We start from the raw sequence: 55,667 nt of genomic DNA, 5'->3' as shown, positions 1-55,667 counted from the left end.
AGCCAGGGCGCGTCCTGGGCGTGGTCGGCCAGGCCCGACCCGGCGTCCGCGAGCAGCGGCCAGCCGAAAGCGAGGACCCCGATGACGGTGATCAGCCCGAGCGCGGCCACCGAACGGGGCCCCAGACGGACCGGACGCGGCCCGGTACGCGAGAGGGGCGGTTCCGGACGTGGCGCCGGACGTGCCGGGCCGGGCGTCCGCGCGGGGGTGCGGTCCGTCCGGCCGGTCGGGGCGTTCACAGGGCCGCCTCCACCTGGGAGACGGTCAGCCAGGGCCGCGGGGCGAGGATCTTGGCCACCTGCGGGGCGAAGGCGGGCGAGGAGACGACCACCTCCGGCGTCGGTCCGTCCGCGACGACCTCGCCGTCGGCCAGGACGACCACCCGGTGCGCCAGCTCCGCGGCGAGCTCCACGTCATGCGTCGCCATCACGATGGCGTGTCCGTCGGCCGCCAGCGCCCCGAGGACCGCCACCAGCCGGGCCTTGGCCGCGTAGTCCAGACCCCGGGTCGGTTCGTCGAGGAGCAGCAGCGGGGGCCGGCCGGTCAGCACGACGGCGAGCGCCAGGGCGAGGCGCTGGCCCTCCGACAGGTCGCGCGGGTGGGTGTGGTCCGGTACGCCGGGCAGCAGCCGGGACACCAGGGCCCGGCAGGAGCCCGGCTCGGCGCCCGCGTCGCTGTCGGCGGCCACGCACTCGGCGCCCACGGTGTCGGCGTACAGCAGGTCGCGCGGCTCCTGCGGGACGAGGCCGACCTGCCGGATCAGCTCGCGCGGCGGCGTGCGGTGCGGGGCCCGTCCGCTCACCAGGACGCTGCCCGACGCCGGTTCGACGAGGCCGACGAGCGCCCCGAGCAGGGTGGACTTGCCGGCCCCGTTGCGGCCCATGAGCGCGACCGTCTCACCCGGCCGCACGGTCAGGTCGACGCGCCGCAGCGCCTCGACCCGCCCACGGCGCACGCCCAGCCGCTCGACGGCCAGCAGTCCGGCGCCCTGTCCTGTCTCCCGCCGGGCTCCTTCGGGCCGGCTCCGGCGCCCCAGCCTCCCGAGGAGCCCGCGCGGGCCCGGCCGCCCGGGGGCGGGGGCCTCGGCGGGCGTGGGAGCGGGAGCGGGGGCCTCGACGGGCGTGGGCGCGGCGGACGCGGCTGCGGACGTGCCCGTGGCCGGGGCCGTTCCCGCCGCCCGTCCGGCGGTCGCCGGCGACGGTTCCCTGCCGTCGAGCCGGGCGCGCAGGGACCCGGATCGGCGGCGGGCGTCGCGCACGGTGAGGGGGAGCGGGGACCAGCCCGCCAGCCGGGCCAGGGCCACCACCGGCGGGTGCACCGGGGACACCGCCATGATCTCGGCCGGGGGGCCCACCAGCACCGGCGTGCCCGGGGAGCGCAGCAGGGCCACCCGGTCCGCGTACTGCACGACCCGCTCCAGGCGGTGCTCGGCCATCAGGACCGTGGTGCCCAGATCGTGCACCAGCCGTTGCAGGACGGCCAGGACCTCCTCGGCGGCCGCCGGGTCCAGCGCGGACGTCGGCTCGTCCAGCACCAGGACCTTGGGATGGGGGGTGAGCACCGAGCCGATGGCCACCCGCTGCCGCTGTCCGCCCGAGAGCGTGGCGATGGGCCGCTCGCGCAGGTCCGCCAGGCCCAGCAGGTCCAGGGTCTCCTCGACGCGGCGGCGCATCACCTCGGGCGCCAGGCCCAGCGACTCCATCCCGTACGCCAGCTCGTCCTCGACGGTGTCGGTGACGAAGTGCGCGAGCGGGTCCTGGCCGACGGTGCCCACCAGGTCCGCGAGCTCGCGCGGCCTGTGGGTGCGGGTGTCCCGGCCGTCGACCGTGACCCGGCCGCCCAGTGTGCCGCCCGTGAAGTGCGGCACCAGACCGGACACCGCACCCAGCAGAGTCGATTTGCCGACTCCGGAGGGGCCCACCAGCAGGACCAGTTCGCCCTCCGGGACCGTGAGGTCCACGTTCCGCAGCGTCGGCTCGGCGGCGTCGTCGTACGTCACCGAGACGTTCTCGAACCGGATCACGCGGACTCCTTGGGGACGGGGGCGACGAACGCGGGCACCAGGCCCAGCAGCAGGGAAAGGGCCGGCCACACCGGCAGCCGGGGGGCGACCAGGGGCACCACACCCGGGTGCAGCGCCGCCGGGTCGAGCGCCGACGCCCCGATCATCAGGACCGCCACCGCCGCGCCCGAGCCGGCGATCAGCCACGAGCGGGCGCCCCACGCGTCGGGCCGGTAGCGGGTGCGCACCGAACGGCGCCCGCCCAGCCGCAGCCCGGCCACCGCCGCGACCAGCCCGGCGATCACCAGCGGCAGACCGTAGGAGTTGCCGGTGGCGGTGAGCAGCCCGTACGAACCGGCGCAGATCCCCAGCAGCCCGCCGAGGGTGAGCGCCGTGGTCGTGTGCCGGACCGCCGCCGGGACCCGGGCCGTACGCCCGTACCCCCGGGCGTCCATCGACGCGGCGACCGCGATCGACCGCTCCAGCGCGCCCTCCAGGACCGGCAGCCCGATCTGGAGCACCGCCTTCACGCCGCCCGTCGGCCGCCCCCGCAGCCGCCGCGCGTTCCGCAGCCGCACCACGTCGGCCACCATGTTCGGCGCGAACGTCATCGCGACGACCACGGCGACACCCGCCTCGTACAGCGCGCCCGGCAGCGACTTCAGCAGCCGCGCCGGGTTCGCGAGCGCGTTGGCGGCGCCCACGCAGATCAGCAGCGTGGCGAGCTTCGCGCCGTCGTACAGGGCGAACAGCAACTGCTCGGCCGTGACCCGGCCGCCGATCCGTACGCCGCGCGCCCAGTCGGGCAGCGGCACCTCGGGCAGTGTGAACAGCTCGTACGTGCCGGGGATCGGGGAGCCGAGGAAGACGGCGAACAGCAGCCGGACGACGAGCACGGCCAGCCCGAGCTTCACGAACGCGCCGTAGGACCGGGCCCAGGGAGCGTCGGTGCGCCGCGCCGCCACCACATAGCCGGCCACCCCGGCCAGCAGGCCGAGCAGCAGCAGGTTGGTGGTGCGGGAGGCGGCGGTGGCCAGGCCCAGGGCCCACAGCCACCAGGCGCCCGCGTGGACGGCGTTGGCGCGGCTCGCCTCGGGTGCGCGGGGGCTCATGGGCGGCGGCGGCGCGCCTGCCACACCGCGGCGGCGCCGAGGGCCAGGACCGCGGCGGCACCGGCGACGAGTCCGACGGACGGGCCGTCCCCGTCGCCCCCGTCCGCCGGCCCGGCGGCCGCGGGCGCGGTGGCGTCGTCGGCCGGCCCGGTTCCGGTCGCGGATTCCCCGGCCACGACCTGCTCGCCGCAGCCCGTACGCGGATACCCGGAGATCGCGCACAGCAGCGCGTCGCTGTTGTACCGCAACGGCTTCGCGGCCTCGGCCAGCGCCTCCGCCGCCGTGGCGTCGGGCCTGACGCGTGCGCAGGCGGTGCGCGCGGCGGGCGGGGTCTCGCCCTCGGGCGCGTCGGCCGCCGTGCCGAAGTCGATGACCAGCGCGACCCGCTTGGTCCCGTCCTGGGCGGGGGTGGCGGCGCAGATGGTGCCGAAGTCGGGGGCCCGGCGGGGCCGTGCGGCGTCCGCGCTGTCGGCGCTCACCGCGAACCGGAAGCCGTTGACGGTGCCGTCGGCGGGCCGGGCGGTGGCCGGTCCCTGGGTGGCGTACGCCCACCGGCTGCCGTCGCCGCCCTCCCAGAACGACCAGTAGCGGTACCCGTCGGCCTGCGCGGGACCCGCGCCGAGGACGGTCAGGGCGGCGCAGAGCGCCGGCAGGAGGACGGCCGCCCGGAGACGGGTCACAGCTGCCGGTTCTTGCGGCCGCTGAGCAGGAAGCCGATGCCCATGCCGACGGCGAGGAAGATGGCGATGATCAGCCAGACGCTGAAGCCCGAGCTCTCACCGTTCTCCTCCTTCTTCTGGTCCTCTTCCTCCTGCGCCCGCGTCTCGACCGTGGACCGGGGGGCCGGGCCGGTGGCGTTGAGCTTCGCCACCAGGTCGACACCGCCGAAGTCCCGGGTGTCGGCGCCCACGGTGTGGGCGGCGAAGATCAGCTGCGCCCAGGCCGCGGGGCCGTTCTGCGCCGCCCAGCCGGCGGAGTTCTCGCTCAGCCACTCGATCGCGCCGGCCGTTTTGTCGCTGTGGCCGGCCGCGCCGAGGGCGACCACCGCGTCGGCGGTGTTGCCGAAGTCGGGCTGGGGGGCGGTGGCGGCGGCGCCCGGCATGGGGGGCAGGTCGAGGTGGCCGGTCGGGGCCAGCGCGGTGACCAGGTACGAGGCGCCGTTGCGGGCGGCCCGCTCGGCGGTCGCCTTGGCGCCCTTCTCGCAGGTGGGCGGCTGGTCGGGCTTGGCGCCCCGGGTCTGGAAGTGCTTGCCGAGCCCGGCCAGTACGGCGGCGGCGGTGGCGTCGCCGTTGGCGACGAGCCTGCCGTCCTTGTCGGGCTGGTAGGCGAAGGCGCCCGGGCCCTGCGGGGCGTCGCACGGGATCGCGAAGGACAGCAGCGCGTCGTAGGGGGTCCTGCCGTCGCTCGACTTCACGGCGCCGGGCTTCTCGCCCGCGGCGGCGAGGCCGCTGATGACGATGGAGGTGGAATTGGCGTCGCTGGCCCCGCCGGGGTTGTAGCTCCAGCCGCCGTCCTTGTTCTGCACGCCCTTGAGCCAGGCGGCGCCGGACTGCACGGCCATGGTGACCGGGTCGGTCTTGCCCTCCTCCGTCTCCGGCTTGTCGAGCCCGGCGAGCGCCTGCACGGCGACGGCGGTGGCGTTGGTGTCCAGCATCGTCGTGGGGTCGCAGGTCTTGGCCGGGTCGGGCCGGTAGGAGGCGAACGCGCCGCTGTCGCACTGCTGGCCGAGCAGCCAGGCCACGGCCTTCTCGGCGGGCTCGACGCCGCTGGTCTCCTGCGCCATGAAGGCCAGCGACTGCCGCCAGACACCGTCGTACGTCGGGTCCTTCTTGCCGTACAGACCGGAGGGGAGCACCGGCGCGGGGCTGGGCGCCGGCGCCGCCTGGGCGACGGCTCCGGCACCGCCGGCGAGCAGCACGGCGGTGGCGGCGAGCGCTGCGGCGCTGCGGCGAACGGTGGTCATGGCGGGGTGGCCTCTCCTGCGGGGCCGGGTCCGGGCACGCGGAGGCACCGGGCTCCGGCTCCGTATGCCTCGACGGTGCCGGTCACCGGGCGGGTCCCGATGACACGAGCCGGTCACGTCCCGGGACGGGGCATTCCGGCTCGCCGCCGGGACGGCGGCTCACGGCTGCGGGTCAGCGCCGGATTCGCACCGGCTTCCCCCCGAATGGACATGAAGACGACTCGCACACTCTACCGGGGGCCCTCCTCCCCGCTCCGTCCGGTCGGCGACCGCTCGTACGCCCGTCGGCGCCGGCCCGGCGTCCATGCCGCCCGCGCCCGGCCCTCTCGCGCCGGTCGAGGACGCCGCGGGGCTGTCGGTGCCGGCCGCTACGGTGATCGTCCGCCGCTGATCGAAGGAGTGCCGTGTCCGACCAGAGTTCCCTGCAAACGCTGCTCAGCCTCGTCCCCCCGGACCACGGGGCCGACGAGCGGGTGGACTGGCCGACGGCCGAGGACACCCTGGGGTGCCGGCTGCCCGGCGACTACAAGGCCTTCATGGCCGTCTACGGCGCCGGCGCCATCGGAGAGCTGGGGGTTCTGGGGCCGCTGCCGGTCGACTATCCGCAGTGGGACCCCGGCAGCATCCTGAAGAGCGCGCCCGCGTTCCGTGACCTGTGGACCCGCGAAGGGGGCCTTCCCGGGATCGCGGCGGACGGCGGGCCCGTCCTGCCGTGGGGTTCGGGCTGCAACGCCAACGAGCTGGGCTGGCTGACGCTCGACCCGGACCCCGACAGGTGGCCCGTGGTGGTCTGGCGCCGGCAGATCTCCTACGGCGAGTCCAGTTGGGCGCTCTTCGACTGCGGCATGGTCGATTTCCTGGCCAGGATGATGCGGGCCGAGTTCGACGAGTGCCCTCTGGGCGATGCCTCCCTCTGGGGCGCGACCGCCCCCTTCGTCCACTGGCGCGAGGAGCAGCGGCGCTGGCAGGCGGGCCTGGACCCCGAGACCGGATTGCCGGACCCCCTCCTGCGGGAGTTGCTCCGACGGCCGGCGCCCTGAGGCGGGGACCGGCCCGGCCCGCCGGGCCCCCATCGCTGCCGGCCGGGGTCCTGCACCCGGTGGCGTGAAAGAGCCGCGAAGAAACAGCGGGCGGAGCTCGTCGCAACCAAGGATTCGCAGGCCGGCGTGGGAAGCTGCTCGCTCGATCACGGGGGTCGTCGGACCTCCGTGCACGCAGAACTGGGAGATTCGTGCGCAAGGCGAAGTGGGCGGCCGCGGCTGCCGGTGTGGTGCTGCTGGTCGCGGGCTGCGGCAGTGAGGGCGGTTCGGACGCGGGCGGGAGCGCGGTGTCCCCGGACGGCTCCTCGGCCCCCGGCGCGGAGGCGGGCGGCAGCCTGGACGCCGCGGCGGTGACCAAGGAGATCGCGGGCGCGGCCACGGGGGCGGGCTTCGCGGAGAAGCCGAACGACGACATCCCCGCGGCTCTCAAGCCCTGCATGGTCTCCTGGCAGGCCGACGGCGAGAAGGTCACCGATTCGAGGAAGTCCTACGACGCCACCGTCGCGACCCTCACCAAGGGCGGCTGGAAGGAGAAGAGCGACTTCGACCAGCAGGGATCGGTCATCACGTCGCTCGACAAGAACGGCTGGACCGTGAAGGCGAGCCACCAGGGCCAGGCCGGAACCTTCCTGATCGTCTCCTTCATCGCCACGGACAACGGCCCCGCGTGCGAGAAGCTCTTCGCGGAGGACCTGGCGAAGAACAAGCAGCCGTAGCGTCCTACCCCCGGCCGCGCCCGTGCCCCTGCGAGGGTGCGGGCCGCCCCCCGTCCCCGGACGCGTCCGGGGAGGTGAGATCGATCAGCCGGCACACCGTCTCTATGTCGATCTTCACCTGGGCGATGGAGGCCCGCCCCGACAGCCAGGTGATCAGGGCCGAGTGCCAGGTGTGCTCGATGACCCGGACCGCCGAGAGCTGCTCCGGTGTGGGGTGCTCCAGCCCCGTCGCGTCCAGGATGATCGCCGTCGTCTGCCGGGAGACGGTGTCGACCTCCTGGCTCACGCTCCGGTCCGCGAAGGTGAGGGCCCGCACCATCGCGTCCGCCAGGTGCGGCTCCCGCTGGAGGGCGCGGAAGGCGCGCATCAGGGTCCCGGCGACCCGGTCCGACGCCGAGTCGCCGCCGGGCGGCCGCCTGCGCAGCGTGGTGTGCAGGTGTTCGAGCTGGTCCTGCATGGTGGCGACCAGCAGGTGGATCTTGGACGGGAAGTACCGGTACAGCGTGCCCAGCGCCACCCCCGCGGCCTCCGCGACCTCGCGCATCTGCACCGCGTCGAAACCGCCCCGGCCGGCCAGCTGCGCGCTGGCGTGCAGGATGCGGCGGCGACGGGCCTCCTGGCGTTCCGTCAGGGGCGGCGACGTCGGCTTGGCTTCCGTTGTCATGGGTCCCGTTCCGTGGCGTTGGTGCGCGACAGTATGGCGAGGCTCCGGCCGTGGCGCGAATCACCTGATCCGTCTCTTACAGTGGCGCTACCTGCCGGTAGATTCGAAGCTCCTTGAACCACCAAGTCTGAAACTTGTTCTAGATTAGCGCGACCGGTTACGCTCCGGCGAAACGCAGTGAGAAGGGGGCCCCGAGTGACCGCTGAGGCCATTGAGGCAGGCCCCCGCGCCGGGGTCACCGGAGACGGTGACGGACCGCTGCGCATCGCCCTCCTCACGTACAAGGGCAACCCGTTCTGCGGCGGCCAGGGCGTCTACACGCGGCACCTGTCACGCGAGCTCGCCCGTCTCGGGCACAGCGTCGAGGTGATCGGCTCGCAGCCCTACCCGGTCCTGGACGAGGGCGTGCCGCTCACCGAGCTGCCCAGCCTGGACCTGTACCGGCAGCCCGACCCGTTCCGTACGCCGAAGCGCGCCGAGTACCGCGACTGGGTCGACGCCCTGGAGGTCGCGACCATGTGGACCGGGGGCTTCCCCGAGCCGCTGACCTTCTCGCTGCGCGCCCGCCGCCACCTGGCCGCCCGACGCGGCGCCTTCGACGTCGTCCACGACAACCAGACCCTCGGGTACGGCCTGCTCGGCGACATCGGCGCCCCGCTGGTCACCACCATCCACCACCCGATCACCGTGGACCGGCGACTGGAGCTGGACGCCGCACCGGACTGGAAGCGCCGGGCCTCGGTACGCCGCTGGTACGCCTTCACCCGCATGCAGAAGCGGGTCGCGAGGCGGCTGCCCTCCGTGCTCACCGTCTCCGGGTCCTCCCGGCAGGAGATCGTCGACCACCTCGGCGTGCGCGGCGAGCGCATCCGGGTCGTGCACATCGGCGCCGACACCGACCTGTGGTCGCCCGACCCGTCGGTCGCCGAGGTGCCCGGCCGGATCGTCACCACCTCCAGCGCGGACGTCCCGCTCAAGGGCCTCGTCCACCTCGTCGAGGCGCTGGCCAAGCTGCGCACCGAGAACCCGGACGCCCACCTGGTCGTCGTCGGCAGGCGCGCCGAGGACGGGCCGGTCGCGCAGGCCATCGAGCGGTACGGGCTGGAAGGCGCCGTCGAGTTCGTCAAGGGCATCACCGACGCCGAGCTGGTCGACCTGGTCCGCAGCGCCCAGGTGGCCTGCGTACCGTCGCTGTACGAGGGGTTCTCGCTGCCCGCCGCCGAGGCCATGGCGACCGGTACGCCGCTGGTCGCCACCACGGGCGGCGCGATCCCCGAGGTCGCCGGCGCCGACGGCGAGACCTGCCTGGCCGTCCCGCCCGGCGACGCGGGCGCGCTGTCCGCGGCCCTCGGCCGCCTGCTGGGCGACGAGACGCTGCGCGCCCGTCTGGGCGCCGCGGGCCGCGACCGGGTACTGGCCAACTTCACCTGGGCCCGCGCGGCCCAGGGCACGGCGGAGCTCTACCGCGAGGCGATCGCCGCACGCGGGGCGCGCCGATGAGAACCACCGCCACGGCCGCGCCCCCGGGCCGCCCGGAACGGCACCCCGGCCCCCCGGCCGGCCCGCTCGGCCCCTCGCGCACCACCTCCCGCAGTTCCCTCGCCATCCCCATCGCATCCCGCCGCATCCGCCGCGTCCGCCGCCCCGCGGCCACCGCACACGCCCCCCTCGACCGCGAAAGCAGGCCGCACTCGTGCTGACCGTCGACTTCTCCCGCTTCCCGCTCGCCCCCGGCGACCGCGTGCTCGATCTGGGCTGCGGGGCCGGACGGCATGCCTTCGAGTGCTACCGGCGCGGTGCGCAGGTCGTCGCCCTCGACCAGAACGGCGAGGAGATCCGCGAGGTCGCCAAGTGGTTCGCGGCGATGAAGGAGGCCGGGGAGGCGCCCGCCGGCGCCACCGCCACCGCCATGGAGGGCGACGCCCTCAACCTGCCCTTCCCCGACGAGTCGTTCGACGTCGTGATCATCTCCGAGGTGATGGAGCACATCCCCGACGACAAGGGCGTGCTCGCCGAGATGGTCCGCGTCCTCAAGCCGGGCGGCCGCATCGCCATCACCGTCCCGCGCTACGGCCCCGAGAAGGTCTGCTGGGCGCTCTCCGACGCCTACCACGAGGTCGAGGGCGGGCACATCCGCATCTACAAGGCCGACGAGCTGCTCGCCAAGATCCGGGAAGCCGGTCTCAAGCCGTACGGCACCCACCACGCCCACGCGCTGCACTCGCCCTACTGGTGGCTGAAGTGCGCCTTCGGCGTGGGCAGGGACGGCAAGGACGCGGCGCTGCCCGTCCGCGCCTACCACAAGCTCCTGGTCTGGGACATCATGAAGAAGCCCCTGGCCACCAGGCTCGCCGAACAGGCGCTGAACCCCGTCATGGGCAAGAGCTTCGTGGCGTACGCGACCAAGCCGCACCTTCCCGTGACGGCCGCCAAGTGACCTCTCCCGAACGCACCGAACACCTCGTCCTGCCCGGTGTGCTCACCGCCGAGCAGGCCGCCCGGACCGTCGCCGGCATCCTCGCCGCCCAGCGCGAGGACGGCGCCATCCCGTGGTTCCGGGGACACCACCTGGACCCCTGGGACCACACCGAGGCGGCCATGGCGCTGGACGCCGCCGGCGAGCACGCCGCGGCCGCCCGCGCCTACGAGTGGCTCGCCCGGCACCAGAACGGCGACGGCTCCTGGTACGCCGCCTACCAGGACGGCGACCACGAGCAGGTCACCGACGCCGCCCGGGAGACCAACTTCTGCGCGTACATCGCCGTCGGCGTCTGGCACCACTACCTGGCCACCGGCGACGAGGCGTTCCTCGACCGGATGTGGCCCGTCGTCTACGCGGCGGTCGAGTTCGTGCTGCGGCTCCAGCAGCCCGGCGGCCAGATCGGCTGGAAGCGCGAGGCGGACGGCACCCCCGTCGACGACGCCCTGCTGACCGGCAGCTCGTCGATCCACCAGGCGCTGCGCTGCGCCCTGGCGATCGCCGAGGAACGCGAGGAGCCCCAGCCGGACTGGGAGCTCGCCACGGGCGCGCTCGCCCACGCCATCCGCAGCCACCCCGAGCGGTTCCTCGACAAGAGCCGTTACTCGATGGACTGGTACTACCCGGTGCTCGGCGGCGCCGTCACCGGCGCGGCCGCCAAGGAACGCATCGAAAGCGCCTGGGACGACTTCGTCGTGCCCGGCCTCGGCGTCCGCTGCGTCCTGCCCAACCCCTGGGTCACCGGTGGCGAGAGCTGCGAACTGGCCCTCGCCCTCTGGGCGATGGGGGAGTCGGACCGCGCGCTGGAGATCCTCCAGTCGATCGGGCACCTGCGCGCCGACGACGGCATGTACTGGACGGGGTACGTCTTCGAGGGCGACCGGGCGGTCTGGCCGGAGGAACTCACCACCTGGACGGCCGGTTCGCTGCTGCTCGCGGTGGCGGCCCTGGGGGGAGACGAGGCGACCGTCGCCGTCTTCGGCGGAGAACGGCTGCCGGCCGGCCTCGCCCCCGAGTGCGCCTGCGCCATCGGCTGACCGGTGGCGGCGCGGCCGCCCCATGAGCACGCGGCAGGCGCGGGGTGCGCGCCGGTCAGTGGCGCCGCAGTTGTCCGGCGATCGCGTGGCCCACGAAGAGGTACACGACGGCGGCCAGACCGTACCCGGCGACCACGCGCGCCCACGCCGCGTCGAAGGTGAACAGGTCGTACGACCAGCCGGCCAGCCAGCGGGCCGCGTCCTGGACGAAGACGACCAGGTCGTTGGCGCGGTTGGCGTCCAGCAGGTACATCACGATCCACAGACCGATGACCACGGCCATGACGTCGGCGATGACGATGACGATCGTCGCCGCCTGGCTGCTTCCGCTGCGATGACGGGGAGACATGACCGACGGGTTGCCCCGTCGGCGCGTCCGAAACCTCGCCGGAGCGCGCCGCTCGCCGCGGTCGGCTCCGAACTGCCCTTTCGGCAAGCCGAGTTGACCGGGGCGGCACGCCGCTGTGGCCGGCGCCGTCGAGGGCGGTGGTGCCGTGTCCGACGGTGCCGGCCGTGGCCGTGCCCCGGCGCGCGGCGGGTCCCGCAGCCCGGTGGGCGCGGACGGGCGCGTCGACCGCGTCGCTCCGGTGCGCGGTTGACCGCCCGTCAGGAACGCCCGGGGGACGCGCCGACGGCCCCCGCCCTTCGGTGGGGCGGGGGCCGTCGGCGTACGGCTGGGGGGTGCTATCCCCGCTGGATGCCGGTGGTGTCCTGCAGGACACCACGGCGGCCGTCCTGCGTCTGGGCCACCAGGCCCGGACCGCGCTGCTCGACCGCGAGGTACCACGTACCGGGCGCGAGCTCCGCGATCGGCGACGGCGAGCCGTCCTCCCCGTACAGCGGGCGGGCCACCGGCACGGCGAACCAGAACGGGGCGAAGTCCGCGGCGGGGGCGCCCTGCTGCGCCTGGGCCTGCTGCGGGCCCGCGGGCTGCGGCTGGCCGGCGTGGCTGTCCTGCGCCGACTGCGGCTGACCCGGCTGCGGCTGACCGGCCTGCGGCTGGCCGGGCTGCGGGCCGCCCGGGTAGCCGTAGCCACCCTGCGGCTGGCCGCCGAACGGCTGCTGGGCGCCCGGGTAGCCGTAACCGCCCTGCGGCTGGCCGCCGTAGGGCTGGGGGGCCGGACGCGGCGCGCCCATGAGCGGGGCCTTCAGGGCGGGGACGAGCGGAGCGGCGATGGCGGCCGCGGCGAGCGCGATGGTGGCGAGCAGGCCGAGGATCATGCCGGCGCCGGCGTCGGCGTCCATGTCGATGATGGTCCAGAACGCCGTCCAGACCGCGAACACGCAGAAGGCCACGCCGAACTGGCCGAGGTCGATGCCGGCGATCTTGCGTCCCGGCATGCCCCGCCCGACGACGATCAGCACCGCGCCGATGACACCGGAGAGGAACATGCTCATCAGAAGCCCGAGGGAGTCCCAGGCGTTCGCCCGGTCGAAGCTGGAGCAGTCGACCCCGGAGGGGCAGGTGATGCTGGTAAGGCCGAGGAACGAGGCGATGAACAGCACCACCGCTGCTCCGATCACCACGCCATCGCCTCGAGTGAGCGAGCGGATGTTCACGTGTAAGAGTCCTTCGTCGGTTCGTCTCGTCGGGGTGGCGCAAGAAGCACGGGGGGCGGCCCCATCGTACGGATGCTGTGCTTACCCCGGGGGGCAACCCCCGACCCCCCGGCAGGAACATGAATCTATCGTCCGCCCCGCCTACCCCCGCAGGTAGGTGCTGATCCCGTCCGCGATCCCCCGCGCCGCTTTCTGCCGCCAGGTCGCGTTCGTCAGCAATGCGGCGTCCTTCGCGTCACGCATATTGCCGCATTCGACGAACACCTTGGGCCGGGTCGACAGATTCAGTCCGCCGAGATCCTCGCGCACATCCAGCCCCGTACCGTCACCCACATAGTTGGAAGCATTGGTTCCGGTTGCCTGGGCGAAGGCGCGCGCGATGTCCTCGCCAAGGGCGCGCGAAGGGCCGACGATGCTCGTCGTATCGGCCTCGCCCTCCTTGACCAGGGCCGGAAGGATCACGTGGAAGCCCCGGTGCCCCGACGCCGAACCGTCGGCGTGGACGGAGACGACGGCGTCGGCCGCGGCCTTGTTGCCGATCCGGGCGCGCTCGTCCACGCACGGGCCCCACGGCCGGTCGTCGTCGTGGGTGAAGACGACCGTCGCCCCTTGCTCCTTGAGGAGAGTGCGAAGACGCTGTGAAACATCCCTGGTGAATGCGGCTTCGGTGTAACCGGCGTCGGTGGAGGTGCCGGTGGTGTCGCATTCCTTGCGGTTCGTCCCGATGTCCACGGACTGGTTGATCTCATCGGTGTGCTCGAAGTTCCCGGGGTTGTGTCCCGGGTCGATCACCACGGTCCTCCCCGCCAGCGGCAGGGTGCCGTCGCCTGCTCCGGAGGCGTCGTCGCCGCTCCCCGGTGCCGTCGCCGAGCCGCCGGGCGCCGGTGCGCCCGGGGAGGCCGCCCGGGTGCCGGTCCCGGCGGGCGCGCCCGCCGACGGGCCGGACCCGGCGTTCAGGAACAGCCATCCGGCCGCGCCGGTGGCCACCAGCGCGGCGGCCGCGATGACCAGGGTCGTACGGGCCGGGCGCCGCCGGGCCGGGGTGGGGGTGCTGTCGTCGTACACGCCGCGATCGTATGAGCTCCGGTCAGATACCCGGCGCCGTACGGCGCAGGACACGCAGCGAGTCGGTCACCGAGACCTCGGTGAACGCGCCGGACTCCAGCGCCCGCAGGTAGACGCGGTAGGGGGCCTGGCCGCCGTCCGCCGGGTCGGGGAACACGTCGTGGACGACCAGCAGGCCGCCGGGGGCCACGCGCGGCGCCCAGCCCTCGTAGTCGCCGTTCGCGTGCTCGTCGGTGTGGCCGCCGTCGATGAAGACCAGTCCGACCTCGCCCGCCCACACCCGCGCGACCTGCGGGGAGCGGCCGACGACCGCGATGACGTGGTCCTCCAGCCCCGCCGCGTGCAGGGTGCGGCGGAACGTCGGCAGCGTGTCCATCAGGCCGACCTGCGGGTCCACGACCGTCGGGTCGTGGTACTCCCAGCCCGGCTGCTGCTCCTCGCTGCCCCGGTGGTGGTCGACCGTGACCGCCACGGTGCCGGCGGCGCGGGCCGCGTCGGCCAGCAGGATGGTGGAGCGCCCGCAGTAGGTGCCGACCTCCAGCAGGGGCAGCCCGAGCAGCGCGGCCTGTGCCGCGGCCGCGTGGAGCGCGAGCCCCTCCCGTACGGGCATGAACCCCTTGGCGGCCTCGAAGGCGGCGAGCGTCTCCGGCTCGGGTGGGGCGACGGCCATGGGCGGTTCCTCCTGGTCGTACCGGGTGTGAGCCGCCCATGCTGCCGTACGCCGCCTAGCCCGCCCGCGTCGGGGCCGCCGAGGGCAGCGACAGGTCCAGGGCGACCGAACGGCCCCCGCCGCGCTCGCCGGCACCGTCGGTGTCGGCGTCGAACGTGGCCGAGGCGGCGAGCGGGGCGTGACCGGTCGCGGTGACGGCCAGGACGTAGGCGCCGGGGTCCGGTACGGACAGGGCGTAGCCACCGTCGGGGCCGGACAGGGTGGCGCCCGCCCGACGGCCCCGGCGGTCGATCAGCGTCACCTTCGCCCGGGCGACCGGAGCGCCGTCCGCGTTCAGCACCCGGCCCCGGAAGCCGGGACCCGCCGACGGCGTGGGCTCCCCGTCCGCGCTGCTCGCCCTGAGCGTCGGCCGCGCGGCCGGCGCCCGGCCCGGCAGGAAGGCGGCGAGCGCCACGCCGACGAGGACCGCGCCGGTGGCGATCAGGAAGGAGAGCCGGAAGCCCTCCATGCTGGGCACCGCGACCGGGCCCGTGTGGTGCGCGGTCTGGGCCAGCACCATGCCGATGACGGCGCTCGACACCGAGGTGCCGATGGACCGCATCAGGGTGTTGAGGCCGTTGGCCGCGCCGGTCTCGGACGGGTCGACCGCGCCGACGATCAGCGCGGGCAGCGACGAGTACGCCAGGCCGATGCCGGCGCCCACGACCACCGAGACGACGACGGTCTGCCAGGCCGCGCCCATCAGCCCCAGCCCGGCGCCGTAGCCGATCGCGATGATCAGCAGCCCGAGCAGCAGCGTGGTCTTCGGGCCGTACGCCGCGGAGAGACGCGCGTACAGCGGGGCCGTGAACATCATCGTCAGACCCAGCGGGGCCACGCACAGACCGGCGACGACCATCGAACGGCCCAGTCCGTACCCGGTCGACTCGGGCAGCTGGAGCAGCTGCGGCAGGACGAGCGAGATGGCGTAGAAGGCGACACCGACCATGATCGACGCGAGGTTGGTCAGCAGCACCTCGCGGCGGACCGTGGAGCGGAGGTCCACCAGCGGCGCGGCGGTACGGAGCTCGAAGACGCCCCAGAGGAGCAGCACGAGCGCCGCGACGCCGAACAGGCCCAGCGTCCGGCCCGAGCCCCAGCCCCAGTCGCTGCCCTTGGTGACCGGCAGCAGCAGGCAGACCAGGCCCGCGGTCAGGCCCAGCGCGCCCACCACGTCGAACCCGCCCTTGGCCCGCACCGGGGACTCCGGCACGGTCAGCAGGGTGAGCGCGATCGACACCACACCCAGTCCGGCCGCGCCGAAGAACAGCGTGTGCCAGTCGGCGTTCTGGGCCACCAGGGCCGCCAGCGGCAGCGCCAGCCCTCCGCCCACACCGATGGAGGAGCTCATCAGCGCCATGGCGGAGCCGAGCCGCTCGCGCGGCAGCCCGTCGCGCATCAGGCCGATGCCCAGCGGGATCGCGCCCATCGCGAATCCCTGGAGCGCCCGACCGACGATCATGACGATCAGGTCGCTGGTGAACCCGCAGACCAGCGAGCCGACGACCATGACCGCGAGACTCAGCAGCAGCATCCGCCGCTTGCCGTGGAGGTCGCCGAGCCGGCCCATGATCGGCGTGGCGACGGCGCCAGCGAGGAGGGTCGAGGTCAGGACCCAGGTGGCGTTGCCCGGCGAGGTGCCGAGCAGGGCCGGGAGGTCCTTGATGACCGGTACGAGCAGGGTCTGCATCACCGCGACGACGATGCCCGCGAAGGCGAGGACGGCGACGATGCCGCCTCCGCCCGCACGGGTCGTGCCCGGATCGTCGGGCAGGAGCGGGTCCGTCGTCTGCGGCATCGCGGGCGGCCTCCGGAGCAGGGGGGACAGGGGGTACGTGCACGATGAACCGTTTCCCGGGCGGCCGTCATTCCTGTGATCGTCGTACCGGCGGAAAACTTGACCCGTTCATTAATCAACCATCATGACGGGCCCGTGTCTGACGCTCCGTCAAACAGAACGCGCTCCGGACGGCCCGGTGCGCGCGGTCCCGGGGCCGGCTCCGCGGCCCGCCGGGCCCCAAGCCGTCCCGCCGTCCTGCCGGGGCCCCAAGCCGTCCTGCCGCCGTCCTGCCGGACACGACCTAGGACCAACGGCCCCCGTCGGCTGGTCCGATATCGGGATGTACGGGCCAGGGGCCAGCTGCGACCATGACGCGCATGGTCCAGCCGCGCTCAGACACCGACACCGCCCACGCCTCCATATCCTCAACTCCCGGATCCCCGCGCCCCACCCGCACCTGGGCGGTGCTCCTCGCCGCCTGTGCGGGCCAGTTCCTGGTCGTCCTCGACGTCTCCGTCGTGAACGTGGCGCTCCCCTCCATGCGCGCCGACCTCGGCCTGTCGTCCCTCGGGCTCCAATGGGTGCTCAACACCTACTCGATCGCCTTCGCCGGCTTCATGCTGCTCGGCGGCCGGGCGGCGGACCTGTTCGGACGCAAGCGGATGTTCCTGGCCGGCCTCGGGCTGTTCACCGCCGCGTCCGTCGCCGGCGGGCTCGCCCAGGAGGGCTGGCAGCTGCTGGCCGCCCGGGCGGTCCAGGGCCTCGGCGCCGCCGTGCTGGCGCCCGCGACGCTCACCATCGTGACCGGCGCCGTGCCGCCGGGGCGGGCCCGGACCCGGGCGATCGGCACCTGGTCGGCGGTGGGCGCGGGCGGCGGCGCGGCCGGCGGACTCGTCGGCGGTCTCCTCACCGACCTGCTGTCCTGGCGCTGGGTGCTGCTGATCAACGTGCCGGTCGGCGTCCTGGTGCTGATCGGCGCCGCCCTGTGGGTGCGGGAGAGCCGGACAGGCGGCGGGCGGAGGCTCGACCTGCCCGGTGCGGTGCTGGTCACCGGCGGTCTGGCGGCCGTCGCCTACGGCATCGTGCAGACCGAGGCGGCGGGCTGGGGCGCGCCGGAAACCCTGCTTCCGCTGCTCGGCGGGGCGGCGCTGCTGGCCGCCTTCGTCGCGGTGGAGGCGCGTGCCCGGCAGCCGCTGATGCCGCTGAAGGTCTTCCGGTCCCGGGCGGTGTCGGCGGCGAACGCGGCGATGCTCGTGAGCGGATCCGCCTCCTTCGCCATGTGGTTCTTCATGACCGTGTACGCGCAGAACGTGCTCGGCTACACGCCGCTGGAGGCCGGGCTCGCCCTCGTGCCGAGCTCGGTCGCCGTGATCGTCGGCTCCAAGCTGGCACCGCGGCTGATGCCCTCGACCGGCGCCCGCAATCTGGCCGTCATCGGCACGCTGATCGCCGCCACCGGCTTCGGATGGCAGTCCCTGATGGACGCCGACGGCGCGTATCCGACGACGATCCTCGGGCCCGGCATCCTGATGATGGCCGGCATCGGGCTGATCATCACCCCGCTCGCCTCACTGGCCACGTCGGGCGCGGCCCCCGGCGACGCGGGTCTCGTATCGGGCCTCGTCAACACCTCACGGACCATGGGCGGGGCGCTGGGCCTGGCCGTCCTGTCGACCGTCGCCGCCTCCCGCACGGCGGGCGGGACCAGCGCGGAGGCCCTCACGGCCGGGTACGCACTGGCGTTCCGCACCGGAACGGGGGTGCTGATGGCGGGCGCGGTGCTGATGCTGCTGTGGCTGCCGAGGCGAGCGGAGGTCTAGCCCCTACGAGGAAGTGTCCTGTCGATCGGGCCGGGCTCACCGATCCGGCCCGATCCGACCGAAGACCCCACAACCTCTCGCGGCGCGTCCGGGCAGGCTTCCGGGCTCTCCACCGGCGGGTGATCCTCGGACATCTCGTCCCCGGGGTGACACGAGGACCCGCCCGCTGGCCTGGGGATACGCCCATTCGGGAGCGGAATCCAGCACGTCGGCACGGAACACCCCTGCCATTCAGGCCCTCACGTGGCGCATACTTGCCGCAAATGAAGCCTTCCGCGCCCCGCCGCCATCTGCCCACCAGTCCCTTCAAAGCTCCTGTCGCAGCTCCGACCAAGCACTTCGCCGTGGGAGACCGCGTCTCGCACGACCGGCACGGCCTGGGAACGATCATCGGTGTCGAGGACGGGATCGCGACGCTCGTCGATTTCGGCTCCGGACGCCTGCGCATCGTCAGCCCGTACAAAGGCATGGACAAGCTCTGAGGTCCACGCCCCGACAACCCCGGTCCGCCTCCGGTTCCTCCCTCCGGGAGAGGTCACCGGGGGAGTGAGCGGAAGCGTCCCCGGAGCCGGCCGGCCCCGGGGACGGCCGGCTCCCCGACCGAGGGCCCGGCCGCGACCGGGCACCCGCTCCCGGCGGCCGCCCCGCGGTCCCGGGGCCTGAGCCGACGCGCCGCCGCCGGCCGCGCCACGCCGCCCGGTGAGGCCCGGAGCCCGCGACTCCGCGCACCCGGCGCGTTCCCGAGCCCCGCGCGCGCCGCGTTCCACGGCGGGCCGGCCCGCACGACGTACGAACTTCGTCGCGCGCCCCGCACCTTCCGCGCGACGGTGCCTCGACCGTCGCTTCCGGACGCCCCGCCCGCCGTACGCGGTGGTCGGCTTCGCGCCGAGCGCGCCGGGTTCCGCGCGACCGCGCCCCCGCCGCGCCCCGCGCGCGCCGCGTTCCACGGCGGGCCGGCCCGTCCCATGAAGCCGGGCACACCCGACGTCCGCCGTCCCGGCGGGGACGGGAAGCGGCGACGGGGCCGCTCGGGGGGGACGAACCCCGGGGCGGCCCCGTCATCCGCGCGGCGGCCGTCAGAACGTGGCGCCGTGGTCGTGCTCCTTGCGGTGGCGGCCGTGCGGCCGAGCCGTCGAGTCCTCCCTCGGCGACGCGCCCCCTCGGTGCTTTCCGGAGCCGCCAGCGTCCCCCTGCGGTCCCGCCTGGGTCGTGTCGGTGCTGGCTTCAGACATGTGGGAAGTCACCCCGTAGTGATCGCTGATGATGTGCGGCCCGAGAGTCTATCCGCGGGCGGTGCGGCCGGTGAGCGGTGCCTGCTGCAACGGCACCGGCCTGCACACACCAGGAGTCGTCCCGTCCGCGGACGGTTCCCCACCTGCGCATTCCGGTTGTGCCGGTTGTGTGACCGCTACGGACGCGGGAGCCGGGGCCGGCATCTCCCACCGCGCCAGGGCGCACCTCACCGCCCGCGTGGCGCAGGGGAGTTGCAGAACGCCTTCCCGCGTCCACAACCCGGTGCCGGGCAACCAGCCGGGCGGTGCGGCGAGTTGGTGGAGGCGCCGTCCCGAGGGCCGCCACACCCCCACCCAGCTGCCCGCCGCCCCGTCGATCCGCAGCGCCACCGAGCAGCCCTCGGGCATCAGCACCTGGCCGGGCTGCACGGCGAACGGCGTCACCGCCACATCGGCCGGCCGCAGGCAGTCCGGGAACCGCACCGGCCGCGTACTGCCCAGCACCCCCCAGCCCAGCCGGTCGTGCCCCGGCGACGGGGCGTCGGAACGGATCAGCAGCAGCCCGCTGTCGGCGTCCGCCAGCAGCAGCCGGTCGTTGCTCTCCTCCGTGATCTGGAGCAGCGGCGTCGTCTCGCCGCCCCGCCGCAGATCCACCGCGACCGTCTTGACCGGTCCGCCGTCCTGGCGCCGGTCCAGGGCCAGCATCCGCCCCGTACGGTCCAGCCACACCCCGCCCGAGCAGCGCCCCTCCACCTCGGCGACCCGCTCGGGCCCGAAGGTGCCGCCCGCCACCAGCCAGACGGTCGTGGAGCGTTCGCCGGTGACCGTGGCGTAGGCGCGGGTGCCCTCCGGTGACGGCGGGAGCAGTCGCAGTGACGCCGCTTCGACCGATCCGAGCGACAGCTCGCCGGTCCCGGGCCCCGTCGGGTAGAGCAGTGAGAACACGAACCGCCCGCCCGCCCGGCGCGCGATCAGCACCCGCCCGTCCACCAGGGGGAGCAGCTGCGCGTGCGGGTCCTCCGGCTGCCGGAGCGGGAGCGGGACCGCGTACGGCTCCGGCCCGGACAGCGTCCACCGCTCCGGGAACAGCGCCTCGCCCTCGCCCGCCAGACGAGCCGCGTAGGCACCGTCCGCCGCGATCACGAAATCCGTACGCGCGAGCGAGCCGTCATCCTTCGCGGCGGCTTCGATGGCACAGACTGTCATCGAGTCGTCACCTCCGGCCACTGAAGGTAGTTATCGCACGCCCAGCCGAACCGGGCGAGTCATGCCGCTTCACACATACGGGTGGACATGTCCCGATTCCTCTGGAGGTGAGGGGGTGTCTGTGCTGCGAAGGAAGGCGGACCACAGCCCGGACGGCGGCTCGGGCGGTGGCTCGGACCGCGGCCCGCGCGGCGGCCCGACCTCGGCCGGGGCACGCCCCGGCGCCGGTCCTGCCCGGCCCGGAGGCGTCCCGGCGCCCCGGCCAGGGCGAAGGGGCACGCGGGACAGGTAGCCTTTCCTCCGTGCCCCGTCTGTCTGAAGTCATCGCCGCGCTCGACGCCCTCTGGCCGCCCGAGCGGGCCGAGCAGTGGGACGCCGTCGGCACGGTCTGCGGCGACCCCGACGCCGAAGTGACCCGAGTCCTGTTCGCCGTCGACCCGGTCAAGGAGATCGCGGACGAGGCGGTGAAGCTCGGCGCCCAGCTGATCGTCACGCACCACCCGCTCTACCTGCGCGGTACGACGACGGTCGCGGCGGGCCACTTCAAGGGCCGCGTCGTGCACACCCTGATCAAGAACGACATCGCGCTGCACGTCGCGCACACCAACGCCGACACCGCCGACCCCGGTGTCTCCGACGCCCTCGCGGGGGCCCTGGACCTGCGGGTCGTCGGCCCCCTCGTACCCGAGAACGGTCTCGGCCGGATCTGCGAGCTCGACCGGCCGCAGAGCCTGTGGGAGTTCGCCGAGCGTGCCGCCAAGCGACTGCCCGCCACCGCGCAGGGCATCCGCGTCGCGGGCGACCTGGACGCCACCGTCCGTACCGTCGCCGTCAGCGGCGGCTCCGGAGACGGCCTCTTCGACGCCGCACGGGCAGCGGGCGTGGACGCGTTCCTCACCGCCGACCTGCGCCACCACCCGGCCTCCGAGGCCACCCAGCACTCACCGCTGGGGCTGGTCGACGCCGCCCACTGGGCCACCGAATGGCCCTGGTGCGAGCTGGCCGCAGCCCAGCTCGACGAGATTTCCGACCGTCACGGCTGGGACCTGCGGGTCCACGTCTCGAAGACGGTCACCGACCCCTGGTCCGCCCACCACACCTCTCCTGGAGCCCCCAACTGAACGCCGCGCCCGCCGACCAGATCCGCCTCCTCGACGTCCAGGCACTCGACGTGCGCCTGTCGCAGCTCGCCCACAAGCGCAGGTCGCTCCCCGAGCACGCCGAGATCGAGTCCCTGAACAAGGACCTCACTCAGCTGCGTGACCTGCTCGTCGCCGCGCAGACCGAGGAGAGCGACTGCGCCCGCGAGCAGACCAAGGCCGAGCAGGACGTCGACCAGGTCCGTCAGCGCGCCGCCCGGAACCAGCAGCGGCTGGACTCCGGGGCGATCAGCTCCCCGAAGGACCTGGAGAACCTCCAGAAGGAGATCGTCTCGCTGGCCAGGCGCCAGGGGGACCTGGAGGACGTCGTCCTGGAGGTCATGGAGCGCCGCGAGTCCGCGCAGGAGCGCGTCGCCGAGCTCACCGAGCGCGTCGGCTCCGTCCAGGGCAAGGTCGAGGACGCGACGGCCCGCCGTGACGCCGCCCAGCAGCAGCTCGACGGCGAGGCCGCGACGGCCGTCAAGGAGCGCGAGCTCGTGTCGGCTTCCCTCCCCGCGGATCTGATGAAGCTCTACGAGAAGATCCGTGAGCAGCAGGGCGGCGTCGGCGCGGCCCTGCTCTACCAGCGCCGCTGCGAGGGCTGCCGTCTGGAGCTGAACATCACCGAGGTCAACGATGTGCGCGCGGCCGCCGCCGACGCCGTCGTACGCTGCGAGAACTGCCGCCGCATCCTGGTCCGTACGGCCGAATCGGGTCTGTGATGGGCGCCCCGCGAGAACTGATCGTCGAGGCCGACGGCGGCTCGCGGGGGAACCCGGGGCCCGCCGGGTACGGCGCCGTGGTGCTGGACCCGCAGACGGGGGAGGCGCTGGCGGAGGCGGCCGAGTACATCGGCGTCGCCACCAACAACGTCGCCGAGTACAAGGGGCTGATCGCCGGGCTGAGGGCGGCGCGCGAACTCGCCCCCGACGCCCGCGTCAGGGTCCGGATGGACTCCAAGCTGGTCGTCGAGCAGATGTCAGGACGCTGGAAGATCAAGCACCCGGACATGAAGCCGCTCGCCGCGGAGGCCGCGCGGATACTGCCGGCCCCCCAGGTCACCTACGAGTGGATCCCGCGCGACCGGAACAAGCACGCGGACCGGCTCGCCAACGAGGCGATGGACGCGGGCAAGCGGGGCGCGCAGTGGGAGCCGTCCGCCTCGACGGCGGCCCTGGACGCGGCCGCGGCGCGGGACGAGGACGCGGCCCGGGTCGTGGGCGACGCCGCGGCGGGCGCCGCGCGGGCCCGCGCCGCCCTGGCCGGTACGGCCCCGGAACCCGTCGGCGCCCGGACGGCGACGGCGCTCACCGCTCCCGCCCGTCCGGCCGGCGGCGCGCGAACGGAAGCCGGGACCGACGGGGTACCGGCCGCGGCCGCCGACGCCGCCGAGCAGGCCGCTCCCACGGTCGGCTGGGGACCCGCCGACCTGGGCACCCCGGCCACCTTCGTCCTGCTGCGGCACGGCGAGACGGCGCTCACCCCCGAGAAGCGGTTCTCCGGCAGCGGCGGGAGCGACCCCGAACTGTCGGCGGCCGGCCGACGCCAGGCCGAGGCCGTCGCCGCGGCGCTCGCCGCCCGCGGCACGATCCAGGAGATCGTCTCCTCGCCGATGCTGCGGTGCCGCCAGACCGCCCAGACCGTCGCCGCCCGGCTCGGTCTGGACGTCCGGATCGACGAGGGCCTGCGCGAGACGGACTTCGGCGCCTGGGAGGGCCTGACGTTCGCGGAGGTGCGCGAGCGTCACCCCGAGGACCTGGACGCCTGGCTGGCCTCCCCGAAGGCCGCCCCGACCGGTGGCGAGCCGTTCACGGCGGTCGCGCGCCGGGTCGCCGCCGCCCGCGACCGGCTGACGGCCCACCATGCGGGCCGTACGGTCCTGCTGGTCACGCACGTCACCCCGATCAAGACGCTGGTCCGGCTGGCGCTGGGGGCCCCGCCCGAGTCGCTGTTCCGCATGGAGCTCTCCGCGGCCTCGCTCTCGGCGGTGGCCTACTACCGGGACGGCAACGCCTCGGTCCGCCTCCTGAACGACACGTCCCACCTGCGCTGACGCGTCCGCCACCGCGGGGTTCCGCCGCCACCGCCGTCACCTCCGCCGGCCTGACGCCCGCCACCGCCGAGCGCCCCGGAAAACCCGGTGCCCGGCGGGGCCGGTGTGCGGCAGCATGGTCCCCATGAGCTGGCATTTCAGCGGCGACGTGGCGGAGTTCCGCCGGAACGCGGGGGACCACCTGGCGCGCGACCCCGCCCGCTGCACCGCCCTGCTCACCCTCAGCGAGGCGCTGTCCCGGCCCGGCGCGGGCGCCGAGGCCCCCGCGCCGGGCCGGCCCCCGTCGCTGTTCGGCTGGTGGCGGCCGGGCGCGGGCGCTGCGGTGGGGGCCGCGTTCGTCCAGGTGCCGCCCCACCTTCCGCAGCTGGGCCCGATGCCCGGGCCGGCCGCCCGCGCCCTGGCCCGGGCGCTGCGCTCCGAGGGCGTCCCGGTCCGGGCGGTACGGGGGGAGGACGAGTCCGCCCGGGTGTTCGCCGACGCGTGGGCGGGTGGGGCGGGCGGGGCCGGCGGCTGGACCGCCACGCGCCGGATGCGACTGTTCCGGCTGGGCGAGCCGGTGCCCCCGCACCCCGCGCCGTCCGGCCGCGCACGACGGGCCACCCCGTCGGACGTGCCGCTCGTCGCGGCGTGGACGCGCCGGTACGCAGCGGACATCGGCGAGGACCCCACGGCCGACCACACGCCGGACGTCACCCGCCGCGTCGCCCATGGCGGCCTGTACGTATGGGAGGACGGCGGCCGGCCCGTGTCCATGGCGGCCCGCTCGCCGCTCGTCGCCGGTCAGTCCCGCGTCTCGGTCGTCTACACGCCGGCCGAGCTGCGCGGCCGGGGCTACGCGGCCGGTGTCACCGCGGCCGTCGGCCGGGCCGCCCTGCACGAGGGCGCCCGGCACGTCCTGCTCTTCACCGACCTGGCCAATCCCACCAGCAACGCGCTCTACCGGCGCCTCGGTTACCGCCCGCTGGCCGACCACCTCGCCGTCTCGTTCGCCGGGGACGGGTGACGCAGCCGCTCCCGGGGGAGCGCCGGACCGGGCGCCACAGGTCATGGCGTCGCGTGCTGCGCGACCCGGACGCGGACGCGGACGCGGACCCGGACGCGGACGCCGTACGCGGGGGCGCTCGCCCGGCGGCGGACCCGGTCGCGCCGTCCCGCGGGGCAACGGCGTCCCTGGAACCTCGCCCCGGAACCTCGCCCCAGGCGGGCCGGGGCCCGGCCCGGCGGAGCCTCAGGAGCGCAGTGCCGACGCCTCACGTGCCAGGGAGGCGACCCTCGCCCAGTCGCCGGCCGCGAGGGCGTCGGCGGGCAGCATCCACGTACCGCCGACACAGCCCACGTTCGGCAGGCCGAGGTAGGCGGGGGCCGAGGCGAGGGAGATCCCGCCCGTGGGGCAGAAGCGGGCCTGCGGCAGCGGTCCGGACAGGGACTTCAGATACGCCGTGCCGCCCGCCGCCTCCGCCGGGAAGAACTTCATCTCGCGCACCCCGCGCTCCAGCAGCGCCACCACCTCCGAGGTGGTCGAGACACCGGGGAGGAAGGGCGCTCCCGAGGACCTCATCGCCTCCAGCAGGGCGTCCGTCCACCCCGGGCTCACCAGGAAGCGCGCGCCGGCCGACACCGCCTCGTCCACACCGGCCGCCGAGATGACCGTGCCCGCGCCGACGACCGCCTCCGGCACCTCCGCGGCGATCGCCCGGATCGCGTCCAGGGCGGCGGGCGTGCGCAGCGTCACCTCGATCGCGGGCAGTCCCCCCGCGACCAGGGCACGCGCCAGCGGCACGGCGTCGGCCGCGTCCTCGATGACGACGACGGGCACGACGGGGGCGAGGTCCAGCACGGACGGAGCGGAGGTCATGCCGCCATCCTGCCCCGCAGCACCACCCCACGCAACGAGCGTTGCAACCTCTGCAACATCGTTCCCCGTGGCGGAACTAGTGGATCTGCGCCACCAGGACGTCCAGCTCCCACGCCTTGCCCGCCTTCGCCGGAGCCTCGGCCTCCACCTCGTACCCCAGGTCCCGCAGCACCTCCACCAGCTCCCGCGGCGTCGCCGGCGAGGCCCCGGTCTCCAGCAGGCTCCGGACGATCCGGCCCTTGGTCGCCTTGTTGAAGTGGCTCACCACCTTGCGGGTCGGCGCGTGCAGCACGCGGACCGTCGCCGTACGCCCCGCGACCTCCCCCTTCGGCCTCCACGCCGACGCGTACGCCGACGACCGCAGGTCCAGCACCAGACCCTCCCCGGCCGCCTCCGGCATCACCTCCGCCATCGGGCCCCGCCAGAACGCCCCCAGCGCGCCGAGCCCCGGCAGCCTCACCCCCATCGAGCAGCGGTACGACGGGATCCGGTCGTCCACCCGCACCGCGCCCCACAGACCCGAGAAGACCAGCAGCGACTCCCGCGCCCGCCCGCGCGCCGCCGCGTCCAGCGTCGCCAGGCCCAGCGCGTCGTACAGCACACCCGTGTAGATCTCCCCGGCCGGGCGGGCGCCCGCCGAAGCCAGCCCGGCGTTCTTCGCGACCTCGCCCCGCAGGCCCTCGCTCAGTCCGAGCACCACACGCGCCTTCTCCTCGTCGGCGGCGCACAGCTCCACCAGCTCCGCGAGCACCGCCGCCCGCGCCGGCGCGAGCCCCGGCAGCGACAGCGCGTCCGGCTTCAGCGGCGCGCCCCGGCCCGAAGCGGCCTTTCCCTCGGAGGGGGGCAAGAGCACGAGCACGGCGGTTCTCCTTCATGCGAGGCGGGCGGCTTCCGGTACGGGGAAGTCCGGTGCGGTACGGGAAGGGGTACGGCCCCTCGGACGGCCCCGGGCACAACCGGAGCCGTCCGCCAGCGTACAAAGTGCCACGGTGCGCCCCGCGCCATACGCTCGGTCCATGCCCCGCCGCCCCCTGCGTGTGACCGCTCCCGCCGAGGCTCCCGTGCGGACCGCCCTGCGGGCGCTGCGCACCGAGCTCGGCCTCCCCGGGTCCTTCCCCGCCGACGTCCTCGCCGAGGCCGAGGCCGCCGCCAAGACCCCCCGCCTCCCCGGCCGTGACGCGACCGACATCCCGCTCTTCACCATCGACCCGCCGGGCTCCCGCGACCTCGACCAGGCCATGCACCTCGGCCGCCGCGCCGACGGCGGGTACCGGGTGCACTACGCCATCGCCGACGTCGCCGCCTTCGTCAGGCCCGGAGGCGCCGTCGACGCCGAGGCCCACCTGCGCGTCCAGACGCTCTACTTCCCCGACGAGCGGATCCCCCTGCACCCGCCCGTGCTCTCCGAGGGCGCCGCCGGCCTGCTGCCCGGCCAGGTGGTCCCGGCCCTCCTGTGGCGGATCGACCTGGACGCCCACGGGCGCCGGGTCGCCACCGACGTACGCCGCGCCCTGGTCCGCAGCCGCGCCCGGCTCGACTACGCGGGCGTCCAGCGGCGGATCGACGACGGCACCGCCGAGGAGCCGCTCGCCCTGCTCCGGGACATCGGACGGCTCCGCGAGCAGCTGGAGGTCGAGCGCGGCGGGATCTCCCTGAACGTCCCCGAGCAAGAGATCGTCCAGCACGACGGCGACTGCGTCCTGGCCTACCGCGCCCCGCGCCCCGCCGAGGCCTGGAACGCCCAGATCTCCCTGCTCACCGGAGCCGCCGCCGCCGATCTGATGACCGCCGCCGGCACCGGCGTGCTGCGTACCCTGCCCACCGCCCCCGACGGCGCGGTGGCCGGACTGCGGCGCTCGGCGAAGGCCCTGCGCATCGACTGGCCGCACCACGTCTCGTACGCCGCCCTGGTGCGCTCCCTCGACCCGGCCGTCGCCCGCCACGCGGCCTTCCTCCAGGAGTGCACGACCCTGCTGCGCGGCGCCGGCTACACCGTCTTCACCGACGGGAACATCCCGCGGTCCACGATCCACGCCGCCGTGGCCGACGAGTACACCCACTGCACCGCCCCGCTGCGGCGCCTGGTCGACCGGTACGCGGGCGAGCTGTGCGTGGCGGCCGTGGCGGGCGAGGAACCGCCCGAGTGGGTGCGCGCCGCGCTGCCCGACCTCCCGCGGGAGATGGCGGACGGCTCCCGGCGCGCCAACCGGGTCGAGCGCGAGAGCGTCGACGTCGTCGAGGCGGCCCTGCTCAAGGGACGGGTGGGCGAGACCTTCGACGCGTACGTCGTGGACGTACGGGAGGACGACCCGACCGTCGGGACCGTCCACCTGGAGGACCCGGCGGTGGTCGCGCGCGTCGACGGCGGAGGGAGGCTGCCCCTCGGCGAACGCGTACGGGTGCGGCTCATCCGCGCGGATCCGGGGACGGCGAAGGTGCTGTTCGCTCCCGCGTGAGCGCCCGCACCAGAGACCGCGCGTCGTCGGCGTGGCAGCGCACCAGCCGTACGGGGTACGGCCGGCCCAGCAGCCGCACGGCGGTGACGGGCTCGGTCAGCGCGATGGTGATCGACGTCTGGGAGGCGACCGCCAGGTTCAGCACACCGTCCTCCTTGGCGTGCGTGAACAGCGGCTCGTGCCGTACGGCCGCGATCCGGTCGAGCGGCACCGCGAGATCCACGTGCCCGGCCTGGCGCAGCCGCAGGGTGTCGCCCGTCAGCAGATGGGGCCGGGTCACCGACGCCGCGTGCAGCCCGAGGACGAACAGGACCGTGTACACGTCCAGGACGAGCACCACCGCGTGCACCACGGGCCAGGAGCTCAGCAGCCAGGACATGCCGGCCGTCTCCACGACGCAGACGAAGGCGAAGCCGTACATGTAGGCGGCCTGGTCGCGGGCGTGTCCGAACGACCGGACCCCCGGCCCGGCCCCGTGCGGCCGCCGCGCCACCCAGCGCACCAGGCTCACCAGGAGTCGCAGCTCATGCCCGACGAGCCGGGCGACGGGGCGCGGCACCCGCCGGAGCGCCGCCGCCCTCACCGCTGCCCCCGTCCGCGCTCGGCGACCAGCTGGAGGGCCTGGCGCACGGCCTCCGCCTGAGCGGCCGAGAACTCCGCGAAGAAGGCCCCCTCGAACGCCCCCGCGTCGAGATCCGCGTCCTTGAGCCGCTCCGCCACCTCGTCCGGCAGCAGACCGGCCATCGCCCGCGCGGTCTCCGCCACGGCCGGATCGCCGGGCGCCGCGCCGTCCAGGGCGTCGAGCCGCGCGTACAGGTCGTACGCCCGCTCCACCGCGCCCGGTGCCCGCATCGTCCGCCGCAGGGCCGCCACCAGCTGCGCCATCCCGTCCTCCTCGTCCGGCGCCACGGCGTCCAGCAGCGCCAGCATCTCCCGGTCCCTGGCGGCCATCGCGGGCTCGGGCCCCGGCAGCGCGGCCGCCGCCCTGGTCATGTCCTCGAACAACCCGGCCAGCTGCGGCGAGAGCGGCCCTTCGGCGGGCAGCCGCCCCGCCCGGGCCGGTTCCAGCAGCCCGGCCAACCGCTCCCGCCGCTCGCGGACGTGCTCCTGCTGCCGCTCCAGATCGGCGTCCAGCTCCTCCAGCACCTCGACCAGCTCGCGCCCCGCGTCGTCGGCGAGCACGTCCCGTACCTCGTCGAGCCCGAGACCGAGCTCGGTGAGCCGCCGGACGCGCGCCAGCAGTACGGCGTCGCGCAGCGAGTAGTCCCGGTAGCCGTTGGCCAGCCGACGGGGCTCGGGCAGCAGCCCGAGGTGGTGGTAGTGGCGCACTGCCCGTGCCGTGATGCCGACGAGCCCGGCGATCTCTCCGATCCGCATGGCCCCAGTAGAAACGTTGACGCCGCGACAAGGTCAAGGCACGGCTGCGGACGGACGAGGGGGAGGGCGTGGCGGGCGCCCGCGCAGGACGATCCGGCGCGGCGGCCGGGTAACATGGTCGGCACGGCAGACGAGCCGGGCGGGCGGCCGCGTGGAGATCCCTGGATCTCCCCGAGGAACGTCCGGGCTCCACAGGGCAGGGTGGTGGGTAACGCCCACCCGGGGTGACCCGCGGGACAGTGCCACAGAAAACAGACCGCCGGGGGCTTCGGTTCCCGGTAAGGGTGAAACGGTGGTGTAAGAGACCACCAGCGCCTGAGGTGACTCAGGCGGCTAGGTAAACCCCACCTGGAGCAAGGTCAAGAGGGGTCGCTGAGAAGCGGCCCTGCGCGGACGTTCGAGGGCTGCCCGCCCGAGTCCGCGGGTAGACCGCACGAGGCCGGCGGCAACGCCGGCCCTAGATGGATGGCCGTCGCCCCGACGACCGCGAGGTCCCGGGGCACAGAACCCGGCGTACAGCCCGACTCGTCTGTCGGTGAGCCAGGGAAGGGCTCCTGGGCAGGTGCTTTGCCTGGTCAGGAGCCCTTCCTGGTTCCAAGCGGGATGCCTTGTCGTGCTCACTCTTCGTGACTGTTTGCGGGTGCTTCTCGGTGCTGAGTGGCGATTGTGCGGCGGCCGAGGCGGTCTCCAAGCACGGCAAGGCGGGTCTAGGAGAGGGCGTCTTCGACCGCCTCGAAGATGTCGCTGTCCGTCTCCTTCTGCCAGTCCGGCAGCTCGGGCCAGTCGGCGACGTACGCCGGCTTCGGGTCGCCGAAGTGCCGGTACATCTGAGCCGACCAGCACGTTGCGACGAAGCGGCCCTTCTGCTCACGGGTGAGCCGCTTCGCGTGCCTCTCGGAAACGTCGAGGAACTGCGCGATCTGCACCCACACGGCTGCGGCTGCCTCGCGCTCCCAGTCCGGCGTCTCCGCCCAGGGGGTGACGTAGCTCGGCTTCGGCTCGCCGGGGAAGTGCTTCCGCACGCCCGCGATCCACGCCTCGCGGAACCGCTTCCCGTTCTCCTCCGTCACGCTGTCCCCTCTCGTCAGGCGGCCAACTCTGCGAACTCGGCGTCCAGCTCGATCACACGCACGTCACTGCCGACAGGTCGCAGCTCAACCCGCGGCGTTCGCAGCTTACGGGCCACGTACCCGGAGTCCGAACGTCCGGCTGGATCCAGCGCCTCGTGGGCGTACGTCATCACCTCGTCGAGGTCCCTGCGCCTGGCGCCGATCGCCCGTAGTCGACCAGGTCGACAGGCCCAACTCGCCGACAAGAAGCAGGCGTTGGCCAGGGGCTTTGTATGTGCAGCGCCGCAACGTGTTGCCTTGAAGCCCTGCTCTTGACTCCACTGGAGGCAAGAGGCGAACGCTGCCGGCAGCCGGCGCGCTCTCCGTCGGCCGGGAGACGAGCAGCCCCCCGGCTGGTGAGAGCCAGAGGGCTGGGGGTGCGCGTTCGCGGGGTCAGCCGCGGCCGATGTACGGCATCGTCGTCGCCATCACCGTGGCGAACTGCACGTTCGCTTCGAGGGGCAGCGCCGCCATGTGCGCCACGGTCCGGGCGACGTCCGCCGCGTCCATCACCGGCTCGGCCGCCAGTTCGCCGTTGGCCTGGGTGACACCCGTCTGCATGCGGGCGGTCATCTCCGTCGCCGCGTTGCCGATGTCGATCTGGCCGCACGCGATCCGGTACGGACGCCCGTCCAGCGACAGCGACTTGGTCAGGCCCGTCATCGCGTGCTTGGTCGCCGTGTAGGCCACCGAGTGCGGACGCGGCACATGCGCCGAGATCGAGCCGTTGTTGATGATCCGTCCGCCCCCTGGCGACTGGTCCTTCATCTGCCGGAACGCGGCCTGGGCACACAGGAACGCTCCGGTGAGATTGACGTCCACGACCGCGCGCCATGTTTCATAGGTGAGATCCTCCACCGGGGTACCGCCCCCGGCGAAGCTGCCCGCGTTGTTGAAGAGCAGGTCCGCCCGGCCGTACCGTTCGCGGACGGCGCCGAAGAGCGCCGCCACCTCCTCCGGTGACGTCACGTCGGTGGGCAGGCACAGGGACTCCCCGGCCGCCAGGGCCGCCGTCTCCTCCAGGGGCTCCGCCCGGCGGCCCGCGAGCGCCAGCGTCCATCCCTCCCGCGCCAGGGCGACCGCCACGCTCCGGCCGATGCCCGAACCGGCGCCGGTCACCACCGCGATCCTCCGCACTGCGTCCATGGGCCGCAGCGTACGGGACGGTCCGGCACGTGGAACTCATCCTCCCGACATGTGGATGTTCTGTACCCGACAACCCTGTGAACTCGAATGAGGCGCATGACGCCCACATCCGCACACGCCCCGGAACTCCGCGCCGCCGCCCGGCACTTCGGCCGTCACGTCGACCGCCGCCGCTTCCTGACCACGACAGGTGCGGCCGCCGCCCTCGCCTTCGCCGTGAACCTGCCGGGCTCCGCCCACGCCGCCGAGGCCGACGCCAGGCGGATCACCGAGGACCCGTTCACGCTGGGCGTCGCCTCCGGTGACCCGATGCCCACCTCCGTACTGCTGTGGACCCGTCTCGCGCCCCGCCCCTACGAGCCCGGCAGCGGGATGCCCTTCGCCCGGGTCCAGGTGGGCTGGGAGGTCGCCCACGACGAGCGGTTCAGCCGGATCGTCAGACGCGGCAGGGCCACCGCCCACCCCGAGTTCCACCACAGCGTCCATGTGGAAGTGTCCGGCCTCGGCCCCGACCGGGTCCTCTACTACCGCTTCCGGGCGGGCTCCTGGATCAGCCCCGTGGGCCGCACCCGCACCGCGCCCCTCGAAGGCGCCCGCGTCGGTGAACTCAGACTGGCGGCCGTCTCCTGCCAGGCGTACCACGACGGGTACTTCACCGCCTACAAGCACCTCGCCGACGAGGACCTCGACGTGGTCCTGCACCTCGGGGACTACCTGTACGAGTACGCGGTCAACGCGACCGGCGGTGCCCGCGGCTACACCGACCGGCGCCTGCCCGCCCTCTTCAACCGCGAGACGGTCACCCTGGAGGACTACCGGCTGCGCTACGCCCTCTACAAGTCCGACCCGGACCTGCGGGCCGCCCACGCCGCCCACCCCTTCGTCGTCACCTGGGACGACCACGAGACCGAGAACAACTACGCGGGCGGGACCCCCGAGAACGACGTGCCGCCCGAGGAGTTCCTGCTGCGCCGCGCCGCCGCCTACCGCGCCTACTTCGAGAACCAGCCGTTGCGCCGGCCGCAGCGGCCGGAGGGGCCCGACATGCGGCTGTACCGGCGGCTGCGGTTCGGCAGGCTGGCCCAGTTCGACATCCTCGACACCCGCCAGTACCGCTCCGACCAGGCGTACGGCGACGGCTGGCAGACCCCCGGGCCGGAGTCCGAGGACCCCTCGCGCACCATGACCGGCGCCGCCCAGGAACGCTGGCTGCTGGACGGGTGGCAGGGCTCCCGCGCCCGCTGGAACGTGCTGCCGCAGCAGGTCACCTTCGCCCAGCGGCGCAACGTCCCGACGCCCGACTTCAAACTCTCGATGGACGCCTGGGACGGCTACCCCGCCTCCCGCCGCCGCGTCCTGGACGGGGCCAGGGCGGCCGGGATCGACAACCTGCTGGTGCTCACCGGCGATGTCCACGTCGGCTACGCCTTCGACCTGAAGGAGGACTTCGACGATCCGGCGTCCCGCACCGTCGGCACGGAGATCGTCGCCACCTCGGTGTCCAGCGGCAAGGACGGCGCGGACAGGCCCGCCAACTGGAACGACCTGACCCGGGCCAACCCGCACCTGAAGTTCTACAACGGGCGGCGCGGCTACGTGACGCTCACGCTCACGGACGAGCGGGCGCGCGCCGACTTCCGGACGGTGTCCGCGGTGACGACACCCGGCGCCCCGGTCACGACGGCCGCGTCGTTCGTGACCGAGGCGGGCGACCCGGGACTCAAGCCGGCGTGAGCTCCTCGCGGTTCTCCCCCGGGTAGCGGACGCCGACGCGCTCCCGCACCGCGTCGAGCGTCCGCATCACCGCCAGGGTGCCGTCCAGCGGAACGAGCGGCGACTCCGTCTCGCCCGCCCGCAGGCACCGCATGACCTCGGCCGCCTCGTGCTGGAGGCTGTCCCGTCGCCCTTCGACGCGGAACTCCTCCGGCTCCCGGCCCTCCCGGTGCAGCACGAACCCCTCCGGATGGAAGAAGCCGCGCGGGAGTTCGATCCGGCCCGCCGTTCCGGTCACCGACGCCGTCAGCGCGGTGTCCGCCACGATCGAGCAGGACAGCAGGGCCGTCGCCCCGGTGTCCCAGCCCAGCAGCATCCCCGTGTTCAGATCGACACCCTCCGGGGACAGCAGCGCCTGTGCCTGTACGCGATCGGGCTCACCCAGCAGCAACTGCGCGAACGACACCGGGTACACCCCCAGGTCGAGCAGCGCCCCGCCGCCGGCCGCGGGATCGCGCAGCCGGTGGCCGGCCTCGAAGGGTCCCGCGATCCCGAAGTCCGCGTGGACGGTGCGGATGTCGCCGACGGCGCCGTCCCGCACCAGCTCCACCATCCGCCGGATGACCGGGCTGCAGTACATCCACATGGCTTCCATCAGGAACAGCCCGCGCCCCCGGGCCAGCCCCACCAGCTCCTCGGCCTCACGCGCGTTCAGCGTGAACGCCTTCTCGCACAGCACCGGCTTGCCCGCCTCCAGGCACAGCCCGGCGGCGGCCCGGTGCGCCGAGTGGGGCGTCGCCACGTACACCACGTCGACGTCCTCGTCGGCGACCAGGCCCGCCCAGTCGCCGTACGCCCTCGGTATCCCGAACCGGTCGGCGAACGCCTTCGCCGACTCCGCCGTACGCGAAGCCACCGCCACCACCTCGGCGTCCGCCATCTCCAGCAGGTCGGACGTGAACGACGCCGCGATCCCGCCCGTCGCCAGCACGCCCCATCGCACGGTCTTGCTCATTCCAGCCCCCAAAAAAGAGGTCTCGACCACTCCGGACGAGCTGAGAGCATAGGGGCGGACCTCGGAACAGGAGATGAGATGCCGGAGAGCGGCCCGAGTACGCAAGGACACATACCGACCGAGCGCCCGGAGGCCGCGGCCCCGGACGCCCCGCGCGCCCACGACGACGCCCCGCCCGCCGCACCGTCCGCGGCACCGCGCCTCGTACCGGCCCAGCGGTCCGAGGGCGGCACCGGGCCCGTACCGGCCCCCGTCTCCGCCGCACGCCGGGCGGGACTCCTGGTGACGCTCGTCCTCGGCGGCCTCACCGCGCTGCCGCCGCTCTCGATGGACATGTACCTCCCGGCGCTGCCCGAGGTCACCCAGTCCCTGCGCGCGCCCGCCGCGACCGTCCAGCTCACCCTGACCGCCTGCCTCGCCGGCATGGCGTTCGGCCAGCTCGTCGTCGGGCCCATGAGCGACCGGTGGGGGCGGCGCAGGCCCCTGCTCATCGGCATGATCGTCTACATCGCCGCCACCGCGGTCTGCGCGCTGGCCCCCACGGTCGAACTGCTCATCGCCTTCCGCCTGCTCCAGGGGCTCGCGGGCGCCGCGGGGATCGTGATCGCCCGCGCCGTGGTGCGCGACCTGTACGACGGCGTGGAGATGGCCAGGTTCTTCTCCACCCTGATGCTGATCTCCGGGGTCGCCCCCGTCATCGCGCCGCTCATCGGCGGGCAGGTGCTGCGGATCACCGACTGGCGCGGCGTCTTCCACGTCCTGACCGTCATCGGAGCGCTGCTCACCTTCGTGGTGTGGAAGTGGCTGGGGGAGACCCTGCCGCCCGCCGCGCGGCACAGCGGTGGCGTCGGTGAGGCGCTGCGCACGATGCGCGGGCTCCTCGCCGACCGGGTCTTCACCGGCTACGTCCTGACCGGCGGGTTCGCGTTCGCCGCGCTCTTCGCGTACATCTCCGCGTCCCCGTTCGTGGTGCAGGAGATCTACGGTGCCTCCCCGCAGACCTTCAGCCTGCTCTTCGGCGTCAACTCGATCGGTCTGGTCGCGGTCGGCCAGATCAACGGCAAGCTGCTGGTGGGCCGGGTCAGCCTGGACAAGGTGCTGGGGTTCGGGCTCGCCGTGATCACCCTGGCCGCCGCGGCGCTGCTGCTGATGACCACCGGGGTCTTCGGCGACGTCGGTCTGGTGCCGGTCGCGGCCGGGCTGTTCGTGCTGATGTCGGCGATGGGCCTGGCGATGCCCAACACCAACGCCCAGGCCCTGATGCGCACCCCGCACGCGGCGGGCTCGGCCTCCGCGCTGCTCGGTACGTCCTCGTTCCTGGTCGGGGCGGTGGCCTCACCGCTCGTCGGCATCGCGGGCGAGGCCACGGCGGTGCCGATGGCCGTCGTCCAACTGGTCTGCGGGCTGGGCGCGACGGCCTGCTTCCTGGGCCTGTGCCGCCCCTGGCAGACCCGGCGGGCGTGACGCAGACCCGGCGGGCCTGACGCGGGGGCCGGCCGGAAGCAGAACCCGGCGGGCCGGCCGGGCCTGGACCAAGGGCGGCCGGGCCGTGCGGGGGCGCCCGCCGGCGGACCCGCCCGCCGTCCCGGGCCGCTGATCAGCCCCGTGTGCGGTAGCCGGTCAGGTGGGGCAGGTCCCTGGCGTCCGTCCAGCGGAAGACGCCCACCCCGGCCACCTCCGCCGCCGGCAGCCGCACGCTGCCGGCGAGCGCCTCGGGCACGCCCGTCGACAGGTTCACCGCGATCGGGTTCCCGCCGCCGTTCAGCGCGTCGGCCACGCTGCGCGCGCTGGTCGCGCCGTACGCCACGCCCCGGTCGGTGACCGTGGCGAGGGTGAGCGGCTTCGTGCCGTCCGCCTCCTCGAAGCAGCGGCCGGTCCGCTCGTCCAGGTCGAAGGCGAGGTTGCCGGCGATCAGGTACCGGCCCCCCGGTGAGACCGAGGCCCGGGGGTACTCGCCCGGTTCGATGGCCGGCTTGTGGCACTCGGCCCGCACCAGCGGCTTGCCCGTCCGGGCGTCGTGCACCGCCCAGATGTCGTGCGTCGCCGCCCTGGGAGCGCCCTTCCTCTGCTGCCACCGGGCGAGGACGTGGCCGGACGTCACGGACGCCGGCACCCCCGACGCGGGGTCGGCACCCGCCGGGGCCCGGTCCCGGCTGAACCAGCTGCCACGTACCCAGAAGCCGCGGGCACCGCTCACCAGCAGGCCCTTCGCGGTCATCCCGCGCACCTCCGTCAGCCGACGGCACTCCGCGCACCCCTTGGGGTGGCCGAGCCGGGCGGGCGGCACGGTGGTGACGTCCCCGGTGTCGGGGGCGACGACCGCGCTGCGCGTCCTGCCGTCGCTGATGACCACGCCGGGACCGCCGCCGGTCACTATCGGCGCCTCCGCCCAGGGCACCTCCACCCTCCGGCGCGTGCCGTCGGCCGCGGCGTACACATCGAGCGAGACGAAGCTGTCCGCCGTGGACAGCGGGTCCTCCCCGGTCCTGCCGTACGACCAGGTCACGAAGAACTGCTGGTCGTCCTTGGTCAGCGACACCAGGTGCGGGAAGTCGTCCGGGGAGCCGAGGGGCCGCCAGGGCGGGCCCGACCAGGCGGGCTCGCCGGTCGCCGTCCTGACCGCGCGCACCCGGTAGCGGTCGTCGCCGACCCGTTCCAGATAGGCGAGCAGTCCGGTGGCGTGGGCGATGGCGTACTCGGGGGAGACGCCGGCGATCTCCCAGCCGCGGCCCGTGTCGTACGCGGAGGGGACGGTCAGACGCGTCGCCGGGCCGGCGCCGGTGCCCGGTCCGGTGTTCGTGCCCCCCGCCGTCGCCGGGGAGGAGCCCTCGCCGCTCCGGCCCCCTCCGCCCCGGGCACCGTCCTCGTCGGGGTCGCCGCCGAGCGCGGTCAGCAGGATCAGCAGGCCCAGCACGGCCGCCCCGGCCACCAGGGCCATGCGCACGATCCTCTGTCTCATGGTCCCCCCGAGAGCGCCGCGGTCGGTGCAAGGGCCGTCAGCGTAGCAACAGCCCCCAGGGCCACAGCAGTTCGGTTTTGCCCGCGTTGTCGCCCACCTCGCCGACGGCCTCGGCGCCCGGAGCGGGGCGAGGGGGCGGGGCCCGGAGGCCGCCTACGATGGATCGGTGAACGCCTCCCTCTCCACCGCGGACGCCCTGCGCGGCGCCCTGGCCGGGCTGCTCGACGGACTCCCGCCGACGCGGGCCGCGCAGGCCGTCGACCGGCTCATCGCCAGTTACCGGGGGACCACCCCGACCGACGCCCCCGTGCTGCGCGACCGTTCCGACGTCGTCGCGTACGCCGCGTACCGGATGCCGGCGACGTTCGAGGCGGTACGGTCCGCGCTGACCGCGCTGCGCGGAGCGGCTCCGCGGTGGACGCCCGCCACGCACACCGACATCGGAGGCGGCACCGGGGCGGCGAGCTGGGCGGTCGCCGAGGCGTGGGAGGACGACGGCGAGGGCGCCGCGCCGCGCACGACGGTCCTGGACTGGGCCGAGCCCGCGCTGGCGCTCGGCCGGGAGCTCGCGGACGCCTCCGGGATCGCCTCCCTGCGCGCCGCGGGGTGGCAGCGCTCTCGTATCAGCGCGTCGCTCCGCATCGAGAACAGTGATCTCGTCACCGTCTCGTACGTCCTCAAGGAGCTGACCGAGGAGGACCGCGCCGCCGTCGTCACCGAGGCCGCACGCGCCGGGCAGGCGGTGGTGATCGTCGAACCGGGCACCCCGGACGGGTACCAGCGGATCATCGACGCCCGCGACCGGCTCGTCGCCGCCGGACTGGGCATCGCCGCGCCGTGCCCGCACAGCGGCGCCTGCCCCATCGAGCCGGGCACCGACTGGTGCCACTTCGCGGCCCGGGTCAGCCGGTCCTCCCTCCACCGGCAGGTGAAGGGCGGATCGCTGGCGTACGAGGACGAGAAGTTCAGCTACGTCGTCGCGACGCGTTTCCCGGTCGCCCCCGCCTCCGCCCGGGTCACCCGCAAGCCGCAGCTCCGCAAGGGGCAGGTGCTGCTGGAGCTGTGCACCGAGGACGAGGGCCTGCGCCGCGATACCGTGACCAAGCGGCACGGCGCGCTCTACAAGGCGGCCCGGGACGCGGAGTGGGGCGACAGCTGGCCGCCCCGGTGACGGGCGCCCCGCTGATGGGGTGAGCCCGGGCCACCAGCCGGGTGACCCTGCGCACGTGACCGTTGCCCGGGGCGGCCCGGGGGGTTGAGGTGGGCTCGTTTCCGCCCCTCTCGCCTTCCCTGGAGGTCCCATGGTCCGCACCCGTGCCGGGCGTCTCGTCACCGGTGGGCTCTGCGCCGCCACCGCGCTCCTCGCCGCCACGGTCCTGACGCTCACCGCGCAGGCGGCGCCGCTGCCGGAGCCGAGGCCCGCGGCCGGGGAACCGGCCACGACCCCGGCGAAGACCCCCGCGAAAACCCCCGCCACGCCCCCGGCGAAGACCCCCGCGCCCGGTCGGACACCGGCCGGGCTCACGGTGAGGCCCGCGCCCAAGGACACGGTGACGGTTCTCGACTGGCTGGCCACCATCCGGTCCGGCACCAGGCCGGACCGGGTGCGCACGGGCGCGGACTGGACGGTCTTCGGCCACCTGTACGAGAACGAGAAGGGCGCGCCCGGAAAGCGGATCGGCGACACCACCGCGCACTGCGCGGCCGTCGAGGTCACCCCGCGCGGCGCCCTGACGCAGTGTCAGCGGGTGCTGCGCACCGACGGGGGCACCCTCACGCTCGGCGACGCCGCGGACCGCTTCGGCCCGGCCCCCCACGGCGTCACCTCGGCGATCACCGGCGGCACGGGCGTGTACAAGGACGCCGAGGGCGAGGTGGAGATCGTCGAGTACGAGGACCGCGTCACGTTCCGCGTGACCCTGGAGGACTGAGCCCCGCGGGGCGCGGCCGGCCGGCCCGGCACGCGCGGACGGCCGGGACGTCACCCCGGCCGTCGGGTCCGGACGGATCCGGACGGAGCCGGACGAAGGGCCCTGGTCGTGTCCGGAAGGTGCCGGCCCCGCCCTTCGGACGGGCGCCGGCACCTTCCGGACATCCCTCAGTGGCCGCCGCCGGCGGTCTCCCGGGGTCGCAGCTCCTGTGTGCAGCACTTCACGCTGCCGCCGCCCTTGAGCAGTTCGCCCAGGTCCATGCCGATGGGCTCGAAGCCCCGTTCGCGCAGCGCCCGGCACAGCCCCACCGCCGCCTGCGGCAGCAGTACGTGCCGTCCGTCGCTCACGGCGTTCAGTCCCAGTGCCGCCGCGTCGGTCTCGTCGGCGATCAGGGCGTCGGGGAAGAGCCGGGCGAGCACGGCTCGGCTGCCGGGGGAGAAGGCGCCCGGGTAGTACATGATCTCGTCGCCCGCGTCGTCCAGCACGCACAGCGCCGTGTCGAGGTGGTAGTAGAGCGGGTCCACCAGGTCGAGGCCGATCACCGGACGGCCGAAGAACTCCTGGGCCTCGTCGTGCGACAGGGAACTGGAGCGGAAGCCGCGTCCGGCCAGGATGTACGACGACGTGACGGCGAAGTCGCCCTCGCCCTCGTTGACGTGGTCCGGTTCACGGACGTCGGTGAAGCCGTGGTCGTGGAACCACTCCCGGTGCACCGCGGCTTCGGCGGTGCGCTCGGCGTAGGCGAACCTGGCGCCGAGCACCCGCCCGTCGATGACGGTGGCGCCGTTGGCGGCGAACACCATGTCGGGCAGGTCGGGTCGTGGCTCCAGCAACTCGACGGTGTGGCCGAGGGCGTGGTAGCGGTCGCGCAGGTCTTCCCACTGGGTCAGGGCGAGCGGCAGGTCGACCGGTTTCGCCGGATCCATCCATGGGTTGATGGAGTAGGTCACCTTGAAGTGCGTGGGTGGGCACATCAGGTAACGGCGGGGTGATGCGTCACGAGGCAACGAAGGCTCCTCACGAGCGGCAGGGCGCACGGTGCGTGCGTGCAAGCCATGGTCCGCTGTCAGGAGCTTTCGCGCACGGGGGCGTACGAGTGTTTCACGCTGACGCTCATGAAGCGTCGTGTGGCGTACGGCCCTCCTTCAGTTTCCGCAGCAACTCCCGCTTCTGCGCGGCCGGGTCGGCTCCCCGGCCCACCCCGCCGGCGCCGCTGCCGCGCAGTGCCGCGCGGGAGAGGTTCCTGCGGGTGCCTCCGACGCCGAGCATGCCCGATCCACCACGGCTCATGGTGTGCTCCCTTCCCTGGAATCCTGCCGCGCGTCCGTCGCGTCGACCCCTTGAGAATGGACGAGACGTATCGTCTTGTCAAGCCCAACAAGACGATACGTCTCGCCTCGTGCGCGGTAGGATCGGTGCCATGGCAGAGAACAAGGCGCCCGACTCCACGCGCCGCAGCGAACGCTCCCGACGCGCGATCTACGACGCGGCCCTCGACCTGGTCGGCGAGGTGGGCTACGCCAGGACGACCATCGAGGGCATCGCCTCCCGGGCCGGGGTCGGCAAGCAGACCATCTACCGCTGGTGGCCCTCCAAGGCGGCCGTCCTCCTGGAGGCGTTCCTCGACCTCGGACGGCAGGCCAACGAGGCGCTGGGCGGCGACGCCGACAGCGGGATCCCGGACACCGGCGACCTCGCGGCCGACCTCGCCTACGTCCTGCGGGCCACGGTCGACGAGATGAACGACCCCAAGTACGACGCCCCCTCCCGCGCCCTCGCCGCCGAGGGGATCATGGACGCGGAACTCGGCGCCCGGTTCGTCGAGCAGATCCTGGAGCCGCAGCTCCAGCTCTACGTGAGGAGGCTGCGGGCCGCCCAGGACGCGGGCGGCGTACGCCCCGGCATCGACCCGCGCATCGCCCTGGAACTCTTCGTCGGACCGCTCACCCACCGCTGGCTGCTGCGCACCCGGCCGCTCACCCACGCCTACGCGGACGAGCTGGTCGACTACGCGCTGTACGGCCTCGCACCGCGCTGACACCCGCCCCCTCCGCCCGCCGGCCCGGCCGCCCCCTCTCCCGTCGATCCCCGGGGCGGGCAGGGTCCGTCCTCCGTCGCCTCGGGGCGAATGCCGATATAGCGCCTCATAAGGGCTGCCCGCCCGGTGTTCCGGCTCCGGCCTCCGTACCCCGGTTGGGGACTCCGGTCACCCGAGGCGCAGGATGGTGGGACCATGGCAGGGACCGCAGGGCATGCAGTAGTAGGTGTGAGGGGATAGATGGGCGACGGTATCGGCCGCTACCGCGGCACGGAGAGCAAACTCGCGCACTGGCTGCGTCGGCGCTCGAAGAAGACCGCCGCCGACGCCCCGGGACGGGAAGATCTGCTCCTGGCCGCCGCCGCCGCGGGGCTGCCGCTGGCCCCGGCCGCGTATCCCGTCGGCTATCGATGTTCCTGCGAGCGCATGGGCTGCCCCACGCCGGCCCGACATCCCGTCTCCTTCGCCTGGCAGACCCAGTCCACCACCGATCCCGCGCAGATCGAGCGGTGGGCGCTGGGGCAGCCGGAGGCCAACTTCATCACCGCGACCGGCATGGTCCACGACGTCCTGGACGTTCCGTTGGAGGCCGGTCGCGTCGCGTTGGAGCGGCTGCTCGCCGAGGGCATCGACGTCGGCCCGGTCGCCGAGTCCGGGGACGGCCGGATGCTGTTCTTCACCGCGACCCGGGGCACCCCCGAGGACGAGGACGAGTGGTGGCCCTGCGAACTGGACTGCCACCCCGAGACGATGGACGAGCACCCGGGCATGCGCTGGCACTGCCGCGGCAGCTACGTCCTCGTACCGCCCGCGCGGCTGCCCGGTGAGGTGCGCGTCGGCTGGGTGCGCGGCCCCGAGCACCCGCTGCCCGACCCGCTGACGCTGCTGGAGGCGCTGACCGACGCCTGCGCCCGCCATGCCGAGCAGCACGACGAGCACGATCACCACTCGGTGGCCTGGCCCCTCACGCGGTAGGGCCTTACGGGGGAGCCCCCGGACGCGCGGCGTTCAGCGCGGCCGTGTCAGCGATCGGTGTCGCCGGTGCGGCCGGTGCGGCCATGCCGCGGTCGGCGCGGCCGGGTCCCGGCCGTCGGTGAGCCGGAGCGCGGCCGTCAGGAACCGGCCGCCGACGTCACACCCTGGAGCCTGGCCAGGATCGTCACCTGGTCGGCGTCCGCGCCGGCCGGCTCGACCCGGACCGCCTGGTTGGACACCCATTCCTTGGTGATCGTGCTCTTCACCTCGCCGGTCATCAGCGCCTTCACGTCCGGGCTCACCTTCGGCCGGTAGCCCTGGGCCGCGGTCTGCCGGTCGTAGAAACGGGTCGCGAAGAAGACCAGCGCCCCGCCGTCCTCGGTCGTCAGCCCCAGCGGTGCGAAGTCGCCGGAGTCCAGGGGCTGGTCGACGTACTGGGTGGAGAGCCCGAGCCGGTTGGCGAGCTTCCTGCGCTCGTCCCGCCACAGCGAGGTGTGCGCGCCGGCCGCGAAGTGCTCGGGCTTGCCGCTGTGCAGGTACGAGGAGTACTCCTCGCTCAGGTTCTTCGGCGCGACGGAGAGGGCGGCGGAGTCCGGAGCGGCGGCCTCCGCCCAGCCGTCCTTGTCCGTCTTGAACTTCGGGATGTCGCCGGGCGCGAGGATCGTCAGATAGGCGACCTCCCACAGCTGGTCGGCGCCGTTGCGGACGAAGACCAGCAGCCAGCGGTTGTCGCCCGCGCCCCCGTCGGTGTCCCGGTTGGAGTCGGTGTCCGCCACGAACCAGCGAGGCCAGCCCGCCTTCTTGGGGATCGTGAACGAGGCGTCGGCGAGTTCGAGCGGCTTGTGCTGCGCGTTGCCCTGCGGGCTGGTGACGCTGCGCGACTTCAGCCCCGCCTGGTTGATCGCCCCCAGCGCACCGGTGACCCGGCCCGCGTCCAGGGCCGGATCGTTGGCCTTGTCGGCCTTGTTGTACGCCTCGGTGAAGTCCGTCAGTGCCTGCTCGGCCTCGGACTTCGTCGCCGACGGCACGACCTCCAGCTCACCGTGCACCGTCACGCAGCCGCTGGCCGTCAGGGCCAGCACCGTCATCGCCGCCAGACCCGTCACCGGCCTTGTCGCGGCTCGACCCGCCGCCCGACCCAGCCTTCTCATCGGTTGCCTTCTGCTCCTCGACCCCCACTGACCGTCCGAACCCTACCGGGGCGAGGAACAGTGCGAGCGTCGGGACCAGGTACAGCGCCCACACCGTGACCTGGAGGACGGTCGGGTCGGGCTGGAAGTTGAAGACGCCCTTCAGCAGGGTCCCGTACCAGCTGTCCGGCGGGATCGTCGTACTGATGTCGAAGGCCTTGTCGGCCAGCCCGCCCAGGAACCGGGCCTCCTGGAGGTCGTGCACGCCGTAAGCGAGCACACCCGCCGCCACGACCACCAGGAAACCGCCGGTCCAGCGGAAGAAGCGGGCCAGGTCGAGCCGCAGGGTGCCCCGGTAGAACAGCCGGCACAGCACGATCGCGGTGGCGATGCCGAGCAGCACGGCGGCCAGCGGGCCGCCCGAGCCCGCGTCGTCGGTGGCCGCCCGCACGGACGCCCACACGAACAGCGCGGTCTCCAGGCCCTCCCGGCCCACGGCGAGGAACGCGGTGGCGACGAGCGCCCCCGTGCCCATCCGGAGCGCGGTGTCCAGCCGGCCGTGCAGTTCCGCCCGCAGGCTCCGGGCGGCGCGCCGCATCCAGAAGACCATCCAGGTCACCAGGCCGACGGCCACGATCGACAGCGAGCCGCCCAGCAGCTCCTGCGCCTCGAACGTCAGCTCCTGGGAGCCGAATTCGAGGGCGCAGCCGAAGGCGAGCGCCACGCCCACCGCGATGCCGATGCCGGTCCAGACCGGCTTCAGGGCGTCCCGCCGGTCCGTCTTCACCAGGTACGCGATGAGGATGCAGACGACCAGGCCGGCCTCCAGGCCCTCGCGCAGTCCGATCAGATAGTTGCCGAACACGTCGGGTGTCCTTTCCGGTGTTCTGGTTGGTCAGGAGAGCAGCGCCCGGCCCCACCAGTCGTCCTTGTCGCGGACGCCCGGCGGGACGGCGAAGAGCGCCGAACCCACGTGCTGGATGTACTCGTTGAGCGCGTCGTGGCGGGCCAGCCGGGTCTGCACCGGAATGAACCCGGTGCGCACGTCCCGCTGGTACGCGAGGAAGAACAGGCCCGCGTCGAGCCGGCCCAGACCGTCCGTGCCGTCCGTGAAGGAGTAGCCGCGCCGCAGGATCGTCGCGCCGCCGTTGGAGTCGGGGTGGGCGAGCCGTACGTGTGCCTCGGGCAGCATCGCCTTGAGGAACGGCTCGTCGTGCTCCGAGGCCCTGCCGACCGGGGCGCCCTCGCCCTTGTCACGGCCGAAGATGTCCTCCTGCTCCCGCAGGGGGGTGCGGTCCCAGGTCTCGATGTTCATCCGGATGCGGCGCGCCACCAGGTACGAGCCGCCCGCCAGCCACGCCGGGCCGTCCTTCTCCGACACCCAGACGTGCCGGTCGAGCGCGGCGTCGTCGGTGCCGGAGACGTTGCGGGTGCCGTCCTTGAAGCCGAAGAGGTTGCGCGGGGTCTGGGCGTCGGGCGTCGTCGACGACGTCTTGCCGAAGCCCAGCTGCGACCAGCGGACCGCCACCTTGCCGAAGCCGATGCGCGCGAGATTGCGGATCGCGTGCACGGCGACCTGAGGGTCGTCGGCGCAGGCCTGGACGCACAGATCGCCGCCGCTGCGGGCCCGGTCGAGGTTGTCGCCGGGGAACGCGGGCAGCTCCGCCAGGGCGGCGGGCCGCCTGTCCGCGAGTCCGAAGCGGCCGTCGAACAGGGACGGGCCGAAGCCGATGGTGAGCGTCAGCCGGGACGGCTTGAGCCCCAGGGCCTCGCCGGTGTCGTCCGGCGGGGCCTCGGCCGGACCGCCGTACGCGCCGTCACCGACCTCGTGGCCCGCGGTCATCCGCTCGGCGGCCCGTGTCCAGTCCTCCAGCAGCCGCGCGAGCTCGGCACGGTCCTTCGTTCGCACGTCGAACGCGGCGAAGTGCAGCCGGTCCTGGACGGCGGTGGCGACACCGGCCTGGTGCGTGCCGTGGAAGGGGACGGCGGCCCCGCTGCCGGCGGCGAGTGCGGACGGGGCCCCGCCACGGGTCACGGCGGCCACGCCACCCGCGCCGGCGGCGCCGAGCGCGAGCCCGGCACCGCCCCATCCGAGCAGCGCACGCCGGGACGGCGCCGGTCCGCCCGCGTCCGCCGCCGGGGCCACCCGGCCGGTGCCGTCGGCCGGGGCCGCCCCGTCCCCGCCGTGCGTTCCGCGCGCCCGCGCCATGCCGTCCACGGCCGTCGTGTCGTCCTTCTCCGTCACGGGGGCCTACTTCACGACCGCGGCGGCCAGCTTGGAGAGCGGCTCGGCGAGCGCGTTCACGCCGTCCGACAGCTCCTTGCGGTCCGCCTCGCCGACCTTGTCGTAGGAGGTGAACTCGTAGGAGTTCTTGTCCGCGCGGTACTTGTCGAGCAGCGCGTCGAGCGCGGCGAACTGCTTGTCGAGGTCGGCGACGAGCTTCGGGTCGTTCTTGGACGCGACCGGCTTGAGCAGTTCGTACGACGTGTGCGCGCCTTCGACGTTCGCCTTGAAGTCCACCAGGTCGGTGTGGGAGTAGCGCTCCTCCTCGCCCGTGACCTTGCCGGTGGCGACCTCGTCCAGCAGCTCCTTGGCGCCGTTGGCCATGGAGGTGGGCGTGATCTCCGCCTTGCCGACCCGCTTGACCCAGTCGGCGAGGTCCTTGTCGAGGGAGTCGGCGAGGGCCTTGGCGTCGGGTCCGAGCTTCTTCTCCTGCCACAGGGCCTTCTCCAGGCGGTGCCAGCCGGTCCACTTCTGGCCCGGCTCCAGGCCGTCCTCGCGGATGTCGACCTTCGGGTCGATGTCGCCGAAGGACTCCGCCACCGGCTCGGTGCGCTCCCAGCCGATGCGGGAGGCGGCGTACGCCTTCTTGGCGCCCTCGACGTCACCCGCGCGCACGGCGTCCGTGAACGTCTTCACCTTGGGGAGGGTCTCGTCCGCCTGCTGCTGGACGTACTGGCGGTACGCGGCGACCGCGGCGTCCATCTCGGGGGAGCGGGTGGTGCTCCTGCCGCCGGTGGCCCTGACCTTCTGCCGGATGCCATCGCCCTTCATGCCGGGCTTGCAGGCGATCTCGTAGTCGCCGGCCTTCACTTCGGCGGTGATGTCCGCCTTGGTGCCGGGGCCGATGTTCTCGCGCTCCGTGACGATGCGGTCGTCCGGGAAGAGCAGGTAGACCTCGGTGACCTTGGAGCCCTTGTTCTCCACCGCCAGCCGGACGTGCCCGGCCGGGAACTCCTTCCTGGACACCTCGCAGGAGTCGTCCTTCGCCGTCACCTCGATGGTGCCGTCGCCGCCCTTGGCGTCGCTCTTCTCGGCGCAGCCGGTGAGCGCGGTCAGAGCCGCCACGGCCGCGGTGGCGGTGACGACGGAGAAGCGGGCGGGTCGCATGCGGGCTCCATGGAGAGGCGGGGGTGGGGTGAGGCGGACCTAACTTAATCGAGCCTTACCTGGCCGAGACCCCCTCGTCCAGTGATTCGGCTCTCACGTCCGCGGCGAGGACACGGCCCGGACACAGCGCTCTCATGACGGAGTCACAGGAGGGTCAAGTGCCGGTCAAGGAGGCGGTTCTGTCCCTTTTGGGGATGATCGGCGGTGCGCCGTTACGGGGACGCGCCGCTAACCTCCACCGGCTGCCGGTACACCGCGCTCGACAGCTCGACAGCTCGACAGCTCGACAGCTCGACAGCTCGACAGCTCGGCGCGCAGCACGTGTACTCCTTTCCCCGGGGCCGTCCGGCAGGGTGCCGCGACAGGGGGTCCGTACCGCCGACACGGCGGTACGGACCCCCTGTCGCGGCTACCCTGCCGACATGGACCAGATCGTGGTGGCGGCGGGCACGGCCCTGGTGGGCGCGATGGCGACGGACGCCTGGCAGCAGGCGCGTACGGCGGTGCTGGCGCTGTGGCAGCGCGTGCACCCCGAACGGGTACCGGTCGTCGAGGCGGAGCTGGAGGAGGCGCGCGGGAACCTGCTCGCGGCCCGCGACACCGACGACAACGCGGCCGAGGAGGCTCTCGCGGTCGAGTGGCAGGGCCGGTTGCGCGCCCTGCTCCGCCGCAACCCCTCGCTCGGCGACGAGCTGCGCCGCGTCCTCGACGAGGAGCTCGCCCCGCTGCTGCCGCCCGCCGCCACGCCCTCCGGCACGGGCGTGCGGATGGAGGCGACCGCCTCCGGCCAGGCCCGGATCTTCCAGGCCGGCCGCGACCAGACCATCCACGAGCGCTGACCCGCGTGCTTGAATGCCGGGGTGAACACGCGCACCTCCGTACCCGACGCCCTTGAGGTCCTCGCCGTCTTCTGCGGTGGCGACGGGCGGCACGGCAATCTGCTCGGAGTCGTACGCGACGGCCGCGTCTGCCCCGACGAGGCGTCCCGGCAGGCGTTCGCCAAGGAGCTCGGCTTCAGCGAGACCGTGTTCGTCGACGACCCGGAGCGCGGGACCGTCGACATCTACACCCCCGGGCTGCGCCTGCCGTTCGCCGGGCATCCGCTGGTCGGCGCGGCCTGGCTGCTCGACCTGGAGACGCTCGACACCCGGGCGGGTGAGGTGTGGGCCCGGCAGGACGGCGAGTTCACCTGGATCACCGCGCCGGCCGCGTGGGCGGCGCCCCGGACGCTGCGGCAGTACGGCTCGGCCCGGGAGGTGGAGGCGCTGGAGGTCCCGCCGCCCGGTGAGTGGATCTACGCCTGGGCCTGGGAGGACGAGTCGGCCGGCCGGATCCGGGCCCGGGCCTTCCCGGGACGTGGCGACGGCATCGAGGAGGACGAGGCGACCGGCGCGGCCGCGCTGCTCCTGACCGACCGGCTCGGCCGCGCGCTGAACATCACGCAGGGCCGGGGGTCGCAGCTCCTGACGGCGCCCGCGCCGGACGGCACCATCGAGCTCGGCGGCCGCGTCCGGCACGCCGAGCCGCCGCCGGTACCTACGCGCTGAGCGGGAACTCCTCGGCCAGCTCGCGGAAGACCGCGCCGTTGAAGTCGAAGGCGCGTCGGCACTCGTCGATGATCCGCTGCTTCTCCAGGTCGTCGGCGTTCACCCGGTCCAGCAGCTCCCGGTAGCCGCGCTTGAACGCGGCCGGGTTGGGGATCTGCTCGAAGACGTAGAACCGCACCCCGTCGCCCTTGCGCGCGAAGCCCCAGGTGCGCTCCGCCTTGTCGCGGATGATCTGGCCGCCCGAGAGGTCCCCCAGGTAGCGGGTGTAGTGGTGCGCCACATACCCGGCGGGCCAGGTCCGGGCGCACTCCTCGACCCGGTCGGCGTACCCGGCGGTGGCGGGCAGCGGAGCCAGCCCCTGCCGCCACTTCGGCCCGCGCAGATGGGCCAGGTCGCGCTCCAGCTCGGCGGTCCGGAACAGCTCCGGCTGTATGAACGGTCCCGCGACCGGGTCGCCGGCCAGCGAGGAGGCCGCCTCCTCCAGGGCGCGGTACACGAACCACAGCTGCTCGGTGTAGCGGGCGTACGCGTCGACGCCGAGGCGGCCGCCGAGCAGATCGCTCATGAAGGCCGAGCTCTCCGCCTCCGTGTGCTGCTCGTGCGACGCGGTGCGGATGAGCGTGGAGAACGGGACGACGGTGGCGCTTGCGTCCAAGGCGGGCCTCCGGGGACCGAGGGGGACGGGAGCCGACGACGGGAGGCGCCGGTGATGACAGCAGCGCCGCCATCACCGCCGATCTTCCTGCTTAGGGTTACCTAAGTCAATCCTTTCCCGACTGTCTGTCGGTAAAACGGTACCCGCCTCGGGGGTCAGGGCAACGTGAGGATCTCGGTCCCGGTCTCGGTCACCACGAGGGTGTGCTCGAACTGCGCGGTCCGCTTGCGGTCCTTGGTCACGACCGTCCAGCCGTCGTCCCACATGTCGTACTCGTGCGTGCCCAGCGTCAGCATCGGCTCGATCGTGAAGGTCATGCCGGGCTGAATGACCGTGGTCGCGTGGGGGGAGTCGTAATGCGGAACGATCAGACCCGAGTGGAAGGACGAGTTGATCCCGTGGCCGGTGAAGTCGCGCACGACGCCGTACCCGAAGCGCTTGGCGTACGACTCGATGACCCGGCCGATGACGTTGATCTGCCGGCCCGGCTTGACGGCCTTGATGGCACGGTTGAGGGACTCCCGGGTCCGCTCCACCAGCAGCCGCGACTCCTCGTCGACGTCCCCGCACAGGTAGGTGGCGTTGTTGTCACCGTGCACACCGTCGATGTACGCCGTGACGTCGAGGTTCACGATGTCGCCGTCACGCAGCACCGTCGAGTCGGGGATGCCGTGACAGATGACCTCGTTGATCGAGGAGCACAGCGACTTGGGGAAGCCCCGGTAACCGAGCGTCGAGGGGTAGGCGCCGTGGTCGCACATGTACTCATGGGCGACCCGGTCCAGTTCGTCCGTGGTCACGCCGGGCGCGATGTGCTTGGCGGCCTCCTCCATCGCGCGCGCGGCGATGCGGCCCGCGACGCGCATCCGCTCGATGGTGTCGGAATCCTGGATCTCCGGCCCGGTGTACGGCTTCGGGGCGGGCTTCCCGACGTACTCGGGGCGGCGGATGGCGCCGGGAACGGAACGGATGGGGGAGAGGTCCCCTGGTACGAGCAGCGACTGGCCAGACATGTCAGCGAGTTTAACCAGCGGCCGTGGGGCAGCATGGCGGCAGAGGAAGGAGCCGAGATGGCCCTGTTCAAGAAGCGCACCGCAGGAAAGCCGGGGGAGTGGTACTACTGCCTCCAGCACAAGAAGGTCGAGGAAGGCCCGGACTGCCCGGCGAAGAACCGTTTCGGCCCGTACACGTCGCGTGAGGAGGCCGAGCACGCCATGGAGCGCGCCAGGGAAAGGAACCTGGAGTGGGAGACGGACCCGCGGTGGCACGACGCCCCCTCGTCCGACGAGCCGGACCGCGGCACCCCGGGCACGCCCTGACGCCTCCCGGCCGCCGGCGCCCGCCGGACACGACCCGGGGCGCCCCTGTGGCGCGCGGCCGCGCCTGATCCCGGACCCGGCGCCTTCGGCGTCCGCCCGCCCGTGGACCGTTTCCCGGGCGGGCGGCCGTCAGGCGACCGGGTCCGTCGCGGCCTCGCGGGCGGCGCGACGGCGCCGGGCGTCCTCGTCGGTGGCGGAGTCGTACGTCAGCAGCTTCGGCAGCACCGCCGCCAGCAGGCCCACCGAGGCCAGGCACGCCAGCCCGCCGCTCCATATCGCCGGACGGGTGCCGGTCCAGCCGGCCATCGCGCCGGCCCTGACCTGCCCGAGCTGCGGGCCCACGCTGTACGAGAGCACCTCTATGCCGGCCAGCCGGCCGCGCAGCCCCTCCGGGATGGTCTGGTTCCAGATCGTCGAGCGGCCCAGACCGCTGAGCATGTCGCCCGCGCCCGCGAAGGCCAGGCACAGGAGCACCAGCCACACCTGGGAGAACCAGCCCGCCGCGGCGATCGCCAGGCCCCAGCCCGCCGCGCCGAACACCACGAACAGCCCGTGCCGCCGCACCCTGGTCGTCCAGCCGCTGGTCAGGCTCAGCAGCAGCGAGCCGACCGAGCCCGCCGCGTACATCAGGCCCAGCGACCACTCGGCGTCCAGGTCGTCCGCGAGGAAGGGGAAGATCGTGTTCGGGTAGGCGAAGAACATCGCGGCGAGATCGATCGCGTACGTGCCGAGCAGCACGGGCCGCGACCAGGCGTACCGCGCGCCCTCCGCGATGGAACGCAGCGACGGCTTCTCCGCGTCGCGCGCGGGAGGCGCGGGCGACAGGCGCAGACACAGCAGTACGGAGACGGCGAAGGCGCCCACCGTGGTGGCGTACGCCGTGGCGTGGCCCGCGTACGCCACCACCAGGCCCGCCAGCGCGGGGCCCGCGATCGCGCCCATCTGCCAGCGCAGGGCGTTGAGCGCCGCCGCCGCGGTGAGCTGGTCGTGCGGCACGATCCTGGCCATCAGGGAGTCCAGCGCCGGGCGCTGCAGACCCGCCAGCGCGGAGACCCCGGCCGCCACCACGTACAGCGGCCAGAGCAGGGGGGTGGGGAGGGCCGCGTTGACCAGCAGGATCACCGCCAGCAGACCGAGCCCCGCCTCGGTGAGGAGGATGACCTTGCGGCGGTCGACGGAGTCGGCCAGCGCGCCTCCGTACAGACCGAACACCACCAGCGGGACCAGTTCGACGGCGCCCATGACCCCGACCGCGAACGGTGAGCCGGTCAGGTCCTTGATCTGGAGCGGCAGCGCGATCATCGCCATGAAGCTGCCGAAGTAGGTGACGAGGCCCTGCACCCACAACAGCCGGAAGTCGCGGGAGGAGCGCCAGGGCGACAGATCGGGCAGCAGGGCGGAGAGCTTCGAGGTCACGAGGGCTCATCATGCGTGGTGACGGTTGGCCGGGGCAACCGAATACCGGCGCCCGGGCGGCACCGGCCGGCCCGGGCGGGCGTGCTCGCGGCCGGGCGCCGTCCAGGGGAGTGCGGGTGGTGCCGGGCGCTACCAGCGGGCCGGCGGCGGAGCCGTCAGGAGGTCGGCCAGACGGGAGAGGCGGTCCTGGAACCGCCGACGGCCGCTTGGCTCCGCCGGTGCGTCGTTCTCGCCCGTCGCCGCGCTCACCAGGTGCTGCACCGTCTCCAGGTCCACGCCCGCCGCCGGACCCGGCGGCACGCTCAGCGCCTCGTGCGCCAGACCCGCCATCTCCGTCCCCCCGCCGCCGTCCAGCGACAGCACCGTCGCCCCGGCGCGGCGCGCGTCGTGCACCCGCTCCAGCAGCCCGTCGCACGGCCGCTCCGGCGCCACCACCAGCAGGGTCGTGCCGCGTCGGGCCGCCTCCAGCCGGCCGAGCCCCACCGCCAGATGCGCCGGAGCGGAGGGCTCCACCCGGTGCCGTACGAGCGTGGGGGACAGCTCCGGCCGCCCGGACCAGGACGCCTCGTCGGTCAGGTGCGCGGCCAGGTGCCACGGTTCGTACCGGGCCGTGCCCAGCAGCAGCAGGCCGCCCCCGTGCGGCACCACCGACGCACGCAGCACCCCGGCGAACCGGCGGGCCGCCGTCGGCCACTCGGTCCCGGCGAGGACTTCACGCAGCAGTGCGACGCGTACGGCATCCATGGCGCCGCATCCTGCCCCGGAACGGGCGCCCGCAGAGGCGATTTCGCGCCATGTCACCCACACGTGGTGACGGCACGTGGCAGGGCGTGGCACGTAGTGTCGGGACCATGACTACTCATGACAGTGTTCAGAAGCCCGCCGCCAAGGACCCGTGGGACCTGCCGGACGTCTCCGGCCTGGTCGTCGGCGTACTCGGCGGTACCGGGGACCAGGGGCGCGGCCTCGCCTACCGGCTCGCCAGGGCGGGCCAGAAGGTGATCATCGGGTCCCGCGCGGCCGAGCGTGCCGAGGCGGCCGCCGCCGAGCTCGGCCTGGGCGTCGAGGGCGCCGACAACGCCGCGTGCGCACGGCGCAGCGACATCGTGATCGTCGCCGTGCCGTGGGACGGCCACGCCAAGACGCTGGAGTCCCTCCGCGAGGAGCTGAGCGGCAAGCTCGTCGTCGACTGCGTCAACCCCCTCGGCTTCGACAAGAAGGGCGCCTACGCCCTCAAGCCCGAGGAGGGCAGCGCCGCCGAGCAGGCCGCCGCCCTGCTGCCGGACTCGCGGGTGACCGCCGCCTTCCACCACCTCTCCGCCGTGCTGCTCCAGGACGAGGCGGTCGAGGAGATCGACACCGATGTGATGGTGCTGGGCGAGGCGCGGGCCGACACCGACATCGTGCAGGCCCTGGCCGGCCGTATCCCCGGCATGCGGGGCGTCTTCGCGGGCCGGCTGCGCAACGCCCACCAGGTCGAGTCGCTCGTCGCGAACCTGATCTCGGCCAACCGCCGCTACAAGGCGCACGCGGGCCTGCGCCTCACCGACGTCTGAGCCCCCGGCCCCGCCCGGGACCGTCGGGAACCGTAGGGCCGAAGGGGGCCGCGGCACCCCGGGACGCCGGCTCCGGCCGGGGACGTCCGGCCCGCGTCCGCGAGCCGCCGGGCATGGGGGACACTGGTCGGGCACCATCAGCCGTACCCGGACAGGAGCCGACCCCCATGCCCCGCCTCGCTCTGTACGCCCTCGTCGTCTGCGTCCTCGCCGTCGTCGCGGCCGTGCTCTCCTTCGTCGAGGGCCGCTGGATCGGCATCGTGTGGGTGCTGCTCGCCGGCCTCTCCTCCAACATGGCGTGGTACTACCACCGCCGCGCGAAGGCCGTCACCGGCTGAGGAGCTCCTCGCAGTCCGGGTTCTGTTCCTGCCAGAAGCGGTAGAGGTCCTGCCCGCAGTACGTCTCGGCCTCATGGATGCCGAGACCGCGCAGCACCGTGTCGATCGCCTCGAAGAAGGCCTGGTTCACCTCGGGGATGAAGAGGACCACGAAGACCGCGAGCAGGCCGAACGGCGCGAACGGCTCGATCTGCCGGCGGATCCGGTGGGAGAGCCAGGGCTCGACCACTCCGTAGCCGTCCAGACCGGGCACCGGCAGGAAGTTCAGGATCGCGGCCGTCACCTGGAGCAGGGCGAGGAACGCCAGCGCGAAGCGGAAGCCGTACGGCACGCCGTCCAGCGCGTCCAGCCAGAAGGGCGCCGTGCACACGACCGCGAACAGCACGTTCGTCAGGGGACCGGCCGCAGAGACCAGGCTGTGCTTCCAGCGGCCGCGGATCCGGTCGCGCTCGATGAAGACCGCGCCGCCCGGCAGACCGATACCGCCCAGGACCACGAAGACCACCGGCAGCACGATGCTCAGCAGCGCGTGGGTGTACTTCAGCGGATTGAGCGTCAGATAGCCCTTCGCGCCGATGGTGATGTCACCGCCGTGCAGCGCGGTACGGGCGTGCGCGTACTCGTGGAGGCAGAGCGAGACGATCCACGCGGACGTCACGAAGAGGAAGACCGCCAGACCGGGGCTGGCGGAGAAGCCCGTCCACACCGCCCACGCGGTGACCGCCATGACGGCGGCGATCCCGAGGAAGACCGGGCTGACCCGCCGGTCGCTGTGGCGGGAGGCGGCAGTGGTCATGAGCGGGGCTCCTGGGGTCGGGGGCGGTGCGGAGAGACCGTACCGGACGGGGGGAGAACGTTCCGGGCCGCAGGGTGAGTTCCGTGCGGCCGGCGGCCGTCGCGGACAATGGGCCCGTGCTCATCTCCGTACTCGGTACCGCCCAGGCCCGGCACCCCGACGGCACCGCCGTGCCGATCGGCGGCGCGCGGCTGCGCGCGCTGCTCACCGCGCTCGCCCTGCGCGCCGGACGCTCCGTACCGGTCGCGGCGCTGGTCGACGAGGTGTGGGACGGCGACCCGCCCGCCGACGCGCCCGGCGCGCTCCAGGCCCTGGTCGCGCGGTTGCGGCGGACGCTGGGGCCCGGCGCCGTGCTCTCCCTCGACGGCGGCTACCGGCTGGGCGCCGACCCGGACGATGTGGACCTGCACCGCTTCGAGCGGCTCGCCGGGGAGGGGGCGCGGGCGCTGGAGGCGGGGGACCCGGCGGGGGCGTTGGCCGTGCTGGACGACGCCCTGGCCCTGTGGCGGGGGCCGGTGCTCGCGGACCTGCCCGGCAGGGCGGCCGAGGCGGCCGCCTGGGAGGCGCGGCGCAGGGGCGTCCAGGGCTCCCGCCTCAGGGCCATGCTGGCGCTGGGGCGCCCGGAGGAGACGCTGCCGGAACTCGCCGCGCTGTGCGGTCTCTCGCCGCTGGACGAGCCGCTGCAGAGCCTGCGCATCCGCGCCCTGCGCGCCGCGGGCCGGCCCGCGGAGGCCCTGGCCGCCTACGAGGCGGTACGCCGGGAGCTGGCCGCCCGGCTCGGTACGGACCCCGGCCCGGAACTGCGCGCCCTCCACGCGGAGCTGCTCGCACCGGACCCGGACCCCGCCCCGGCACCTGCCGGGGGGCCGGACCAGGGGCCGGCGGCGGACCCCGTGCCGGGCCGGGAGCGGGGCGGGGCGGGCGCCCGGCCCGCGCGGGGCAACCTGAGGGTCCGGCTCACCAGCTTCGTGGGCCGGGAGGCCGACATCGGGGCCATCCTGGACGACCTGGGACGGGCCCGGCTCGTCACCCTGCTCGGACCCGGCGGGGCGGGCAAGACCAGGCTGTCGCAGGAGGCCGCCGAGCGCGGCGCCGACGGGTGGCCCGACGGGGTGTGGCTGGCGGAGCTCGCGCCCGTCACCGACCCCGAGGCCGTGCCCGAGGCCGTGCTCACCGCCCTCGGGGCCCGCGAGACCGTGCTGCGCGGTGCCGGTGCCGAGGGGCTGCGGGCGGTGGAGGGGCACGGGGGTGATGCGTTGGCGCGTCTGGTGGAGCATTGCGCGCGGCGGCGGATGCTGGTGGTGCTGGACAACTGTGAGCATGTGGTGGGTGCGGCCGCGGTGGTGGCGGAGCGGCTGGTGGGGGTGT

Annotated in this window: 55 protein-coding genes, 1 other RNA gene and 1 riboswitch (1 of these 57 running past the window's edge); of the genes, 25 read left to right on the top strand and 31 right to left on the bottom strand. The window is 74.0% G+C overall.

Annotation, left to right across the window (positions count from 1 at the left end; genetic code table 11):
* The 5 genes from PUR26_RS12575 to PUR26_RS12555 all read right to left on the bottom strand — a co-directional run.
* Positions 1-110, bottom strand: the 5' end (the start) of a protein-coding gene (locus PUR26_RS12575; protein WP_443077056.1) for an ECF transporter S component. It extends 673 nt beyond the left edge of the window; the window shows 110 of its 783 coding nt (coding positions 1-110); the start codon lies at positions 108-110; its stop codon lies beyond the left edge, outside the window.
* Between the two features lie 125 nt (positions 111-235).
* Positions 236-2,023, bottom strand: coding sequence for an ABC transporter ATP-binding protein (locus PUR26_RS12570; protein WP_329872117.1), 1,788 nt, complete (start codon positions 2,021-2,023; stop codon positions 236-238).
* Positions 2,020-3,114, bottom strand: a complete 1,095-nt coding sequence (locus tag PUR26_RS12565) for an energy-coupling factor transporter transmembrane component T (RefSeq protein WP_329872116.1) — start codon at positions 3,112-3,114, stop codon at positions 2,020-2,022. The genes PUR26_RS12570 and PUR26_RS12565 overlap by 4 nt, the downstream gene beginning before the upstream one ends.
* On the bottom strand, positions 3,111-3,794 hold the full coding sequence (locus tag PUR26_RS12560) for an SCO2322 family protein (RefSeq protein ID WP_329872114.1): 684 nt from the start codon (positions 3,792-3,794) through the stop codon (positions 3,111-3,113). The genes PUR26_RS12565 and PUR26_RS12560 overlap by 4 nt, the downstream gene beginning before the upstream one ends.
* Entirely contained in the window at positions 3,791-5,077 is a 1,287-nt protein-coding gene (locus tag PUR26_RS12555) for a prenyltransferase/squalene oxidase repeat-containing protein (RefSeq protein WP_329872112.1), read from the bottom strand. Before PUR26_RS12555 ends, PUR26_RS12560 begins: the two co-directional genes overlap by 4 nt.
* 128 nt (positions 5,078-5,205) lie before the next feature.
* Positions 5,206-5,277, bottom strand: a riboswitch (cobalamin riboswitch).
* 204 nt (positions 5,278-5,481) lie between these two features.
* On the opposite strand from PUR26_RS12555, the gene PUR26_RS12550 reads away from it, so the two are divergent.
* Together PUR26_RS12550 and PUR26_RS12545 are read left to right on the top strand one after the other, a co-directional pair.
* Entirely contained in the window at positions 5,482-6,117 is a 636-nt protein-coding gene (locus PUR26_RS12550; protein WP_329872110.1) for a hypothetical protein, read from the top strand.
* A gap of 191 nt (positions 6,118-6,308) precedes the next feature.
* Complete coding sequence (locus tag PUR26_RS12545; RefSeq protein ID WP_329872108.1) at positions 6,309-6,833, top strand: hypothetical protein; 525 nt, start codon at positions 6,309-6,311, stop codon at positions 6,831-6,833.
* 4 nt (positions 6,834-6,837) lie between these two features.
* Here the strand turns inward: PUR26_RS12545 and PUR26_RS12540 are convergent, their stop codons facing one another.
* Positions 6,838-7,497 carry a TetR family transcriptional regulator gene (locus PUR26_RS12540; protein ID WP_329872107.1) on the bottom strand — a complete coding sequence of 220 codons (660 nt, stop codon included), beginning with the start codon at positions 7,495-7,497 and terminating at the stop codon, positions 6,838-6,840.
* Between the two features lie 195 nt (positions 7,498-7,692).
* On the opposite strand from PUR26_RS12540, the gene PUR26_RS12535 reads away from it, so the two are divergent.
* The 3 genes from PUR26_RS12535 (at position 7,693) to PUR26_RS12525 (ending at position 11,013) form a co-directional block, all read left to right on the top strand.
* A complete protein-coding gene (locus PUR26_RS12535; protein WP_329872105.1) occupies positions 7,693-8,997 on the top strand; it encodes a glycosyltransferase family 4 protein in 1,305 nt (434 codons plus the stop codon).
* Between the two features lie 193 nt (positions 8,998-9,190).
* Entirely contained in the window at positions 9,191-9,934 is a 744-nt protein-coding gene (locus PUR26_RS12530) for a class I SAM-dependent methyltransferase (RefSeq protein WP_329872103.1), read from the top strand.
* Positions 9,931-11,013 carry a prenyltransferase gene (locus PUR26_RS12525; protein ID WP_329872101.1) on the top strand — a complete coding sequence of 361 codons (1,083 nt, stop codon included), beginning with the start codon at positions 9,931-9,933 and terminating at the stop codon, positions 11,011-11,013. Before PUR26_RS12530 ends, PUR26_RS12525 begins: the two co-directional genes overlap by 4 nt.
* A 55-nt stretch (positions 11,014-11,068) precedes the next feature.
* Here the strand turns inward: PUR26_RS12525 and PUR26_RS12520 are convergent, their stop codons facing one another.
* The 5 genes from PUR26_RS12520 to PUR26_RS12500 all read right to left on the bottom strand — a co-directional run bounded on the left by PUR26_RS12520 (position 11,069) and on the right by PUR26_RS12500 (position 16,145).
* Positions 11,069-11,362, bottom strand: a complete 294-nt coding sequence (locus tag PUR26_RS12520; protein ID WP_329872100.1) for a hypothetical protein — start codon at positions 11,360-11,362, stop codon at positions 11,069-11,071.
* Between the two features lie 335 nt (positions 11,363-11,697).
* Positions 11,698-12,573: a hypothetical protein gene (locus PUR26_RS12515; protein WP_329872099.1), complete on the bottom strand. Its 876-nt coding sequence runs from the start codon at positions 12,571-12,573 to the stop codon at positions 11,698-11,700.
* 141 nt (positions 12,574-12,714) lie between these two features.
* Positions 12,715-13,638, bottom strand: a complete 924-nt coding sequence (locus PUR26_RS12510; protein ID WP_329872097.1) for an N-acetylmuramoyl-L-alanine amidase — start codon at positions 13,636-13,638, stop codon at positions 12,715-12,717.
* Positions 13,639-13,660: 22 nt separating this feature from the next.
* Positions 13,661-14,308 carry a class I SAM-dependent methyltransferase gene (locus PUR26_RS12505; protein ID WP_329872095.1) on the bottom strand — a complete coding sequence of 216 codons (648 nt, stop codon included), beginning with the start codon at positions 14,306-14,308 and terminating at the stop codon, positions 13,661-13,663.
* 55 nt (positions 14,309-14,363) lie between these two features.
* Positions 14,364-16,145 (bottom strand): MFS transporter, encoded by a 1,782-nt coding sequence (locus PUR26_RS12500; protein WP_329872093.1) that lies wholly within the window; start codon positions 16,143-16,145, stop codon positions 14,364-14,366.
* A 350-nt stretch (positions 16,146-16,495) separates the two neighbouring features.
* Between PUR26_RS12500 and PUR26_RS12495 the strand changes: the two genes are divergently transcribed.
* Together PUR26_RS12495 and PUR26_RS12490 are read left to right on the top strand one after the other, a co-directional pair.
* Entirely contained in the window at positions 16,496-17,947 is a 1,452-nt protein-coding gene (locus tag PUR26_RS12495) for an MFS transporter (protein WP_329872091.1), read from the top strand.
* Positions 17,948-18,210: 263 nt separating this feature from the next.
* The gene (locus tag PUR26_RS12490; RefSeq protein WP_329872089.1) at positions 18,211-18,429 is read left to right on the top strand and encodes a hypothetical protein; all 219 of its coding nucleotides are present in this window, start codon (positions 18,211-18,213) and stop codon (positions 18,427-18,429) included.
* A gap of 798 nt (positions 18,430-19,227) precedes the next feature.
* Here the strand turns inward: PUR26_RS12490 and PUR26_RS12485 are convergent.
* Positions 19,228-20,385 carry a hypothetical protein gene (locus PUR26_RS12485; protein WP_329872088.1) on the bottom strand — a complete coding sequence of 386 codons (1,158 nt, stop codon included), beginning with the start codon at positions 20,383-20,385 and terminating at the stop codon, positions 19,228-19,230.
* A gap of 302 nt (positions 20,386-20,687) precedes the next feature.
* Between PUR26_RS12485 and PUR26_RS12480 the strand changes: the two genes are divergently transcribed.
* From PUR26_RS12480 to PUR26_RS12465, 4 genes are all read left to right on the top strand, one after another.
* Entirely contained in the window at positions 20,688-21,506 is an 819-nt protein-coding gene (locus tag PUR26_RS12480) for a Nif3-like dinuclear metal center hexameric protein (RefSeq protein WP_329872086.1), read from the top strand.
* Positions 21,503-22,246, top strand: coding sequence for a zinc ribbon domain-containing protein (locus tag PUR26_RS12475; RefSeq protein ID WP_329872471.1), 744 nt, complete (start codon positions 21,503-21,505; stop codon positions 22,244-22,246). Before PUR26_RS12480 ends, PUR26_RS12475 begins: the two co-directional genes overlap by 4 nt.
* The gene (locus PUR26_RS12470; protein WP_329872085.1) at positions 22,246-23,577 is read left to right on the top strand and encodes a bifunctional RNase H/acid phosphatase; all 1,332 of its coding nucleotides are present in this window, start codon (positions 22,246-22,248) and stop codon (positions 23,575-23,577) included. Before PUR26_RS12475 ends, PUR26_RS12470 begins: the two co-directional genes overlap by 1 nt.
* 124 nt (positions 23,578-23,701) lie before the next feature.
* Entirely contained in the window at positions 23,702-24,580 is an 879-nt protein-coding gene (locus PUR26_RS12465; RefSeq protein WP_329872083.1) for a GNAT family N-acetyltransferase, read from the top strand.
* Positions 24,581-24,805: 225 nt separating this feature from the next.
* Here PUR26_RS12465 and PUR26_RS12460 read toward each other — a convergent pair whose 3' ends face one another.
* Both PUR26_RS12460 and yaaA read right to left on the bottom strand, forming a co-directional pair.
* Positions 24,806-25,432, bottom strand: a complete 627-nt coding sequence (locus PUR26_RS12460) for a bifunctional 4-hydroxy-2-oxoglutarate aldolase/2-dehydro-3-deoxy-phosphogluconate aldolase (protein WP_329872081.1) — start codon at positions 25,430-25,432, stop codon at positions 24,806-24,808.
* A gap of 76 nt (positions 25,433-25,508) precedes the next feature.
* Entirely contained in the window at positions 25,509-26,291 is a 783-nt protein-coding gene (gene yaaA, locus PUR26_RS12455) for a peroxide stress protein YaaA (protein ID WP_329872079.1), read from the bottom strand.
* A 157-nt stretch (positions 26,292-26,448) separates the two neighbouring features.
* Here yaaA and PUR26_RS12450 point away from each other — a divergent pair, with 157 nt between their 5' ends.
* Positions 26,449-27,888, top strand: a complete 1,440-nt coding sequence (locus PUR26_RS12450; protein ID WP_329872077.1) for an RNB domain-containing ribonuclease — start codon at positions 26,449-26,451, stop codon at positions 27,886-27,888.
* Here the strand turns inward: PUR26_RS12450 and PUR26_RS12445 are convergent.
* Together PUR26_RS12445 and PUR26_RS12440 are read right to left on the bottom strand one after the other, a co-directional pair.
* On the bottom strand, positions 27,839-28,447 hold the full coding sequence (locus PUR26_RS12445; RefSeq protein ID WP_329872075.1) for a hypothetical protein: 609 nt from the start codon (positions 28,445-28,447) through the stop codon (positions 27,839-27,841). The two genes, PUR26_RS12450 and PUR26_RS12445, sit on opposite strands and share 50 nt — an antisense overlap.
* A gap of 20 nt (positions 28,448-28,467) precedes the next feature.
* Entirely contained in the window at positions 28,468-29,265 is a 798-nt protein-coding gene (locus PUR26_RS12440; RefSeq protein ID WP_329872073.1) for a MerR family transcriptional regulator, read from the bottom strand.
* 131 nt (positions 29,266-29,396) lie between these two features.
* Here PUR26_RS12440 and rnpB point away from each other — a divergent pair.
* Positions 29,397-29,797, top strand: an RNA gene (gene rnpB, locus PUR26_RS12435) — RNase P RNA component class A.
* Positions 29,798-29,972: 175 nt separating this feature from the next.
* Here rnpB and PUR26_RS12430 read toward each other — a convergent pair.
* Positions 29,973-30,335 carry a hypothetical protein gene (locus tag PUR26_RS12430; RefSeq protein WP_329872071.1) on the bottom strand — a complete coding sequence of 121 codons (363 nt, stop codon included), beginning with the start codon at positions 30,333-30,335 and terminating at the stop codon, positions 29,973-29,975.
* Between the two features lie 432 nt (positions 30,336-30,767).
* A complete protein-coding gene (locus tag PUR26_RS12425; RefSeq protein ID WP_329872069.1) occupies positions 30,768-31,520 on the bottom strand; it encodes an SDR family oxidoreductase in 753 nt (250 codons plus the stop codon).
* Positions 31,521-31,616: 96 nt separating this feature from the next.
* Between PUR26_RS12425 and PUR26_RS12420 the strand changes: the two genes are divergently transcribed.
* Complete coding sequence (locus PUR26_RS12420; RefSeq protein WP_329872067.1) at positions 31,617-33,254, top strand: alkaline phosphatase D family protein; 1,638 nt, start codon at positions 31,617-31,619, stop codon at positions 33,252-33,254.
* Here PUR26_RS12420 and PUR26_RS12415 read toward each other — a convergent pair.
* Positions 33,241-34,248, bottom strand: coding sequence for a Gfo/Idh/MocA family protein (locus PUR26_RS12415; protein ID WP_329872065.1), 1,008 nt, complete (start codon positions 34,246-34,248; stop codon positions 33,241-33,243). The two genes, PUR26_RS12420 and PUR26_RS12415, sit on opposite strands and share 14 nt — an antisense overlap.
* Positions 34,249-34,326: 78 nt before the next feature.
* Here PUR26_RS12415 and PUR26_RS12410 point away from each other — a divergent pair, with 78 nt between their 5' ends.
* Positions 34,327-35,712 carry a multidrug effflux MFS transporter gene (locus tag PUR26_RS12410; RefSeq protein ID WP_329872063.1) on the top strand — a complete coding sequence of 462 codons (1,386 nt, stop codon included), beginning with the start codon at positions 34,327-34,329 and terminating at the stop codon, positions 35,710-35,712.
* Between the two features lie 133 nt (positions 35,713-35,845).
* Here PUR26_RS12410 and PUR26_RS12405 read toward each other — a convergent pair whose 3' ends face one another.
* Positions 35,846-37,207: a hypothetical protein gene (locus PUR26_RS12405; RefSeq protein WP_329872061.1), complete on the bottom strand. Its 1,362-nt coding sequence runs from the start codon at positions 37,205-37,207 to the stop codon at positions 35,846-35,848.
* A 166-nt stretch (positions 37,208-37,373) separates the two neighbouring features.
* Between PUR26_RS12405 and PUR26_RS12400 the strand changes: the two genes are divergently transcribed.
* Positions 37,374-38,378 (top strand): small ribosomal subunit Rsm22 family protein, encoded by a 1,005-nt coding sequence (locus PUR26_RS12400; RefSeq protein WP_329872059.1) that lies wholly within the window; start codon positions 37,374-37,376, stop codon positions 38,376-38,378.
* 130 nt (positions 38,379-38,508) lie between these two features.
* Positions 38,509-39,138: a hypothetical protein gene (locus tag PUR26_RS12395; RefSeq protein WP_329872057.1), complete on the top strand. Its 630-nt coding sequence runs from the start codon at positions 38,509-38,511 to the stop codon at positions 39,136-39,138.
* Positions 39,139-39,305: 167 nt separating this feature from the next.
* On the opposite strand, the gene ddaH is transcribed toward PUR26_RS12395, so the two are convergent.
* Both ddaH and PUR26_RS12385 read right to left on the bottom strand, forming a co-directional pair.
* Positions 39,306-40,112, bottom strand: coding sequence for a dimethylargininase (ddaH, locus tag PUR26_RS12390; RefSeq protein WP_329872055.1), 807 nt, complete (start codon positions 40,110-40,112; stop codon positions 39,306-39,308).
* Between the two features lie 139 nt (positions 40,113-40,251).
* A complete protein-coding gene (locus PUR26_RS12385; RefSeq protein WP_329872053.1) occupies positions 40,252-40,428 on the bottom strand; it encodes a DUF6243 family protein in 177 nt (58 codons plus the stop codon).
* 130 nt (positions 40,429-40,558) lie between these two features.
* On the opposite strand from PUR26_RS12385, the gene PUR26_RS12380 reads away from it, so the two are divergent.
* Positions 40,559-41,176, top strand: a complete 618-nt coding sequence (locus PUR26_RS12380) for a TetR/AcrR family transcriptional regulator (protein ID WP_329872051.1) — start codon at positions 40,559-40,561, stop codon at positions 41,174-41,176.
* Positions 41,177-41,416: 240 nt separating this feature from the next.
* Positions 41,417-42,151, top strand: coding sequence for a bifunctional DNA primase/polymerase (locus PUR26_RS12375; RefSeq protein WP_329872049.1), 735 nt, complete (start codon positions 41,417-41,419; stop codon positions 42,149-42,151).
* Positions 42,152-42,288: 137 nt separating this feature from the next.
* Here PUR26_RS12375 and PUR26_RS12370 read toward each other — a convergent pair whose 3' ends face one another.
* From PUR26_RS12370 to efeO, 4 genes are read right to left on the bottom strand one after another with little or no spacing between them, the layout of a single operon-like run.
* Positions 42,289-43,302, bottom strand: coding sequence for a hypothetical protein (locus tag PUR26_RS12370; protein ID WP_329872048.1), 1,014 nt, complete (start codon positions 43,300-43,302; stop codon positions 42,289-42,291).
* A complete protein-coding gene (gene efeU, locus PUR26_RS12365) occupies positions 43,190-44,146 on the bottom strand; it encodes an iron uptake transporter permease EfeU (RefSeq protein ID WP_329872046.1) in 957 nt (318 codons plus the stop codon). The genes PUR26_RS12370 and efeU overlap by 113 nt, the downstream gene beginning before the upstream one ends.
* A 30-nt stretch (positions 44,147-44,176) precedes the next feature.
* Positions 44,177-45,526 carry an iron uptake transporter deferrochelatase/peroxidase subunit gene (efeB, locus tag PUR26_RS12360; RefSeq protein WP_329872044.1) on the bottom strand — a complete coding sequence of 450 codons (1,350 nt, stop codon included), beginning with the start codon at positions 45,524-45,526 and terminating at the stop codon, positions 44,177-44,179.
* A 6-nt stretch (positions 45,527-45,532) separates the two neighbouring features.
* Positions 45,533-46,672 carry an iron uptake system protein EfeO gene (gene efeO, locus PUR26_RS12355; protein ID WP_329872042.1) on the bottom strand — a complete coding sequence of 380 codons (1,140 nt, stop codon included), beginning with the start codon at positions 46,670-46,672 and terminating at the stop codon, positions 45,533-45,535.
* 422 nt (positions 46,673-47,094) lie between these two features.
* Between efeO and PUR26_RS12350 the strand changes: the two genes are divergently transcribed.
* The gene (locus PUR26_RS12350; protein ID WP_329872040.1) at positions 47,095-47,511 is read left to right on the top strand and encodes a hypothetical protein; all 417 of its coding nucleotides are present in this window, start codon (positions 47,095-47,097) and stop codon (positions 47,509-47,511) included.
* Positions 47,512-47,532: 21 nt separating this feature from the next.
* Positions 47,533-48,219 carry a PhzF family phenazine biosynthesis protein gene (locus PUR26_RS12345; RefSeq protein ID WP_329872039.1) on the top strand — a complete coding sequence of 229 codons (687 nt, stop codon included), beginning with the start codon at positions 47,533-47,535 and terminating at the stop codon, positions 48,217-48,219.
* Here the strand turns inward: PUR26_RS12345 and PUR26_RS12340 are convergent.
* Both PUR26_RS12340 and map read right to left on the bottom strand, forming a co-directional pair.
* The gene (locus PUR26_RS12340; protein ID WP_329872038.1) at positions 48,209-48,874 is read right to left on the bottom strand and encodes a biliverdin-producing heme oxygenase; all 666 of its coding nucleotides are present in this window, start codon (positions 48,872-48,874) and stop codon (positions 48,209-48,211) included. The two genes, PUR26_RS12345 and PUR26_RS12340, sit on opposite strands and share 11 nt — an antisense overlap.
* Positions 48,875-49,029: 155 nt before the next feature.
* Positions 49,030-49,887: a type I methionyl aminopeptidase gene (gene map / locus PUR26_RS12335; protein WP_329872036.1), complete on the bottom strand. Its 858-nt coding sequence runs from the start codon at positions 49,885-49,887 to the stop codon at positions 49,030-49,032.
* Between the two features lie 57 nt (positions 49,888-49,944).
* On the opposite strand from map, the gene PUR26_RS12330 reads away from it, so the two are divergent.
* Positions 49,945-50,193: a hypothetical protein gene (locus PUR26_RS12330; RefSeq protein WP_329872034.1), complete on the top strand. Its 249-nt coding sequence runs from the start codon at positions 49,945-49,947 to the stop codon at positions 50,191-50,193.
* 129 nt (positions 50,194-50,322) lie between these two features.
* Here the strand turns inward: PUR26_RS12330 and PUR26_RS12325 are convergent, their stop codons facing one another.
* Positions 50,323-51,609 (bottom strand): MFS transporter, encoded by a 1,287-nt coding sequence (locus tag PUR26_RS12325; protein WP_329872033.1) that lies wholly within the window; start codon positions 51,607-51,609, stop codon positions 50,323-50,325.
* Between the two features lie 129 nt (positions 51,610-51,738).
* Positions 51,739-52,353 (bottom strand): hypothetical protein, encoded by a 615-nt coding sequence (locus PUR26_RS12320; protein ID WP_329872032.1) that lies wholly within the window; start codon positions 52,351-52,353, stop codon positions 51,739-51,741.
* Between the two features lie 107 nt (positions 52,354-52,460).
* Here PUR26_RS12320 and npdG point away from each other — a divergent pair, with 107 nt between their 5' ends.
* Both npdG and PUR26_RS12310 read left to right on the top strand, forming a co-directional pair.
* Entirely contained in the window at positions 52,461-53,165 is a 705-nt protein-coding gene (npdG, locus tag PUR26_RS12315) for an NADPH-dependent F420 reductase (protein WP_329872031.1), read from the top strand.
* Positions 53,166-53,278: 113 nt separating this feature from the next.
* Complete coding sequence (locus PUR26_RS12310) at positions 53,279-53,503, top strand: hypothetical protein (protein WP_329872030.1); 225 nt, start codon at positions 53,279-53,281, stop codon at positions 53,501-53,503.
* On the opposite strand, the gene PUR26_RS12305 is transcribed toward PUR26_RS12310, so the two are convergent.
* A complete protein-coding gene (locus PUR26_RS12305; RefSeq protein WP_329872028.1) occupies positions 53,493-54,299 on the bottom strand; it encodes a site-2 protease family protein in 807 nt (268 codons plus the stop codon). The genes PUR26_RS12310 and PUR26_RS12305 overlap by 11 nt on opposite strands.
* Positions 54,300-54,415: 116 nt before the next feature.
* On the opposite strand from PUR26_RS12305, the gene PUR26_RS12300 reads away from it, so the two are divergent.
* On the top strand, positions 54,416-55,667 hold a 1,252-nt coding region (locus PUR26_RS12300; RefSeq protein ID WP_329872026.1), incomplete at its 3' end, for an AfsR/SARP family transcriptional regulator.

Origin of the sequence: Streptomyces sp. SP18CS02 (genome assembly GCF_036322365.1) — a bacterium.
In the GTDB taxonomy this organism is placed as follows: Bacteria; Actinomycetota; Actinomycetes; order Streptomycetales; family Streptomycetaceae; genus Streptomyces.
The sequence above is the reverse complement of the archived record's forward strand: the minus strand, read 5'-3'. Positions and strand labels throughout refer to the sequence as shown.

Excerpts from the sequence above, each read along its gene's own strand:
- PUR26_RS12495 (WP_329872091.1), top strand. The coding sequence starts at position 16,496 with ATGACGCGCATGGTCCAGCCGCGCTCAGACACCGACACCGCCCACGCC.
- efeO (WP_329872042.1), bottom strand. The coding sequence starts at position 46,672 with ATGCGACCCGCCCGCTTCTCCGTCGTCACCGCCACCGCGGCCGTGGCG.
- PUR26_RS12450 (WP_329872077.1), top strand. The coding sequence starts at position 26,449 with ATGCCCCGCCGCCCCCTGCGTGTGACCGCTCCCGCCGAGGCTCCCGTG.
- PUR26_RS12405 (WP_329872061.1), bottom strand. The coding sequence starts at position 37,207 with ATGAGACAGAGGATCGTGCGCATGGCCCTGGTGGCCGGGGCGGCCGTG.
- PUR26_RS12380 (WP_329872051.1), top strand. The coding sequence starts at position 40,559 with ATGGCAGAGAACAAGGCGCCCGACTCCACGCGCCGCAGCGAACGCTCC.
- PUR26_RS12505 (WP_329872095.1), bottom strand. The coding sequence starts at position 14,308 with ATGGCCGTCGCCCCACCCGAGCCGGAGACGCTCGCCGCCTTCGAGGCC.
- PUR26_RS12415 (WP_329872065.1), bottom strand. The coding sequence starts at position 34,248 with ATGAGCAAGACCGTGCGATGGGGCGTGCTGGCGACGGGCGGGATCGCG.
- PUR26_RS12310 (WP_329872030.1), top strand. The coding sequence starts at position 53,279 with ATGGGGGACACTGGTCGGGCACCATCAGCCGTACCCGGACAGGAGCCG.
- PUR26_RS12485 (WP_329872088.1), bottom strand. The coding sequence starts at position 20,385 with ATGACAGTCTGTGCCATCGAAGCCGCCGCGAAGGATGACGGCTCGCTC.
- PUR26_RS12420 (WP_329872067.1), top strand. The coding sequence starts at position 31,617 with ATGACGCCCACATCCGCACACGCCCCGGAACTCCGCGCCGCCGCCCGG.
- PUR26_RS12375 (WP_329872049.1), top strand. The coding sequence starts at position 41,417 with ATGGGCGACGGTATCGGCCGCTACCGCGGCACGGAGAGCAAACTCGCG.
- PUR26_RS12350 (WP_329872040.1), top strand. The coding sequence starts at position 47,095 with ATGGACCAGATCGTGGTGGCGGCGGGCACGGCCCTGGTGGGCGCGATG.
- PUR26_RS12370 (WP_329872048.1), bottom strand. The coding sequence starts at position 43,302 with ATGAGAAGGCTGGGTCGGGCGGCGGGTCGAGCCGCGACAAGGCCGGTG.
- PUR26_RS12460 (WP_329872081.1), bottom strand. The coding sequence starts at position 25,432 with ATGACCTCCGCTCCGTCCGTGCTGGACCTCGCCCCCGTCGTGCCCGTC.
- PUR26_RS12425 (WP_329872069.1), bottom strand. The coding sequence starts at position 31,520 with ATGGACGCAGTGCGGAGGATCGCGGTGGTGACCGGCGCCGGTTCGGGC.
- PUR26_RS12520 (WP_329872100.1), bottom strand. The coding sequence starts at position 11,362 with ATGTCTCCCCGTCATCGCAGCGGAAGCAGCCAGGCGGCGACGATCGTC.
- npdG (WP_329872031.1), top strand. The coding sequence starts at position 52,461 with ATGACTACTCATGACAGTGTTCAGAAGCCCGCCGCCAAGGACCCGTGG.
- PUR26_RS12330 (WP_329872034.1), top strand. The coding sequence starts at position 49,945 with ATGGCCCTGTTCAAGAAGCGCACCGCAGGAAAGCCGGGGGAGTGGTAC.
- PUR26_RS12395 (WP_329872057.1), top strand. The coding sequence starts at position 38,509 with ATGGTCCGCACCCGTGCCGGGCGTCTCGTCACCGGTGGGCTCTGCGCC.
- PUR26_RS12410 (WP_329872063.1), top strand. The coding sequence starts at position 34,327 with ATGCCGGAGAGCGGCCCGAGTACGCAAGGACACATACCGACCGAGCGC.
- PUR26_RS12465 (WP_329872083.1), top strand. The coding sequence starts at position 23,702 with ATGAGCTGGCATTTCAGCGGCGACGTGGCGGAGTTCCGCCGGAACGCG.
- ddaH (WP_329872055.1), bottom strand. The coding sequence starts at position 40,112 with ATGTGCCCACCCACGCACTTCAAGGTGACCTACTCCATCAACCCATGG.
- PUR26_RS12565 (WP_329872116.1), bottom strand. The coding sequence starts at position 3,114 with ATGAGCCCCCGCGCACCCGAGGCGAGCCGCGCCAACGCCGTCCACGCG.
- PUR26_RS12500 (WP_329872093.1), bottom strand. The coding sequence starts at position 16,145 with ATGCCGCAGACGACGGACCCGCTCCTGCCCGACGATCCGGGCACGACC.
- PUR26_RS12305 (WP_329872028.1), bottom strand. The coding sequence starts at position 54,299 with ATGACCACTGCCGCCTCCCGCCACAGCGACCGGCGGGTCAGCCCGGTC.
- PUR26_RS12540 (WP_329872107.1), bottom strand. The coding sequence starts at position 7,497 with ATGACAACGGAAGCCAAGCCGACGTCGCCGCCCCTGACGGAACGCCAG.
- PUR26_RS12555 (WP_329872112.1), bottom strand. The coding sequence starts at position 5,077 with ATGACCACCGTTCGCCGCAGCGCCGCAGCGCTCGCCGCCACCGCCGTG.
- PUR26_RS12440 (WP_329872073.1), bottom strand. The coding sequence starts at position 29,265 with ATGCGGATCGGAGAGATCGCCGGGCTCGTCGGCATCACGGCACGGGCA.
- PUR26_RS12490 (WP_329872089.1), top strand. The coding sequence starts at position 18,211 with ATGAAGCCTTCCGCGCCCCGCCGCCATCTGCCCACCAGTCCCTTCAAA.
- PUR26_RS12385 (WP_329872053.1), bottom strand. The coding sequence starts at position 40,428 with ATGAGCCGTGGTGGATCGGGCATGCTCGGCGTCGGAGGCACCCGCAGG.
- map (WP_329872036.1), bottom strand. The coding sequence starts at position 49,887 with ATGTCTGGCCAGTCGCTGCTCGTACCAGGGGACCTCTCCCCCATCCGT.
- PUR26_RS12320 (WP_329872032.1), bottom strand. The coding sequence starts at position 52,353 with ATGGATGCCGTACGCGTCGCACTGCTGCGTGAAGTCCTCGCCGGGACC.
- PUR26_RS12470 (WP_329872085.1), top strand. The coding sequence starts at position 22,246 with ATGGGCGCCCCGCGAGAACTGATCGTCGAGGCCGACGGCGGCTCGCGG.